Consider the following 57,671-nt stretch of genomic DNA (forward strand, 5'->3'; position numbering starts at 1 on the left):
AACTCCTGTACCATCCAAGTTGACTTTAACATACACATCCGTTTCGCTTGTCCTACGGCTAATTTCGGCAATACGAGCGCCCCCTTGGGGTTGTTCGTGCTGTGAGGGGAGAATTTGGCGTAGGATGGAGTCTGTGCTGGAGGAATCGCTTATTTGCATACAGAACCTGGCTTATGCTTAATTATGGAGTAATGGGTCAGAGCCATTTGCTAATACCTAATAACTAATGGTAAATACACAAATAGTAGTTATTGGTTAGCAAATAGCAATATTAACGTTACATACCCATGATTTCATATCCTGCATCCACATAAAGGACTTGCCCAGTGATTCCACTTGCCAGATCACTGCACAAGAAAGTTGCCGCATTGCCCACTTCTAGCTGAGTAACAGTGCGTCGTAGAGGAGCCACCTGCTCCACATGATGAATCATATCTAAGATTCCTCCTACGGCACTAGAGGCTAGAGTACGAATTGGACCAGCAGAGATGGCATTCACTCTGATATTTTGTGGTCCCATTTCGGCAGCTAGGTATCGCACACTCGTTTCTAGCCCTGCTTTGGCAACTCCCATCACATTATAGTTGGGAATTGCCCGCACACCTCCTAGATAGGTGAGAGTGAGGATACTTCCTCCTTGAGTCATCAAAGGTTTTGCATATCCAGCGAGTTGCACCAGGGAGTAAGTACTGATTTCTAAAGCCAAATTGAAGCCAGAACGGGAGGTTTGGCTAAAATCTCCACTCAAGTCTTCTTTATTGGCATAGGCAAGGCAATGGATCAGGATATCTAAAGATCCCCACTTATCGCTAATCGCATTGAAGGTAGACTTAAGATCCTCGTCGTTTTGGACATTACAAGGAAGAAACAAGCTGGGGTTTAGGGGTTCTACCAACTCTGCGACTTTTTTCTCCATTTTGCCTTTCTCATCTGGCAAATAGGTAATACCTAAGTTCGCTCCTGCTGCGTTCAGTTGTTGGGCTATCCCCCAAGCGATTGAGCGATTGTTTGCAATTCCCGTTACTAAGGCTTTTTTCCCGGTGAGATCTAGCATATCAATTCTTAATGTGAACACTCCTGCTTGAGCATACTAGAATCTGACACCGATTTGTCTTTGTTTTGGGTACTATTTGTCAACACGATTATGGAGTTACCTTTTGATACCACCAAATCATCGTTCAATTCTTAAATATATGCTCAAAACATAGTAGTGATAATTGATTTAGGAGTAAACAGTGGATGGTAAATAGTAAGTAGTAGATAGTAGGTATTTGGTAGTCTATAGAATTTATTTCTTATCTACCAGAAACCAGATACGAACTACAGTTTTACACCTTCTACAGAATGAGTGTGTCTATTTTTTTTCTTAATTAAAATAACTAAAAAATTTAAGAATTAACTTTGAAAAAAGACTAGATCTAAACATCAAAAATTATGTATCATGATGAACATATAAACAGAGCAATCGAATTGGAGTTATCAGACTGCTCGTTAGAATCATCTTGAGGATCTCGCCCTTGGTGATTCTCCTCGTTAAAACAAGTTGCGTTTCTTAGTGATTTGTTATGACTTTGGACACTGAACACTGGACAAATGACAGGTGACGTTATGGGAAATTTCACAAATAGTTTAGAATTGGCATATGAGTGAGTGAGGTTAAGTATAGGAAAGTACAAAAACATTGACAATGTGTTATTGATTTTTCAGGTGTATTCTTAGGAAATCGATTTTAAATTTTCCGGCATTGGGTAGGGGAAGGTAAATGCTCGTGACACAAGATAAAGCCCTAGCAAGTGTTTTTCGTCAGATGGCGACCGGAGCGTTTCCGCCGGTTGTGGAAACGTTTGAACGTAGTAAAACCATCTTTTTCCCCGGCGATCCCGCCGAACGAGTGTATTTTCTATTAAAAGGTGCCGTTAAGCTCTCCAGAGTGTATGAAGCAGGAGAAGAAATAACCGTAGCACTGCTGCGGGAAAATAGTGTTTTCGGCGTCTTATCCTTGCTGACAGGAAACAAGTCAGATAGGTTTTACCATGCGGTTGCTTTCACATCTGTAGAATTGCTCTCAGCACCAATTGAACAGGTGGAACAAGCGCTTAAGGAAAACCCAGAACTGTCAATGCTAATGCTGCGAGGATTGTCTTCGCGGATCTTACAGACAGAGATGATGATAGAAACACTCGCTCACAGAGATATGGGTTCTAGATTGGTAAGTTTTTTGTTAATTCTCTGTCGTGATTTTGGCGTTCCTTGTGCGGATGGAATCACAATTGATCTCAAGCTCTCTCATCAAGCGATCGCTGAAGCAATTGGTTCGACTCGCGTGACTGTCACTAGATTACTAGGTGACTTGCGTGAGAAAAAGATGATTTCAATACACAAGAAAAAGATTACTGTTCATAAGCCTGTTACCTTAAGTCGCCAATTTACCTAAACAAAGTTCACTAGCAATGAACAGTGATTTCTGAGTTAGATAAAAAAAGTCAGAAAAAATGACTCAGAAACGCCACTTACTACAATTGAAGTCGGCAATACCCTCGTTGTTGCAAGGGCTTCTGTTCAGGAAGTACCAGGTGTGTATCAACCTCTGTAAGCAACTAGCGTGCATAGTTTCCTGACTTGTAAACGCTGAAAAAGCAAGTTCAAGGTAAGTGAAGCCGCTGCATTGCTCCCGCCAGTTGCTTGGTAAGCGTAAGCGCACCTGAAGATAACCCGCGCATACTTTCGGTGCGCCTTTGCACACTAAACCCTATATTGTAGGTGAGTGAAATAGCAAGTGTTCCTGGCTTTTGTTGAACTTTGTTTAAATCAGGAATAAAGAGTAGTGAAGATTGCGTCATGTCAATGCTTGGCTTACACTAATTTCCCACAGATAATGACTGGAAGTAGTAGGCTGTATCTGGAAGGATTTCGTCGGTAGGAGAAGATGACCACCGGGTACATCCTAATAGCAGCAATTTTAATTTTGGGAGGCGTCATTGCCACCGTGGGCGATCGCATTGGCACACGAGTTGGCAAGGCTCGCCTCTCCCTGTTTAACCTGCGTCCAAAAAAGACGGCAGTACTGGTAACTATTCTGACAGGGACTTTGGTCTCAGCATCAACCTTAGGAATTTTATTTGCTGCCGACGATGGATTGCGCACAGGAGTGTTCAAGCTAGAGAGTATTCAAAAAGACCTCAAGCGCAAGCGCGAACAACTCAACACAACTGCAAAACAGCTAGAAGACACTAAAGGTGAGCTAGAACAAGCTCGAAAAGAACAAAAAGCTCAACAAGAGCGCTTGCAGCAAACGAATCAGTCCTTACGTGATGCAAACGCTAAACAGCAAGCAACTCAGACTCAACTCAACCGTACTATTAGCCAACAAACTCAAACTCAAGCTCAACTTCAGGGCACACAAAACCAACTCAGTCAAGCAGTCGCCAGCTATAAACAAGCCATAGCGGAACTTCAAAGCGTTGATAATGAGAAAAAAAAGCTGCTGGTGGAAATTGAAAAAAGAAAGGTAGAACGCCAACGACTGTATGAAGAAGCAAGAAAAGCGATTTCGCAAGCCAAAACAGCCATTGACAAACGCGATCGTGAACTAGCCAATCGACAGCAAGCTGTTCAACAACGGGATCAAAAAATTGCTGAACTGGATCAACTCATTAAAAAGCGAAACACAGCAATTGCCGCGCGAGAGCAAGTGATTGCTCAACGGGAATCTCGCCTCAAAGAATTGGAAACACAACAAGACTATCTGGAGCAGGAAGTAGCAAGACTGGAAAAATATTACCAATCTTACCGTGACCTGCGTTTAGGAAAACTCGCACTGGTTCGCGGTCAAGTTCTTGCTACAGGCGTTGTTCGTGTCGAACAACCTGTTGTAGGGCGTCAGCTGATTGTTCAACTTTTACAGGAGGCTAATCGAAACGCTACCATCGAATTAAGTGAGCCTGGTGCTGCGAATCCAGCAAATTTGCAAATCTTGCAAGTGACAAATGAGCAGGTTGATCAATTAAGCAAGCAAATTAATGATGGTCGAGAATATGTGGTAAGAATTTTTTCTGCTGGCAATTACGTCAGGGGAGAAAAGCAGATTGCATTTTTTGCTGATGCAGCACGCAATCAAGTCGTTTTCACCGGAGGTCAAGTCATAGCAACAACAAGTGCAGATCCCAAAACGATGACATCTTTTCAACTGCGACAGCGGCTAGAACAGCTGATTTCTGCTTCGCAATTTCGCGCTCGTAACGCTGGTATTTTAGAAAGTATTCAAATAGATGGGACTTTCATTCGCTTTATCGCCCAGTTGAGACAGTACAACCAGCCAATTGAGATCAAAGCTATTGCTGTAGAGGATACATATACAGCAGGACCACTGAAAGTAAAACTCATAGCTATTCAAAACGGGCAGATTATTTTTAGCACTTAGCAAGGGAGCAAGGGAGCAAGGAGCACCGCAGCAAGGAGCAGGGAACACCTCAAAGGTGTACCCAGTTTTTTTTCAAAAATCAAATAGGAGTCCTATATATTACTAATTGTTAAGTTTTCATAATCTCTTGTCAAAAGTCCACAGTCCAAAAGCTGTTGATCCCTATGCCCTATGGCTAACGCCACGGCTACGCAAGAGCAGGCACGCTACGCTAACGGGGGATGACCGGAGGTCACGTCACGCACGCCAGTTAGGGTTTCCCGCCGCAGGTGACTGGCGTCCTTTACTAGCTCACTTTTGACTAACAAAGTAATTAAGAGTCAGTAGTTAGAATAAATCTAGAAATCGTGCATCAATAAGAGCGGATTTCTGGTGCGTGAGTTGCGGCTCTGTTGTGCTTGAATTCATTTATCGAGAAAAAACAATTCTTTGCTTACTCAAATAGAACATATTTTATTTGTAGGGAATTCTCTTGTTGTGGGTTCTGCTTTCTTGTTAATTTTAAATTTTTATTATGACTGCCCGTAAATTTTTACCAACCCAACCAGCTATTTTGGGTTTCGATCCTGGTCGTGATAAGTGTGGTTTAGCTGTGATGGGACTCGATAGACAACTCTATCACCACCAAGTCGTATTAGCAGCTGAGGCGATCGCCGCTATCATGTCGCTGCGTCAAAACTTCCCCATTTCTTTACTCGTTATGGGTGACCAAACCACAGCAAAACAGTGGAAACAAGAACTGCACAATCAATTGGCAGATCCATTGAACGTTGTTTTAGTGGATGAGCGTTACACCAGCTTAGAAGCACGCGATCGCTACTGGCAGATGTTTCCTCCCAAAGGACTTGCCAAGCTTCTACCACAAGGCTTGCGACAACCACCACGACCTATAGACGACATTGTAGCCATCCTGTTGATTGAAAGATACCTCAATCGTTTAACTCAATCAGTGGCTAATAATGAATAGTCAGACAATTTTGAATTTTAGATTTTGGATTTTGGATTGATCCCATGGATGAATCCGCTTTCTTGAGAATTTTGGATTTTGGATTCAACAATTGATTGCACGGATTAATCCGGGGGCTTGCACCATCAAGGAATCATTGGTCAAGGCTAAATATTACAATACATGATTAATATTCGTTTCTTTTTTCTTTAAAGCCCCCGACGGGCGGCGCATCACCCGTCATGAATGGAAGAAACACTTCCCTCACTCCCAGCCTACGGCGATCTACGATCCACTAGCCCCTAAAAGGGGCGCTGCGCAAACGTTAACGCTAGCCCCGGAGGGGGCGCTGCGCAAACGCGCTTCACTCCCTGCCTCCCTCACTCAAGAGTGTTTCTTCAGAGTTGAGCCCGAATAGTGAAAGCATAGTCTCCTCCTGGTTCAAGCAGGTAATCTCGTTGCTCCAAGAAGCGACCGAGGGGTTCTTTGATCAAAGCACGCCCTTTATAAGGCTTGACAGAAAGTTCTCCCCGGCGGAAATGCCATTGGAACTGCCATTCAAAGTCACCCGCTCTGACTTCACCTTCAAGAAATCCGTCTTGCCAAGATTGACGGATAATCCTGACATGGGCTGTAGTTTCTGGTAAATCTCTAGCACTCACAATGCTGTGTGTCAAGTTGAAAACGAAAACCAACTTGTTATAGCTTTACATTTATTCACAATACCTCAAATACATCAATGGGAGTATTTGGATCTAATCCGTGATCCCACCTGTCTTGAAAATAGGGGGTAGGGAGTAGGGAGTATCCAAGCAGGGATCTACAGAAAGACATAGGGGCATTCGCTGCAATCAGGCGCGATTCTACAGTATAAAAAGAATATGAAGATTCGTAAAAAACGTAACGCCCTGCGCCAATCTCTCGCAGTTTTCCGGTACAGTGGACGAGCTATTAACTTGGTGTGGACAACTAGCCGCTCGCTGACTATTATTTTCGCGAGTTTAACCTTGCTGGCTGGTCTTTTTCCAGCAGCTATAGCTTATATCGGTAAGTTAATTGTCGATACCGTGGTTTCAGCTTCTCACAACTTATCATATAACAGTGATTTTGTCAATAATAATCGTCCTTTAATATATGTGGGATTAGAGGCGATCGCCGTCGCTTTACTAGCAGCTAGTCAGCGAGGAGTCACCGTTTGCCAGTCGTTGTTGCGGATGCTGCTTGGTCAACGAGTCAACGTTCTTATTTTGGAAAAAGCCCTGACACTGGACCTAACACAGTTTGAAGACTCAGAGTTTTACGACAAATTGACAAATGCACGACGAGAAGCATCAACTCGTCCCTTGTCTCTGGTCAACCGTACCTTTGGCTTGGTGCAAAGCGCTTTATCACTTGTGACTTATGGCATTTTGCTCGTGAAATTTTCATTTTGGGCAGTGTTGATGCTGATTTTAGCAGCGATGCCCGCATTCTTTGCGGAAACGAAATTTGCTGGGGAAGCCTTTCGCCTATTTAGTTGGCGTGCGCCGGAAACCCGCCAGCAACATTACCTGGAAACCCTTTTGGCTAGAGAAGACTTTGCTAAGGAAGTCAAACTCTACCAACTTGGCGATATGCTGCTGGGACGTTACCACAGCTTATTTAACAGACTCTACGGCGAAGACCGCGACTTAACACTGCGGCGGGGATGGTGGGGTTATCTGCTTAGTTTGTTGAGTACTTTAGCTTTTTACATGGCTTATGCCTGGATTGTTGTGGAGGCAGTTGCAGGCAAAATTTCCTTGGGAGATATGACGATGTATCTCACGGTGTTTCGCCAAGGACAGTCTACATTTTCTAGTGCTTTGACTTCTATCGGGGGGATGTATGAAGATAACTTGTACCTTTCTAATCTTTATGAGTTTCTAGAAGAGGAAGTTCCAAAACCAAAAGGCAAAGCCACGAAAGGTTTAAAACCTAGAGATGGGATTCGCTTTGAAAACGTATCATTCACCTATCCAGGAAGTTTGCAACCAGCGCTGAAAAATATTTCCCTGCACCTGAAACCGGGAGAGAAGTTAGCTATTGTTGGTGAAAATGGTTCTGGCAAAACGACGCTGATCAAACTGCTGACTCAACTTTACACTCCTGACTCTGGACGCATTTTACTAGATGGCTTGGACTTGCAAGAATGGGATGTGGATGTGCTGCGGCGACGTATTGGGGTGATTTTTCAGAACTTTGTCCGCTACCAATTTAGTGTTGGTGAGAATATTGGTGTGGGGGATGTGGACTACGTTGAGGACAAAAACCGATGGATGAGTGCGGCCCAAAAAGGCATGGCGCTTCCTTTTATTGAACATTTGCCCGACAAGTTTCAGACTCAGCTTGGGAAATGGTTCAGAGATGGACAAGAACTTTCTGGAGGTCAATGGCAGAAAATTGCTCTTGCCCGTGCTTTTATGCGAACTCATGCAGATATTTTGGTTTTAGATGAACCAACATCAGCAATGGACCCCCAAGCAGAATTTGATATTTTCAATCACTTTCGCGCTTTGACCAAAAATCAGATGGTATTCCTAATATCTCACCGCTTCTCTACGGTGCGGATGGCTGACAAAATTGTCGTTATCGAAGCTGGGGAAGTTGTGGAACAGGGAACTCACCAGGAATTGTTGCAAGCAGCAGGGCGTTATGCGACACTGTTTTCGTTGCAAGCAGCAGGGTATCAGTAAGCAGGGAATAGGGAACAGGGAACAGGGAACAGTCAACAGTAAACAGTAAACAGTAAACAGTAAACAATAAAAACTGATAACTGATAACTGATAACTGATAACTGATAACTGACTAGTTGCTTTGCGCATACCCGGAGAGTAGAGGAAATTGGGAGGCAGCGCCTTGCGGAGCCAGTGCTGCAGGAGGGTTTCCCTCCGTAGGCATCTGGCGTTGGGGTTCTCCCCGTTGTGGCGACTGCCGTGAAGTAATGGGACAATAACTAAATGACTAATAACTCATGAATACGAATTTATGCAATTCATATTTGATCCACCAATTCCTGTAAAGATCGAAAAGATGAAGGAACGGGTACGGTGGGGAGATCCGAGTGTCGCCCAGCGTGGAATCGACCAAACCAGCATGGTTTTAGATGATGGTAACTCGGATAATCCAGAATTCTCGTTTATAGTCATAGGTGATAGCGGCACTACAGAACATCACGGACATCATCCCCAACGGAAAATTGCTGAATTGATGCTTGCTCACCAAAAGGAGTGCCGTTTTGTCCTGCATACGGGTGATGTTATTTATGTGGTGGGATCTCATGAGTATTACCCGACCAACTTTATCGAACCTTACCGCGAGTTTCTTGTCGGTGGCGAAAATCCTAAACGCATTCCGTACGATCGCATGGTCTTTCAGCTGCCAATTCTACCAGTTTTGGGAAATCATGATTATTATGATGTTCCGGGGATATATCGATTTATTGCTGGAGGGACGCGATCGCTGCGTCGCCTGCTTGGCTATAAAAATGTCGAGATAGGCTGGCATGGATCTTACAAGGGTGACGCTTATGCACGGGCGTTTCTTGACTATCTTAAGAGATTCGACTCTGGTGAAGAGTTAGAACGTCACTTGGATAACTATTACACTGCTAAAACTGACACAGGACACTGTTTGCGTTATGAACCCGGACGTTTTACCCGCTTACCCAACCGCTACTACACTTTCCGTTACGGCGGGATCGACTTTTTCGCCCTCGACTCCAATACTTTTAATGCACCATCACCACTCCCAGCAACAAAAGAGGGAGAAGCGGAACGCCGCGAATTGGTACATCGTCGCCATGAAATAGAACGACAGGAAATCCAAATTCTGGAAGCGTGCGACAAGCTGAATCCAGAGATTCCTGGAGAAGCCGAACAACTGGATACCCTGAAAGCGAAATTATACCAAATCGATGAGATCAAAATTGATATTGAAAAACAACTTGAATCTAATCATGCGCCAGTCATAGACTTGGAACAACTCAACTGGCTCAAGGAAAGACTGATTTTATCTTGGAATACTGAGGAAGTTCGCGGACGGATCATTTATTTTCATCATCCTCCTTACGTCACAGAGGCGACGAAATGGTATCAAGCGCAAACATTAGCAGTTCGCCACTGTCTACGTTGGGTGTTTGATCAAGTCGCAGACAGCCTTGGTTCGGTGACTCAAGGTCGTCCAATCGTCGATTTGATTTTAAATGGTCATGCACACTGTTTGGAACACTTGCGCACAACGGACACCGGACACGCTGACTCGCATATCAACTGCATCATCTCTGGTGGTAGCGGTCATTATCCCCGTCGCCAGCGCAAGGAAGGACCAGAATTGATGGAGAGTTTTGAGCATCTTCCTGGTAATCCTTACCGTAAAGTTGCAGATTCTTTCCTTTTTGTTGGTCGCGATGGATACAACGAGCAAGCGCGACGACCATACTCTTTTGTGCGTATTGATGTTCGAGGAGGACGCCCACCGAAGCTTATTGTGAGACCATTTGTAATTGAACGGTTTCAGGGAGAGTGGTGCGATCGCCATCTCGAACCATTCGTGATTTAAGTTTTTAGATTACGGAAGCGTGTATACATATTTCGTTCAAAACCTCACCCTCGCTTGAATCGGCGCTAAAATCTTTCCCTCTCCTTATAAAGGAGAGGGATGAAAGGAGAGGAATGCCCGATAGGATAGGCTGAGGTTTAGAGTAAGTTTTGAGATCAAGTTCGGATTATTAGTTAGAATTGCAGCCCTTGCGTTACCCCACCCCCAATACGATTTGCATAAGATCCCCCCGCCTGCGGCGACCCCCTTAAAAAGGGGGTAAAAGAGGGTTATAAGCCCCCTTTTTAAGGGGGTTGGGGGATCTTAAATACCACTAACAGTAACTGTATTGATTTATAAGCGATTAAGCGAACTTGATATAACTGGTAACTGGTAACTGATAACTGTTTACTAGTAAAAAGTTTGATGAAATCTCAATTAAAAGACAAATTTTTAACTTTCGCCGTAACTATCCTGTTGATGCTGTGCTGCATCCTGCTTGCTCCTACAAGCACAGCAAGTGCATCTCCATCTTCCACAGTTTACCAACAACGGTTCATTCACAGTCCTGATGGTATTGGTAAATTTTACATGGATCGAGAAATAGCCAAAGTTATGGGACATACAGGGGCATCTTGGTTAGAACGACCAAGTCGAGAGGCTGAAGAACAACCAAGCAAAATCGTTAGCGCCCTTAACTTGAAACCCGACGATGTTGTGGCAGATATTGGTGCTGGAACAGGCTACATGAGCTTTCGTATTGCTCGCGTTTTAACAAAAGGAAAAGTCCTGGCTGTGGATATTCAGCCAGAAATGCTGGATATTATCAAGTTCTTGAAGAAAGAGAAAAATATCACCAATGTTCAACCTGTCTTGGCAACTCTGACTAACCCCAATTTACCAGCAGAAAGTGTTGACTTGGCTTTGATGGTGGATGCTTATCACGAGTTTGAGTACCCACGAGAGATCATCGAAGGAATTATCCGTGGGCTAAAACCCGGTGGTAGAGTAGTACTGGTTGAATATCGAGGTGAAAATCCCTTTATTCTGATTAAAGGTTTGCATAAAATGACTCAAAAACAAGTACGAAAAGAAATGCAAGCTGTTGGTTTGGTTTGGCGGGAAACTAAAAACTTGTTACCCCAACAGCATTTGATGATCTTTGAAAAACCTTCCCTGTGAGGAGACATTGCGCGGATGGTTAGGTGTTTGAAAAGTCAGGAGCAATTTCGCGGCTCAAAGGCTTATCAGTTCTGAGTTTGAGAGTTTTTTGAAACAAATCATCCGCGCAAGTTCTAGAACCTTTATCAGGACAGGATTTGAGGCTATTTTTAAATTTGTATTACTTGACGTTGGATCGCTGAAATGGTACTTTTGTTATGTATCCGCGCAACCGTACCTCGAAAACTAAATAGGTCATGCGTTTCATGTGACCGCATCTATTCCCCGTTAAGGGGATTGAAACATTACCTGCGACTAACGCCGAAAGTAGCATCGTCACCCAAGGTAGTCTATTCCCCGTTAAGGGGATTGAAACCCGTTAGCAATGCTTCACATAATTTTTTCTTGTGAGTTGAAATTATCTATTCCCCGTTAAGGGGATTGAAACAATTTATCAAATTCGCAAAATGTGTTTTGGTAATCCAGTTGAAATTATTTATTCCCCGTTAAGGGGATTGAAACGTTTGTGCTAGTAAAGGGACTTGCCATTATGAGCGTTGAAATTATCTATTCCCCGTTAAGGGGATTGAAATAGGTATTGGCGTGGTCTGACTGGGTGTGACACAAGTGTTGAAATTATCTATTCCCCGTTAAGGGGATTGAAACCTAATAATTCCAGTTGTTCCAGTTTGATTAAAGTTGAAATTATCTATTCCCCGTTAAGGGGATTGAAACTCGGTATTTGAAAACTCGGTCACCTCGAATTGCTTGTTGAAATTATCTATTCCCCGTTAAGGGGATTGAAACGAATAACTTCTTGTTCTTCGCTCCTTCCCCAAATCGTTGAAATTATCTATTCCCCGTTAAGGGGATTAAAACGGAACGAATTCAAACAACAACTATAGCAGTCCTAAATCATAAGCCCTACGGGCACGCTACGCAAAGGTAAAACTCTGTGTTTTCCTCCTCTGCGTTCTGGAGCGCCCACCGCGAACTTTGCGGGAGGAACATCCACACCGCAAATTCGCTTTCTGCGGTTAATTCAATCAAAACCTTTTTCACAACTCAAATAGGGATTCCTATGTAAAAGCCTCCTAACTCCTGAAGAAAAAGCCATCCATATCAAGAAGCTGTCCGGTATTTACATCGCTAAACACCGGCAGTATATGATAAAGTTCAAATTTCTTTTCTTTCATAAACGCAATGGAATCATTATATAGTCTTTGATTTTTATACAAAGCTTTCAATGACAGTTCCATTTGAACGCCTACAACTTTTTGGAGAGATTCATTTGCTCCTTGTAGAATCTGCTCTTCAAAACCTTGACAGTCTAATTTTAAAAAAACTTTGAAATTATCTAACTTATTTTCCTTCCAAAAGGTATCTAACGTCTTTAATTGAATTTGGATTTTTTCTTTAACCTCAAAAGCAGGTGCAACACTTTTGGCATATTCTGTGGGTTCTAAAATAGAACTTAAATCGGAAAAATTCGTTAAGTTTATTTGAGTAGTTCCATTTTCCGCTCCCAAAGCAAAATTAAAACCTGACCACTTTGAGTCTTTCGCTTTCGCTTTTTGAAGAGAGTTAAAAACTTCTGGTACTGGTTCTATGGATAAAATACGCCCATCAAAACCCTCGCTTCTAATTTCTGTGGCATATTGACCGAGATTAGCCCCTACATCTATAACTGTGTCTACATTGTGATTTTTTAATAACTTGATTAAAAAATTATATTTGCGAGGGGGAAATCTCACGACATCAAACCCTGTCTTGTGAATCAAAGGGCGGAGATTCTTCATCGAAAATTGCCGGATTTGATCAACAAAAATCATTTTTTAAAAATTAAGTGATGATAAAGTATGAGCGCGATCGCTCTACCTTTATCTTATCAATTTCCTCGCAAGGTAATAAAAACGCAGACGAACAACACAACACGCAACAGCTAAGATTCGGGTGGAATGAAGCTGGCATTTTTTGTGGAACTATCCCAAACTATCCAGGCAAATTGATTATCTAAGTCACTTCCATTCTTGGCGACTTTGAAATAAATCTTTTCACCATTTCTGGCTTCAACGGCGAAGTCAGCTTTGTCAGCATATATTACCTTAAAACCATTGTCTCGTAGACAATACATTGCCCAAGCTTTCAACGACTGCTTGTGTGGCTCATGCGGAATTGGAGGTTTTGTAATCACCTCTTCAATAACTTGATATGTCTGTTGTAAATTAGCCATGAGTCATTGAGTCATTTTGTCAAGATTTTTTATTCCCTTGTCTTGTCAGCTATTGTGGATCACAGCGAATCTCTATCATAAAGCCATCGGGATCATAAAAGTACACACCTCGACCAGTAGGACGTGTAACTGGTCCGTGGGCAATTTGTATTTGATTTTCTCTTAAAACTTCAACTGCTTGCTCAAACAATTCAGGAGCAATGTCAAACGCCAAGTGGTATGCTCTGGTAAAAGTACGTTCTGGATTTGGATCTGGCGGTGCTAAGTCTGGTTCCCAAAATAAATCGAGGATTATACCATCTGGAGTGACAAAGTTAGCGACTTTTCCCTGTGCGACTAAGTCTACCAGAGTTGCAGGAACTTCATCACCAGTCAATTCGTGCAAACCAAGAATATGATTGTAGAAGTGTCGAGAGCCTTGCATATCATGGACGTTAAGAGCTATGTGATGTACTCGTCGCAAGTCACCAGAAGTCAGAACACTTTTTAAGGATTCAGCAGTTTGTAGCATAGCGAAACTCAATTGAGTGATAGGGAAAAGCTACACTGAGAGCATAATTCAGGAGTCAGTCGTCAGTAGGAGGCAGTCCCGGGGGTAAAGCAGCGCTGCTGCACTTTTTCCCGACTTGATACGTCTGGCGTCAACTGCCGTTCAGAAGTAAAAAGGGCTGATAAGTCTAGCTTTTAGACAACACCGTTATAGTTCACCAACTTGCAATGTGCTGTCATCATGTGAGATTATAATATATTATGTATGTTTGATTACTCTTTAGATTTTAAAAATATTAACTTTCGAGAACATCCTGAACTATATCGCGTAGGTAAGGGTGAACAAGGAGTGCTTTTGGTAGAACCATACAAATCTGAAATTCTTCCTTACTGGCGGTTTAAAACTCCAGATATTGCAAAAGAGTCTAGCGAAAAAATCTACCAGATGTTTTTTGAATATTTAGAGCAAGGTGATTTTGTGGGTGCTGATATGGCGCGGAAGTTTTTACAGATGGGGTACACGCGATCGCGCCGCTACGCTAACCATAAAAGTGGTAGAAAGTACAAAACTAACCCGCAAAAAGAAACTTCTCAGGAAGCCCAGAGCAAGGCAAGAAAAGATATCTTACCAAATGAGATAGATCCTATTAAAGCTGAATCAGCAGCAATCTTCAAAGAAAAGTGGATGCAAGCCAAGATGAATGAAAACTATCTTAGGCTTTTAGCAAAGCATAAGCAGAAATACGCAGGTTTATCCTGTGAATAAATACAAGAGACGCTTAACAGCTAAAAAGGTGTTTGCTTCATTCATAGCGGGTGGTACGCCGCTTGTAGGGCTGGTTTGAAGAAACAGTTTTGAGCAAGCAAGTGAGGGAGTCAGCTTAGTAGATCATATGCTGATAATTACGTAAAAGTTCAACCTCATAATCCTCAGGTTTAGAAACAACCTGTTTCTGGTTATCAGTGGGTAATGGTTCTTCTTTCACTTCCTCACTTATTTCCTCACTAGAAATGATTTGATACTCATTTTTTCGTAAGAGTTTTTTCGGAACTGTTATGGTCAAAATCAGTACCAAAAGCAGTAGCTGCCAAGGTGCGAAAATTAAACCTAGAACTATACAGATAGCTGCAAATATCCCCACCAAGTAGCCGATCTCATCGGTACTTTTCTTGAAGATATAGCCACCAATTAAACCAGTGAAAAGCGGAAGCAGAAAAAACAGAGCCATAGTTTCTCACATCTGAACAAAAGCAGAGGCGTTAATGTGTGCATATGAGAGATGCTGTTGGGAAGAAATATATTTCGTTTGACAATCAATCGTTTTTGATCCACAATACGCTACTTATAACAACAGCGTATAAAAACAAAATTCCGGATGTTCTTGTGACACTAGCTTAACACTTTCTAATTGGACTATTTCATCTATCTAACGTATTACTTTAATAACTAGCGTTTTCAACTGAGACACAAATGCTGAATATTCCTCAATTACTAGCGACAGAACTCAACCTTAAACCCTATCAGGTGCAAAACGCGCTAGAACTTTTCGCGGAGGGTGCAACAATTCCCTTTATTGCACGATATCGCAAAGAGCGGACAAGCGAGATGAATGAAGTCCAGTTGCGCGAACTGAATGATAAGTATAATTACTTAACAGAACTGGAAGAAAGGAAGTCGGTGATTTTGAATTCCATAGCCGAACAAGGAAAACTCACCGACGAACTCAAACAAAAAATCGAATCCTGTTTACTAAAGACTGAACTTGAAGATTTATATCTCCCCTATCGTCCCAAACGCCGTACTCGCGCCACTATCGCCAGAGAAAAAGGACTCGAAGCGCTGGCGGAGTTCATCAAATCGCTGAACAACAAAAATGGTGTTTCGGCGTCGCTGGATGCGGAAGCAGCAAAGTATATTTCTGAGGAGAAAGGAGTTAAGACGGCAGAAGATGCACTTAAAGGTGCTTCTGACATATTAGCGGAAGAAGTCGCGGAAAAAGCGGAGTTGCGAGCATATCTGAGGGGCTACTTGCTGGAAGAAGGAGTGTTTGTCTCCCGTATCAAAAAAGATCATCCGGAAGGTACAACCAAGTTTGAGATGTACCGTAATTATCAAATGAGGGTGAAAAATATTGCGCCTCACAATATGCTGGCGTTGTGTCGCGGTGAAGCAGAGGAGGTGTTGTCTTTTGAAATTTCCTTTGATGAAGATGTGGTGCTTTCTTATTTGGAGTCAAAGGAAATTAAGACGAAAGTCCGCGCCATCCGGGACTTTTATCAAGGGATGCTTAAAGACGCATTCAACCGCTTGATGAAAACTTCCTTGATGAGTGAAGTTGTTGGTGAAAAGAAAAGCTACGCTGATGTTGAGTCTATCAAAACTTTTGAAACGAATTTGCGGGAGTTGTTACTGTCTGCGCCAGCAGGGATGAAACCGACGCTGGCGATTGATCCTGGTTTTCGGACTGGATGCAAAGTTGCTATACTCGACCAAACGGGGAAATTTTTGGAATATCAAGCGATATTTCCGCATCAAGCAGCCGAACAACGTTTGAAAGCTGCACAAACTCTCAAAAATTTGATTTCAAAATACAAAGTTGAGTTAATTGCCATTGGTAATGGTACAGCTTCCCGTGAGACAGACGAATTTGTTTTGGAAGTGCTGCAAGCGATGGAACAAAAACCAGTCAAGGTGATGGTGAATGAGTCGGGTGCTTCCATATATTCTGCCAGTAAAGTTGCTTTGGAAGAGTTTCCCGATTTAGATGTTACCGTTCGCGGTGCTATTAGTATTGGTCGTCGGTTACAAGATCCACTCGCGGAACTGGTGAAAATTGATCCTAAGTCCATTGGCGTGGGACAATATCAACACGACGTGGATCAAAAGTTGTTGAAAAAGAAGTTGGATGAAACTGTTGAAAGCTGCGTCAACTACGTTGGGGTGGACTTGAATACTGCTTCTGGTGAACTTCTGACTTTTGTTTCTGGGATTACGTCCAGCGTTGCCAATAACATTGTTGCTTATCGTAACCAGCATGGTGTGTTTAAAAATCGCCGACAGTTGCTGAAAGTCGCCAAGTTAGGACCAAAAGCTTTTGAACAGGCGGCAGGATTCTTGCGGATTCGTGGTGGTGAGAACCCATTGGATAATACTGCTGTTCACCCAGAAAGTTACTCAGTTGTGGAGGCGATCGCCTCTGATTTGAGCGTACCATTAACTCAAATCACCCAAATTGCTGAAAAGCTAAGAAAAGCCAATCTCAAGAAATACGTTACCGACACTGTAGGTGAACCAACACTGCGCGACATCCTCAGCGAATTGGAAAAGCCGGGAAGAGATCCACGCGCTGAGTTTAAGTATGCAACATTCAAGGAAGGAATCAAGGAAATTTCTGATCTCAAAGAAGGGATGGAACTAGAAGGTATCATTACCAATGTTGCTAACTTCGGTGCTTTCGTCGATATTGGTGTACATCAAGATGGTTTGGTGCACATCTCCCAATTGGCTGATAGATTCGTTGATGATCCAAAGAAAATTGTCAAGGTGGGACAAGTTGTGAAAGTGCGAGTGCTGGAAATTAATCAGAAATTGAAGCGGATTAGTTTATCGATGAAGTCAGTGAAGCAATAAACCATAATTGGGAGACGAAACTGGTTGACATAACTTTGGTAGGATGAGCATCGCGCCGACGAGGATTACAATCAAAGCTGAGAATAAATCAAAACTCCCTAAAAGAGGTAGATTATGGCGTTAAAATTAACTGTACCGAATATTACTTGTGAAGACTGTGCAGGAAAAATTACCGAAGCCATCCACGTAATGGAACCCGATACCAAAGTGGATGTAGATGTGAAAGCGAAAACTGTGACTGTAGAATCTAAGGCTTCTGAAGAGTCAATCAAACAGGCAATTGTTGCAGCTGGTTACCATATCGAAGGTTATCAATAACTGCTTTCACAAAGTAATGCCACAGATGCGTAGTAGCGCATCCATACTAAAATATTGGGTAAACAAGCTTACAAAAACTCTCATCCTAGCTATCCTCAACCCAAAATTTTAAGCCAGATGTGCTAGTAGGTTGGGGAGGAGACTTCCGTATGGAGAGTACAATACCTAGCGTGGGGTATCCCCCCAGCCCCTTATTCCTAGAGAGAACCGCATCCATCCCCACTCTGTAGTTATACCATTTCACGAAATCCCTGATACAAACGATTGGTTTTTAATTCTTTCCCCCTGCTCCCTGCCCCCTGCTCCCTGCCCCCCATTTGTATCAACCTTAAAGTGAAACGGTATTACCTCGAAGCCCCCGCTTACGGTAATCAGATTTCTTCCCGGAAGAATTTCCCTAATTATTTAATATTTTCGCCAAAGTCAGATGCTTTGGTTTGTGCTTCCTCAACTCCGGCATTCAGTGCTTGGTGCGCTGTTTCGTAACAGCCGAACAGGCATGAGTCAAAGTCAGCGATGGGGAATGGGTTGCGCTTTAATACGTTATGGATGGCAATCGCATAAGAATATTTTCCTTTAGCTAAAGGGTGGGAATGTACCGCCACAAACCACCGTATATTAATTCCCAACTCAAATGTAGTACCATCTTTTTGCAGGATTGGTTTGTCCATTATCGCTTGAATCCCTCGTAGCTAAGTGATGCCAGACGCTGATCTAATATAGCGAACAGGGTATCTTTCTGAATTATGTGCGCAATGCAAAGCGTCTGTGTGAGAGAATCGCCATGAAATTGGCCAACAAACAGATGCTTCCTAGCACCAATAAAATGTATGTGGGAGCCATAACCACTCCGATCATAAACCAAGCAAATACATGCAGTATCATCAATAGAGCAAAGAAACTAGCAATTCCAGCAGTTTGCCAGATCGTAATAGCCGGACGATCCAATAATGTGAGAATTATTGTCGATGAGGTAGCAATCAGGTTGGCTGGAATTAGAAAGGCACAAATGCTAATGCAGTAAGTGCTTGAGAATGCTGTTAAGGTATTGAAATCTAACATTTAATTTTCCTGGGTTAAGTTGCCAAATTTTATATAGATTTTTTTGGCTCTTTGTACTTGTATCCTAAAGATTAGTTGGACTTTAAAAGATTTGTAAGTTGATAACTGAAACTACTGTGTTAATTTAACCGAAGTGAAGATCCACTAAAAATTTGAACAGTTAAGAGGTTGGTGGTTCAGAAAACGAAACTGATGAAAAAGGGCTAATCAATATAAGGCTTCTACATTGTGTCGGAAGACGATTAAGGCGTGCTTGCCCTGCTCCTCTTTGAGTGCCCAAAAGATAGTATCAGATACTTCTAGTGAAACAATAGTCTTGATTTCAATGTTAGTGTTGTAGCCTGCTAAATCTGCCAAGCGTCTTCCATGCCCGCCCTCACCTTATACTTGACTAATGGTGTAACCGCTTACATTGTGGCTTTTTAGTAGCTTAACAATACGGTCTTTGAGTACTGTCTCACCAATGATAGTGATCAGGACGGCATGTTGGACACCAAAGGCTAAGTTTGTCATACAGAACTCCAGATAATGGGTTTTGGCTTCTAAAGCTTAAGTTTTTATCCGCAGTCCAAATGTTGGATCAAAAAGGCTCAAGCATTATTGCCTGAGCCACTGCTAAATCAAATTAATTTCTAGATCAAGGGGTTGGTTCTCCATCCCCCAATTTACAAAGCTTAGTAGCGGTTACGGAAGCTGTTGTTTCCCCCCCGATTACCACCACCACCGCCAAACGAACCTCTTTCTTCTCTAGGCTTAGCCTTATTAACTTTAAGGTCACGCCCCATCCACTCAGCACCATCAAGAGCATCAATGGCTGCTGTTTCTTCAGCATCTGTACCCATTTCCACAAAACCAAAGCCGCGCAAACGACCTGTCTCGCGATCAGTAGGTAGCTGAACGCGCTTTACAGAACCATATTCTGCAAAAACAGCTTTCAGACTCTCTTCTGTAACGTCGTAAGAAAGGTTTCCTACATAAACTGACATAAACTGTCTCCGAAATCATAAGTGTGTAGAGATTTAGGTTTCGGAGAAAAGTTTGTAAATACCAAGAACAAAAAACCTGTCAATACTAAAAACAAACACTATTAACCGAATTAACTCTCATCTATCATCATGACATAACAGACAACTTTTTGGGAGGAAGTTGGAAAAAATGTTATATAAAGTTACATAAGCAATTGATGGCTAAGTATGATAAGGCACAACTTGGAGGCATAATCTCTACACTTTGATTTTGATGTAGACACTGGTGAAGACGAGAAGCTCCAAAAACGAGTAAGACCGTTCCTATTCTTTAGTTTTGGTGCAAGCTTCAGCCTCAAACGAAGTAAGTCCAAGGGTACCTCACCACATCATAATTTCTAGTTTGTCTTGTGTTAGATTAGCATTACTTGCACTTGCTAAGTATTGAACAATTCAAAGGAGATTATTATCGTAATTCAAAAGCAACTCATAAACTCGCAAATCAAGTCACCTCAAGTCTTCTTGATTGACCATGAGAATAATAACCGTGGTCTGACCGATACACATGAAGCTCTACAGCTAGCACAGAGCCTACAGCTTGATCTAGTCGTAGTCTCGGAGGGCAAAGACGCTCCAGTTGCGAAGATTCTTAACTATGGTAAGCTTCAGTATCAAAAGAAAAAGCGTCAGGGACACAGTGCTAGACCTACGGTAAAGGAAGTTCGGCTCCGTCCCAACGTGGGTGTGGCTGATTACAACTTACGCGTTGAGCAAGCAATTCAGTGGTTGAGTAAAGGCGATTCAGTAAAATTTGTTATTCGTTTACGAGGTAGAGAAAATCAATATCGTGAACAGGCTGGAGAACTGTTAGAGCGGATTGTAGCTGCTCTAGGCCAAGTTGGTAAAGTCCAGTCGCTTGATAAACGTTCACTGATTGCTCAAGTCGTTCCTGCCTAAATAAATTTTTTCGGAATATTTTAGTCAACTAAAGTAGCCAGAGTAACTGCCTATATACTCTGGCTACTGTAATATAGCCCCTGTAACCGAATGCACCAAAGGCAAGGGGCGTGGTACACAGGTTTTGAAGGCTGCAGATAAGGGATGGGGTTTGGAGACTTACACCTCACCCTAAAAAAAAAGGGACAGAAATTATGGCACGATACGGGTAGCATCAAGCGTTCGACGGATCTCCCTGTCACTTAGATTGATCTGATTCGATACTGATAAAATTACTGAGCCAGTACCTCAAAAGCAGAGGATATATTCAGTTAATATCACCCCTTTTTACTATGCCTCATGAATCCTTCTGCGACAGCATCTTGGAACGAAGTCCGCGCTGCATTTCAAAAAATCTGGGGTTATGAAGATTTCCGTCCACCGCAGGGAGAAATTATCCAGAGTTTGTTGGCAAAAAAAGATGCGCTGATTATCATGCCCACAGGTGGGGGAAAGTCAATTTGTTTTCAACTTCCCGCACTGCTACAACAGGGATTAACGCTCGTTGTTTCGCCTTTGGTAGCGCTGATGGAAAACCAAGTGCAGGAACTTCGGGAACGTCGAATACCCGCTGCCCTTTTGCATAGTGAATTACCATCTGACAAGCGGCGTATGACTTTACAAGCTTTAGGACGACAACAGCTAAGATTACTTTACTTGTCGCCAGAAACTTTACTCAGCAAGCCAGTGTGGGAAAGGTTGTGCCAGCCGGAACTTGTGATTAATGGTTTAATATTAGATGAAGCGCACTGTTTGACACAGTGGGGAGACACTTTTAGACCAGCTTACCGAAGATTAGGGGCAGTACGACCAGCGCTACTCAAATCAAAACCATTGGGAACAAATATAGCGCTAGCCGCTTTCACCGCCACCGCTGACCCTTTAGCCCAAACTCAAATTCGAGAAATTCTTCAGTTACAGGAACCTGCAGTTTTTCGTATTAATCCTTATCGTTCTAATATTAATCCTTCTATTCGTATAGTTTGGACTCCAAGAGGAAGAAAGCAACAATTCTTAAAATTTCTTTGTGATAAACCACAACAAACTGGGCTTGTTTACGTTCGGACAAGGCGAGATAGCGAAGAGTTGGCTGCATGGCTACTACAGTTGGGTTACGTTACAGCAGGTTATCATGCAGGATTAGGCGCAGAGGAACGCCGCGATATTGAAGCACAATGGCTGAGTGGAAAAATGCCGTTTGTTATCTGCACGTGTGCTTTTGGTATGGGGATAAATAAGTCAGATGTCCGTTGGGTGGTTCATTTTCACCCGCCATTGTTGATATCAGAGTACGTGCAGGAAATTGGACGCGCTGGACGAGATGGAAAACCAGCCCAAGCACTGATGTTGATCAGTGAACCTACGGGGTGGTTAGATCCACAAGATAAGCAAAGACAAAAGTTTTTTGAGGAGAATTTGCAGCAGCAACAGCTATCCGCGCAGCAAGTTCTGAAAAAATTGCCCAGAACAGGGGAAGTGGATGCTGTAGCGCGAGAATTTCCCAATGGTGCGATCGCTCTTTCTCTACTACACAGCACCGGACAACTCAAGTGGCTTGACCCTTTCCACTACAGTATCGTTCCAGGGGCGAAAACTCAATCAGTCACACAATCACACGCTACGAAGCAGATGAATCAATATCTTACGACTAGGGATTGTCGCTGGCGTTTTTTGTTAAGTGCTTTTGGTTTTGAGGAACAAAGCAAGAACTGGCGTTGCGGTCACTGTGATAATTGCTGTAAATAGTTATTAGCTATCAGCGAACAGTCGTTATCTTTTCTAGGTTGGGGCTATCGGTGATCGGAAAGCCTGTAATCTATAGCCTGCTACCTTTTGGCTGATAGCTGAGAGAGTATTTGGAAATGGATTACGGTGACACATAATAGCTTTACCCTAGCAACAATATTGTTTTGTAGATGCACAGTTATCTATTTGGTTCCGAAAATTATCCATTATCCCTACTACTTGTGTGTGTAATTCATCATACTGTTGTTCATCTATATCAAGATAGTTGCCATGAGCAATCATATTCCTTTTCTTAAGTAATTTTTCATCTATTAGAACTTCTTTTGATTCATAGAAACTGTAGTCTAAACCAAGTATGCATATTATCTCTTTAAAGACTGATGATGATAAATTAGATGTCGCAATCCTATTTTCATATTTTATTAAGCTTCGTTCACTAAGTCTCGTCATAAAAAAATCAGCAATTTCACTATATATAGTTGCTTTATTAGTTTCACTTGCTTGATCTAATTTATCTTTCATTGCTAAAGCAATGAAATTCTTGGAAAGTTTGTTATAAGGTAGACTCTGCATAGCAACAAATTCTAAATAACTATTGGCTGCTACTTTGATAAATCCCTCCCAATGGGCATAAAGCATAGTAATTCCACTACGAAGTAATGCCTTTTGCTTTCCTGATGAGAATGACTTATCAATCAGAGCTTTCAATGCTGAAAGCTCTATTTTGCGCCATGCAAGTTCTTCTGCAAGCTTATCACTTAGCTGCTCTAAAGTACGTATTTTCATGGTTTGAACATCTGACGACCAAAAGGAACTAGTTTTGGTACTCTTCGCTGTGCAGTAGTACCTGAACCTGACCAATTTGTATATTCAGGACTTATCCAAATTTTCTTTATTTTCTCTCTTATATCGATGTGTGAGTGAGATAAATTCTCGTAGTTGTGACCAATTCCTAAAGCAATTACTTCATAAGCAGAAACTAGAAAGCCTCCTAAAAACTTATCTTTATTAGGAGAATATCTCCGAAAACTATCACTTCCCATTTGTTCATACAAAATTTCAAATGTTTTATTAAATGCATCTTCTTCTTGTTTATAATTAAATTTCTCATTTTTCGCCATTTCTACCATTCTATCAGTCAAAAAACCACTTAAGTCATTACGTATCTTCCTCATTTCCTTTTCTTCCAGAGTGCGGAACACTAAAAACCTTAGTAGTAGCTCAACATCATATTGTTCTTCAATTGGTCGCTCACTTAGAGCTATACACTCTCTAAACATTTCATTTTGACTTAATTTTTTCATCCAATGAAACATCTCCCGATTAAACATTACAAGGATACAGTTTCTTACCTCTTGCGGAGTAGCTATTGAACCTCCAGTATTTAATCTTTGGAATAACTCATATTTTGCAATCTCGTCACTTTCTTTTAGGAGAATAGTCGCATCAATCTTAGATCTTTTAATTAACAGACGCTGGGCTTGTGTTAGAGAATTTTGTATATCGTATGGATCTTCCCATTTTTTATCTTTCAAATTTGGCAAATACTTAGTCTCTTCAAGTATCAATGGCTCAATTTTTTTTTGATCTTCATCCTTTAGTTTTCCAATAAATTCATATATTGTAGATAGTCTTTGAAGACCATCTACAACATCCCAAACTCCATCCTCACGTTGAGAAACAAAAATTGGTGGAATAGGTATACCAAGTAAAATAGATTCTATCAATCTTGTTTTTTGGATACTAGACCAACGGAAAAATCTTTGAAACTCTGGATGTATATCAATTTCTTCGTTTTCATAGAGGCTTATCCATTCACCAATAGACATTGAATAGTTATCGACTCTAATCTCTTGTCTCATTTTGTCAATTTCTTCCTGAAGTCCCATATTTTTACTCCTATGTTGTTGAAAATGTGGATATTTTTACCAGTTAAGCCGACTTATTATTTCTGCCCTTCAGGTTGAGCCCGTTGACGTTTCTTATCACTGTCTACGGCGAACAAAGCTAAACTGCTGAAGCTAAATAAGAGAAAACTTCAAAAGCCTGCTTTTGCAGGCTTTGTCTGTGTAATCTCAAGTTTATAGTCTGAAGGCAATTAGTGGCTTATGCAAGAAGTCTATTTTTCCTTTGAAACTAAAACTCTAAAACTGACGCAAAAAGCGAAGGTCGCTTGCGTACAAACGGCGAATATCATCAATTTGGTGTAAAACCATCGCGAAGCGTTCTACACCAAAACCAGCGGCAAACCCAGTATACACTTCCGGATCATACCCCACGGCTTTGAGCACATTTGGATCGACCATACCGCAACCCATAACTTCCAACCAGCGACCATTCCACTGCAAATCAACTTCAGCAGAAGGTTCGGTAAACGGGAAATAACTGGCGCGGAAGCGAATTGGCAACTCACCAAACATCGCCTCCAAAAATACCTTAATAGTGCCTTTAAGATCAGTAAACGTCAGTCCTTCGTCAATTGCTAAAAGTTCTATTTGGTGGAAAACTGCGGAGTGAGTCGCATCTACGTTATCTCTTCGGTAAACTCGCCCTGGCGCAACCACCCGGATGGGCGGTTCCTCAGTTTCCATGTAACGAATTTGTACAGACGAGGTATGAGTCCGCAGCAGATTCCCGTCTGGCAGGTAAAAAGTATCCTGCATATCACGGGCGGGGTGGTCGGGTGGGGTGTTCAGAGCTTCAAAATTGTAGTAATCTGTTTCCATCTCTGGTCCAGTAGCTACGGTGTAGCCCAACCCAACAAAGATATCCAAAGCTTTGTCGATGATGCCATTGAGGGGATGAACACGACCTTGAGGACGGTAAATTCCTGGCATTGTTACATCCAATGTTTCAGCTTCAAGCTGTGCCTGAATTTTCGCCCCTTCCAAGGTTGCACGTTGCTGGTCTAGACTGTTTTGTAGGGCTTCTTTGACTGTGTTGGCGATCACCCCAATTTTTGGTCGTTCCTCCGCACTCAGTTGTCCCATACTTCGCAACAGCGCCCCAAGTTGACCTTTTTTCCCGAGGTAGCTGACTCTAAGTTCCTCCAAACGTTCTAGCGTATCAGCGGCGGCGATCGCTTTTTCTCCTTCCTCTCGCAGTTCTAAAAGTTGAGCCTCTAAACTGTTAGTCATTAGTTTTTAGTCATTACACTATTGATTACTCATAGATCCAAGGCTTTGGACTACTGGAGATATAACATATCGTTGACACCGTTATTCTGCCGTATGAAGAACTTGAATCGTCACAAGACAATTGATTTGTCAAAGACAATATTATAACCCAAACTTGTTTTTACCTGTTTGGCTGCTCTGTAAGCAAGCCAGAATCAGTTTAGAGTAACCGTAGGGTGGGCACTGCCCACAACGTAAAAATAAGGTTTTGAGCGAACCCTAGGCAGTGCCCACCTTACAAAAATTGCAATAACGCAATTGGTGCATTGCGGTGATGTAAGCTTTCTGCTTCGATTACTGTAAAGGGAGTTAGTGTACTAAATGAGGGTTTGGCAGCATGAAGACGCTGGAAGAAATTAGGCGATGGTTGATTCAGCACAAACCAGTGTTGCAGGAACGGTACAAAGTTAGCGAATTGGGTATTTTCGGTTCCTATATAAGAGAACAACAGACTGAAACGAGTGATGTCGATGTGTTGGTAGAGTTCTCTGAAACACCTAGTTTGTTGAAGTTTGTCAATTTAGAAAACTATCTCTCAGACAACCTTGGAGTAAAAGTTGATTTGGTGCATAAAGCGGGACTAAAGCCGCGTATCGGAGAGCGGATTTTGACAGAAGTGGTCTATCTATGACCAGACGGCAATTGGAGGATTATTTACAAGATATATTAGATGCGATCCGCCTTTGGCGGCAGCGCTTCGCTATCGCCGCTATTGAGCAATTTACATCAAGTATTGAGTTTTCAACATTCTCACAACACTTAGAAAGGTATCTGGCGTCCGCACCTTTAACAAGGATGGCGATTCCTTAGGGCGACCTGTTAACTTGATGAGCAGCAGTTAGTAAATTCCTCTTCAGGTATGTCGTTGTCTGTAGAACAAGTCGAAAACAGAATAAAAGAAATTGAGTGTCTCGTGAACTCCTCAAGTGAGCGATACGGGCGTTTACTCAACTGGCAAAATCCATCTGACCCATTTTGGCATTATGGGATTGGTCTATCAGATACACATATTTTTGATACAGGTCGTGGGTTATGTCCATTTGAGAGAAAAGAGGCAAAATTTGTTGCCGGTATTGACCACATTGCTTTTGAGCCAGAGCGAACAATTGAGCGGCTCAAACAAGCCCTTCATGTTTTTGCTGATTGGGAGTACACTTTTCCTGGTTGGAATTGTGAACACCTTGGTCGGTTAATTGCGACAGATAAACCGAGATGTTATCAAAGTAAAGCTTTATGGTTGTTGTGTGACCTTACCCCAAAAGGCGACCACAAAACCGCACATCAAATCTTTCGAGCTTACTTAAAGAAGGTTGATCCTAGTCTCAATCGGTAGTCATTTTATAAAAAATGTCTCAATTATTATCAGTGTAGATGTCAATTCTATCTCACAGCATGGGAATACTCTAATTAGAGTTTCCGTGACTAATTTCTCATATATGGCTCAGTCGTTACCACAAAGGCGTAGTACTGCTGTTACTGTAAGATCTCAGTTCTCGCCCTTTGGCAACAAACTAGTGCAATCTGGTTTTGTCAATAGCGAACAGATGAGACAAGCACTGATTGAAAGTCGCAAGTCTGGCAGATCTCTGACACAAGTGCTGGAATCTATTTCTGGACGACAGTTGTCACCAGAACTGTATAGGTTACATAAAAAGCAGCAGCTATTTGAACTCAAAATATTATACGGTGTTGAATCTCTTGATTTAGAGGTGAGTCAGGTTGGCACAACAAGAATGAGTCAACTGATTGATACCCTTATCCCAGTAGATATCTGTCGTCGCCATCACTTGGTACCACTAGCAAAGAATGCAGAGCAAAATCCACCCTCAGTTTTGGTAGCGATGGTAGATCCGGATAATTTAGAAGCTTCGGATGATTTGAACCGCATCTTGCGTCTACAGGGATGGACTTTGCAGCGGATGGTGATTACTCAAGAGGATTACCAGCAACTCATTAACCAATATTTGGATGAGGCGACTGTTCGGCAAAAGCACTTAGAACAGGAAAAGTTTACAGATATTAATCAGGACTTAGAAAATCTAGACAATCTCAATTTAGATGATGTACCTGAAGATAAGGAAGCTGACTTAGGCGCAGCAATGAAGGGTGCTGAGGACGCCCCGATTATCAATTTAGTTAACAGAATCCTCGCAAAAGCACTACACGAGATGGTTTCTGATATTCACGTAGAACCGCAGGAAGAAAACTTACTCATTCGTTTTCGTAAGGATGGTGTGCTGCGTCAGGCTTTCGATCCTCTGCCCAAAAAAATCATTCCTGCTGTGACAACTCGTTTCAAAATTATTGCCAACCTAGATATTGCTGAACGGCGTTTACCTCAAGATGGACGCATCAGACGAGTGTTTGAGGGACGAAAGCTGGACTTCCGCGTCAGTACCTTGCCCAGTCGCTACGGGGAAAAAATCGTACTACGAATTTTGGATAACTCTGCAACCCAATTGGGATTGGATCAGCTCATTACTGAACCAGAAACTTTGCAAATTGTCAAGGATATGGTCAGTCGTCCCTTTGGGTTGATTTTGGTGACAGGACCGACTGGTTCTGGTAAAACAACAACGTTGTACTCGGCACTTTCGGAACTGAACTCTTCAGGCATCAATATTTGTACGGTGGAAGATCCAATTGAGTACAGTTTACCTGGAATTACTCAAGTGCAGGTGATTCGGGAAAAAGGTCTGGATTTTGCGACAACTTTACGGGCTTTTTTGCGCCAAGATCCCGATGTGCTTCTGGTGGGTGAGACGCGAGACAAGGAAACGGCTAAAACGGCAATTGAGGCAGCATTAACTGGTCACTTGGTTTTGACAACTTTGCATACGAATGATGCGCCTGGGGCGATCGCCCGTTTGGCAGAAATGGGCATTGAGTCTTTCATGATTTCTGGTTCTCTGATTGGTGTATTAGCACAGCGCTTAGTACGGCGTGTCTGTCCCAGTTGTTGCATTCCCTACACTCCCACCACAACAGAACTTGCTCGCTACGGCTTATCAGCAAGCCAACAAGTGGGTGTTACTTTTTATAAGGCAAATACCTTAACTTTAGAGCAAATTCATCAAGCGAAGGCAAATGATCAGCTTTGCCCAGAGTGTCATGGCGTTGGCTACAAGGGACGTTGTGGTGTTTATGAAGTTATGCGAATCACAGAACGCCTGCAAGCCTTGATTACCGAAGACGCACCAACGGAACGGATCAAAGAAGTGGCAGTGGAAGAAGGGATGAAAACTCTACTGGCTTACAGTTTGGACTTAGTACGTCAAGGTTACACCACTTTAGAAGAAGTAGAACGAGTCACGTTTACTGATACGGGTTTGGAAGCAGAGTTGAAAGCTAAACGTAAGATCAGTCTGACTTGTCGGAGTTGTCACGCTGGACTGGAACCTGAATGGCTACATTGTCCATACTGTATGACACCACGGTTTCAAGAGTAGTTACTCTTTTCCCAGCAAAAAAATACTTAAACGTTCGCGTAGCGTGCGCCTTAGCGCATACCGCAAAGACAAGCCAGTGCGTTGGGCGGCTCCGCCGACTTGAAGCACCTGGCGCGCTAAGGACGCCAAGAAAAGAGAGAAGAGAGAATTAGAATTTTACAAACGATTTCGGATTGCTATAGTCAATAGTCATTAGTTATTAGTCATTAATCATTAGTTTGGAATAAAGGAAGTTATAAAATGGAAATTATGATTGAAGATTTGATGGAGAAGTTGATAGAAATGGGTGGATCGGATATGCATTTATCCGCAGGTTTGCCTCCTTACTTTCGCCTCAGTGGCAAACTGATACCTATTGGCAAACAGCCATTGTCAGCAGATCAGTGTCAATGGTTGATTTTCAGTATGCTCAATAACTCCCAGCGTCGAATCTTAGAGGAAAATTGGGAGTTAGATTGTTCTTATGGTATGAAGGGATTGGCTCGTTTTAGGGTTAATGTTTACAAAGAACGTGGTGCTTATGCCGCTTGTTTGCGGGCGTTAAGTTCCAAAACTCCAAACTTTGAAAAATTAGGTTTGCCAGATGTTGTACGAGAAATGTCAGAAAAACCAAGGGGATTAATTTTGGTAACTGGTCCTACAGGTTCTGGTAAAACAACTACCCTGGCTGCTGTTATTGACTTAATTAATCGCACTCGCTCAGAGCATATTTTGACGGTAGAAGATCCAATTGAATTTGTGTATGAACCGATTAAAAGTGTGATTCATCAAAGGCAACTTGGCGAGGATACAAAAAGTTTTGCCAATGCTTTAAGAGCAGCATTGCGGGAAGATCCAGATATCATTTTGGTGGGTGAAATGCGCGATTTGGAAACTATTTCCTTGGCGATTTCCGCAGCGGAAACAGGACACTTGGTTTTTGGAACTTTGCACACGAGTTCAGCAGCACAAACTGTAGATAGAATTATTGACGTTTTTCCATCCGAAAAACAAACTCAAGTGCGAGTGCAGTTGTCGAATTCACTGGTGGCGGTATTTAGTCAAACTTTGGTTCCTCGAAAGAATCCAAAAGCGGGTGAATTTGGTCAAGTGATGGCTCAAGAAATTATGGTTGTGACTCCTGCTATTTCTAACTTAATTCGTGAAGGAAAAACATCTCAAATTTACTCTGCTATTCAAATTGGTGGAAAAATGGGGATGCAGACTTTAGAAAAGGTTTTAGCAGATTTCTATAAGGCAGGAGTTATCTCTTTGGAAGATGCAATGTCTAAAACTTCTAAGCCGGATGAGATTAAGCGTCTTATCGGTAGTGCAGCACTACTAGCTGGAACAAGAGCAGGAGTAGCAGTCAAAGCATATTAAAACACAGGGAACGCTTAACAGGGAACGCTTAACAGGGAACGCTTAACAGGGAAGAAGGGGCATTTTCAATCAACAAGCAGGATGGTTGGGAGGTAGTGGGTTTATTTTTTTTAATTTTAAATTTTAAATTTTGAATTTTGAATTGCTTTATATGCCAACATTTGTTGCTCGTGTTAGGGACTCGCGAGGAAAATCGAAAAGAGAAAAAGTTGTGGCTAATTCCTTAGCTCAAGCTCGTATTTATCTTAGACAACAGGGTTATATTGTACAAGATATCAAAAAAGAATCTCAAGGCTTTGACTTTCAACAACTTCAAACCAAATTTATGTATGTTTCCGTGAAGGATAAAGCCGTATTTTCTCGTCAATTTGCTGCTTTGGTGAATGCAGGAGTAGCAATTGTGAGAAGTCTGAGTGTGTTAGCCCAGCAGTGTAGCAATCCTAAACTGAAACAAGCGATTTTGGGTATTAATATTGATGTACAAAGTGGAATGAATCTTTCTGAGGCGATGCGGAAATATCCTGATTGCTTTGATGGTTTATATGTCAGTATGGTTGAGGCTGGGGAAGTCGGTGGTGTTTTGGATGAAGTGCTAAATCGTTTAGCCAAGTTGTTGGAGGATATTGCTCGATTACAAAACCAAATTAAGTCAGCATTGGCTTATCCTGTTGTTGTGGGATTTTTGGCGATCGCCATCTTTCTTGCTATGACGATTTTTATCATCCCTATTTTTGCCAATATTTATAAAGAATTGGGTACTGAGTTACCTGCTTTTACACAATTTATGCTACTGGTAAGTCAAGTGTTAAGAAGTAGTTACCTTTTGGTGATTATCGGCGTTATTACAGCAGGTATCGCCTACCGACTATACTACAAAAGTCAGGCTGGACGTGAAACCATAGACCGTCTTTTACTGAAGATGCCGTTGTTTGGTGAGTTAATCCAAAAATCATCCATCGCACGTTTTAGCCGTACCTTTGGTTCTTTGACTCGTTCAGGAGTACCAATTCTGACTTCGTTGGAAATTGTGCGGGATACCTCAGGAAACCAGGTGGTTGCTAAGGCTATTGATACTGCACGTGTAGAAATTCAACAAGGAGGTATGATTAGCATTGCCTTGCAAAAAGAGAAAGTTTTTCCTCCAATGGCAATTCAGATGATTAGTATCGGAGAAGAAACTGGTGAATTAGATGTTATGTTGATGAAAATTGCTGATTTCTACGAAGACGAAGTCGAACAAACAGTCAAAGCACTAACCAGCATTTTGGAACCGATTATGATTGTCGTTTTGGGGGGGATGATTGGTACGATTTTGCTCTCTATGTACCTGCCTATGTTTAAGTTGTTTGATAAGCTTGGTTAATAGTTATTCAGTTATCAGTTATCAGTTATCAGTTATCAGTTATCAGTTATCAGTTACCAGTTATCAGGTAGGAAACGGACTTGTCCACCCCTTGTTCACTGTTTACTGTTCCCTGTTAAGCGTTCCCTGTTGATATCATGTCACAACTGCAACGAATCGCAATAGCACCATCCCAACTTCAACAAGAACAAATATTGCTGACGAAAGAGCAACAACATTATCTGGAACGTGTTTTGCGCTTGCGCGAGGGCGATCGCTTTATTGCAATAAATGGCAAGGGGAAATGGTGGTTGGCGCAGTTGGAAGGAGAAAAAGCACAAATTTTAGAGTCGCTAACGGTGGAAACGGAGTTACCCATATCCATAACGTTGATGGTAGCCTTGCCCAAAGGAAATGGATTTGATGATGTGGTGCGGTGTTGTACTGAGTTGGGAGTCGCGGTTATTGCCCCGGTTGTGAGCGATCGCACTTTACTTGATCCGAGTCCTCAAAAACTCCAACGCTGGCTGCGCATTGCACAAGAAGCTGCTGAGCAATCAGAGCGTTCTTTTGTGCCTACAATATTAGAACCTATTTCTTTTAGTGCTAGTCTTGCCACAGGGACAGCAAATTACTGTTACATTTGTGAGGCTCGTGGCAGTTATCCTCATTTAACAGAGGCAATCAATCAAGTTTCTACAACATCTGAGATTATCATTGCCACTGGACCAGAGGGAGGATGGACAGATAAAGAATTGAAGTATGCTATTGACGCTGGATTTCAACCTGTTTCCCTCGGACGTCGCATCTTGCGAGCAGTCACAGCCCCAATTGTTGCCTTATCTGTTGTGGCTGCACAGTTAGAATCGGTGGCATTCAATTGCGCAAACTGAAAATAGTATATCTTTTGCGGGGACAGCTTTAGATCTAATACTGAATACTTTTATATATAAATAGTTACTTTTTTATAAATCTTATCAATTAATAGTAGGGTGAGCAACGCCCACCCTAAAAAAAATCCAAAGGCTACTTAGAGGTTTTCACTTGATTTGCCATGTCTAAAAAAGAACTCATGTTCGCACCGGGACGACGACGACCATTGCTAGTATTAGGTACAGCAAGATATTTTGGTGCAAAAGTCGTTTCAGCTGGCTCCTTTTGAATTATTGCTTTGGCTTTTTGTGAGTTCACAGGCTCAGGCTTAGCAGCAACTGCACCCTGTGTTAACTGAACATTAGGTCTTCCCTTAGCAGCAGCATCTTTTGTTCCATTGTTTGTGTCTGCTTGTTTTGGGGCAGGCTTAGGCGTTTTCTTAGCCTTGGATCCGCCTGGTTTAACGGCTTCTTGAGGCTTGGGTGCGGGTGGTTTAACGGCTTCTTGAGGCTTGGGTGCGGGTGGTTTAACGGCTTCTTGGGCTTTGGGTCCGCCTAGTTTAACCGTTCCTTGAGGCTTGGATGTGAGTGGTTCAACGGCTTCTTGAGCTTTCGAGACTACTGATCCAACTGCTTCTTGAGCTTTGGATGTGACTGGTTCAACGGCTTCTTGAGCTTTAGAGACTACTGATCCAACGGCTTCCTGAGCTTTCGATAGTGCTTCTTTGGTTGCTTCGGCGGCTTCATCGAGTTCGAGGTAGTAGCCGCCGTTCTTCTTTCCACTGAAAAGCCCACTAAAGAAATTCACAATCCCATTGATTAAATTTTTGATAAAACCGATCATTACAAATTCTCCTGCCTCTTATACTTGGAATGTGACCGTAATCCGATTGAAAATCACGGAATATTTTTAATTTTTCTCAAGATATTCTTGACTTACCCACTCGCCTGTACAACCAGTTACGGTGACAGCCTTCATAGGTTTTTTCATAACAAACTGGCTGTAGGTGAACAGGGCTAGTGCTTTTCACTCTTTACTTTCAGGCACTCGCCACCAAATAAACAGTCAGACTTAATTATTAAATTTTACTGTAACTTGAGGCAATTTTTTGAGACTCTGCTTCAAAAAACTTAACTTGAACTCTCAGATATGCGTATCAACTCTTGAAACACCCTGTTCCCTGTTTCCTGTTAAGCGTTCCCTGTTAAGCGTTCCCTTCAAACCAATACGGAGACTGTCATAGCTTTTTTGCAAACGGTGATTATACTCGACTAAATTAGAAAAAGATAGGACTTAACATTATTTAGTAAATGAATAACGTCAAAAAACAGCGAAATCCAGTGCTATTGGTACACGGTATTTTTGATACAGGTCGAGTTTTCGACAATATGATTCCGTACTTGAACCAGAGAGGTTGGACGGTGTATGACCTAGATTTAGTGCCAAATAATGGCAATATTGGTCTTGACACCTTAGCTCAGCAAGTGGCTGATTATATTGATGCGACTTTTGAACCAGAACAACCCTTGGATTTAGTAGGTTTCAGCATGGGGGGTGTTGTTAGCCGCTATTACGTCCAACGACTGGGAGGAATCAACCGCGTGCAGCGGTTTGTTACCATCTCATCACCTCATCATGGCACTTGGATTGCCTACTGTCGCCAAGGTGTTGGTTGCATTCAAATGCGTCCTGATAGTGTTCTGTTGCAAGATTTGAATCAAGATGTTGAGATGTTAAGACAGATTGATTTTACCTCTATCTGGACACCTTATGATTTGATGATTGTCCCTGCGAGTAGTTCGCAAATGCCTGTGGGACGCGAAGTGATAGTACCAGTTTTGAATCACTCCTGGATGCTGAGCGATTCCGGAAGTCTGGCGGCGGTGGCGGAGGCGTTGACAATTCAAAATTCAGAATTCAAGATTCAAAATTCAAAATTCAAAAGACACAACCCAGTGCTGGAAAGTATTCTGTCTGTGGACAATCTGCTAAAAAAATATATTAAGCCTTAAAGGCGATGCTCCTAAAGGGAGCCGCGCAAGGCACTATCGCCAATTTGCGTATACTCAGCACTGCCAAAAATTGCTTCAGGATAACGGTAATACTTTAACTCCATTAAGTTGTAAAAAGGGTCTTCTAAAAAGAAAGTGCGATGTTCTAAGGCAGAACCAACAAAGCGGTGTTTGGGTTCTTCTTTAAAAAGGAGTTGTCGCTGTTGCGCCCTTGCGAGTAAGTTCTCCCAATCATGTTCTAAAGTAAAAATTAGCCCAAAGTGTCTTGGGTATATCCCACGTTGGGGTGTAAGCGGTTCTTTTGTAATATGAGCTACCAGTTGATGACCGTAGAGATTGAGAATTAGGGCGTTGCGGTTTTCCCGTCCAGGAGTGCAGCCTAAGCCTTCAACATAATATGCTTTTGTCTGGGCAATGTCTGTGACGGGAAAGGCAAGATGGAATAACGTTTGGTTCATAGCTTGTGTGGGTAAGACTCCGTTCCTTTTTTACTAACATTTGCTAACAAACTTAAAGATGAGCAATTGTTAGCAATTGTGAGGAAATCAATAACTGTTGATTAACCCTCAAGTTTTACCAGATGGAAGTTGTGCTAAAGTCCCTTACACCAGCCATTTTAGAGCATCAACCCATGAGAAAGTTAATCATTCAACTATTTATCGTCATTCTGGTACTAAGCGGATCAATAGGCTATGTGTTTGTGAATCGCGCAACGCCTGCCTCAAGCTGCGCGATCGCAAGTCTTACTGCACAGATCGGCAACGGTACACTGTCCTACAGCCAGGTGGGAAACGGGCGCTCGATTCTACTGTTGCATGGTTTATTTGCCGACAAGGAGCAGTGGAACACCATGATGTGTCGGCTGTCTCTTGTGGGCTATCGGGCGATCGCCCCAGATTTACCGGGCTATGGCAACAGTAACGGTTTTACTTTGAGGGACTATGCTCTGGAGAACCAAACAACACTCCTACATGAGTTGATGGAGAAATTGGGGATTAAGTCTTTTGATCTAGCGGGTAGCTCGATGGGAGGAGCGATCGCTCACCTGTATGCTCAACGTTACCCAAACCAGGTACGTAGCGTCGCCTTTATCGGTTCACCGTTGGGCATTGTTGATTGGGCAAACAGTTTCAAAGAAGCAATCTTACTCGGCATCAACCCCTTTATTCCAATTACTAAAGAACAGTTTGCTCTGGAGATCAGCCTGCTTTTCTTCACTCCTCCTACGATTCCTGATTCTGTCATCGCAGAGAAAGTCAACGATTACATTACTCGCAACCAACATTACCAGCAGGTTTGGGATATTGTAAATCTCTATGATCACATTCTCTGTCAGGGTGTACCAACTCAACTTCCCACATTCACTATTTGGGGCGAGGAGGACAAGATTTACGACATTAGTGGGGCTAATCGACTGCAAGAGTGTATTACTGGTGCAAGAGTGATCCAGTTGCCCAAAGCAGGACATCTAGTGCTGATAGAAAATGCAGATGAGGCAGCTTCAAAATATGTGGAGTTTTTGCAAACTGCCAGAGGCAGATAGAACAAGTAAGGGCGAGTTTTGCAGGGTAAGCTCATCTGATGTATTTTGATTTGTGCAAAATGCAAGAATTTCCAACCAGTTGAGCATAAGTAATTTTACATATATACTATGTCAAGTGGTAAAAAATTTTTGGCAAAAAAAGTATATTATGCTACAAAATATTCGGCAATTAGCCTCTAGGGAAAAACTTTTTGGTTTACTGAAAGTGCATAAGTTGATTTTAGTGAAATCTATTTAAGGATTGGAAAGAAAAAACTGGTTTTACCGCACTTTACACATAGGAGGATAATCTTGGATTAAAAATGACGCCATTCAAACGGTTCTTTGGAGTTCATTAACGAACTAAGTTTAAGACAAGATTATTGGCACAACCTCATTTCTACCAGACTAGTACAGCGCGGCGTAAATAGGGCAACCATTTAAAATCCCTAAAAAGCCCATCCCATAATACTTTTGACTTTTGACTTTTGACTTTTGACTTCCGCCTTGCGGTACTAGCCCTACTTTTTGCAACACAACGATACCAGGGTACGTGCTTTATGAATCCGATCAAAATTCTCATTTTGACTGCGAATCCCAGTAATACAGGTTCAGACCCGTTGCGTTTGGATGGGGAAGTGCGGCGGATTGAGGAAGCTTTACAACGATCGCACTACCGTGTTCGCTTCCAAATCACTGCGAAACTGGCAGTCCGGACAACAGATCTGCGGCGGGCATTGCTGGATCACAAAGCGCAAATTGTCCACTTTTCGGGGCATGGCACCGGAGAGCAGGGATTGGTTCTGGAAAATGATGCTGGCAGAGTGCAGCTTGTGAGTACAGAAGCTCTGGCAGGATTATTCGGCATCTTTGAGACGGGTGACATTGAGTGTGTCTTGCTCAATGCCTGCTACTCAGAGATTCAGGCAACGGCAATTCACCAGTTCGTGGATTGTGTGATTGGGATGAATCAGCCGATCGCAGACAAGTCAGCCGTCCAGTTTGCGGAAGGATTTTATGATGCCTTGGGTGCTGGCAGTCCCTATGAGGAAGCGTACAAAATTGGTTGCAGTGCGATCGCATTAGAAGGTAGTTCAGAGTACTCAACGCCCGTGCTGAAAAATCGAAAGCGCCGTGGTGCCCGTTTGTCTGGGGCTCAAATGGTGAGTCAGTCGTTACAACCAGAGCGTGTTTCGGCGGCGAGTGCAAAACCGCCAGCGCGATCGCGCCAATCCCAAGCGATCGGCAATGTGACAATTAGCGGTAGCAATAACCCCTTTAACGCGATTCAGGCAAGAGGCAATGTCAACTTGAGCCAAACTAGTACTCACAGTCGTGGCGGCAATTCTGATCTGGAAGCGGCATTGGCATTATTAGTGAAACTAAAAAAGGAGGTTTCGGCAACGGATGCGCTGAGCTCGTTCGCCAAGAAGGACACAGAGTCAAAGATCGGCATGCTCCAGGAAGAATTACAAAAGCCAAAGCCGGACAAAAACTTTGTGAGTGAGGTGGTGATGGCCCTAAAGCAAGGGCTGAGTGGGGTATTAACGTTGGCGGCTCTGGTGACGCAAGTGGCAGACCTTGTGGCAAAAGTCTGGGACGGTTTGTTATGAACCAGAACCAGAATGACTTGGGGGAGCAGCCGTCTAGCCAGGAGCAATCGCTGGGGGATGTGCAGGTGCAGGGAGATAGTAATGTCTTCAACGCTATTCAGGGAAAGGATGTGCAGGTTTTTAACATGACCGTTTACGATCGCATTCCCAAGAAGTTGAAGCAATTACCCATCAGCACTGTAAAGCCTTTCACTCAGAAAGATTATCGCTTTCGGAAGGTCTTACTCAATAAGGTTAAAAAGTATTGGGTTCAGGATGTTTTGGAAAAGTCCCTCCATGCCAAGGTTTTGATTGAGTTGGGTCTGGAAGAACGTTTAGATGCGCTAAAAGATTCGTTTCAGCATTTTCAGGAGATCCCGGAAGCATCTAAACGATGCCTACTGGAAACTAAAAATGTTGCTGAGGTGTTCCATCAAATGGGAGAGGGGCGAACCTTACTCATTCTGGGAGAACCGGGAGCGGGAAAAACCATTACTTTGCTGAGGCTAGCAAAGGATTTGATTGCCTGTATCGAACAGGATATGAGCCAACCAATTCCGGTTGTGCTGAACCTGTCTTCTTGGGTACTGAAGCAGAAACCCATCTCAATCTGGTTAACTGAGGAATTGAACAGTAAGTATCAAGTTTCTAAAGGTTTGGCGAAAGCTTGGGTTGCAGATCAACAATTGTTGCTGTTATTGGATGGGTTGGATGAGGTGAATGCAAAGTGCCGGGAAGCATGCATCGAGTCCCTCAATCAGTTCATGCAAGATTATGGACAGACGGAGATAGTGGTCTGTAGCCGTTGCCAAGACTACGAAGTGCTTTCTACCCGCCTGCAAGTACAAACAGCAATTTGTCTCCAGTCATTAACGCCTGAGCAGGTGAGTTTATATTTGAAGCGAGCGGGCGATCAATTGAACACATTAAAAGTCTTGTTGCAGAACGATCAGACGTTGCAAGAGTTAGCCCGATCTCCTCTGATGCTGAGTGTGATGAGTGTGGCGTATCAGAATACAGCACCTGAGGATATACCTCTTGCTGGCTCAATGGAGGAAAGCCGCCGACATCTTTTTAATGCTTACATTCAACAGATGTTTCAGCGTCGGAGTCGGTGCAGCAGGCGATACCCAAAAGCAAAAATGATGCACTGGTTAGTCCAATTAGCCCAGCAAATGTGTCGAGAATCTCAAACAACTTTTCTAATTGAGCGTATGCAGCCTAACTGGTTAGAGCAGCGTAAGAAAGCTTTCCTTTATCGGATTGGACTTGTACTGATCGGTAGCTTAACTGGTGGGTTGGTGTTTGGACTTACGGGTGGCTTAAGCGGGGGATTAAGTTGTAAGAGTGGCTTGATCTGGAATTGGGGAGATGGATTAACATGGGGTTTAGTGCTGGGATTGCTTGGTGCTGCGATTGGTGCGTTGAATCTAGCGGTTGGGAAAGGAGAAATTAAGACAATTGAGACGTTTGAAGTCTCTTTGACTACCTTCACAAAGAGTCTGGTGAGCAAACATACGCTAATCAGAGGATCTATAGGGGCGGTGATTGGTGCAGTAGCTTCGGGGTTATGTTCGTGGCTAACGAAATATTTAAGTTGGGAAGGAATATTGTTGGGATTGGTTTGGGGGTTGGTGTTTGGTTTGGTTTTGGGTGTGAGTTTTGGATTGATTGGTTCGGAGATCGAAACTAGAACGGTTCCAAATCAGGGAATCTGGAGATCAGCACTAAATGCAGGTTGGGTTGGCTTAAGTTTTGGACTGATAATGGCACTATTAGGTGAACTAGTGTTTCCGCTGATAGATATGAACAATACCTGTAAGTTGATAGCTTTACCAATTATTTTGGTGGGCTTTGGCGGGCTGGGTGTGTTGGTGAATGAAGCGGGTAAGGCTTGTATACGACATTTCACCTTACGGTTAGTATTTTTTAGTCAAGGTATTATTCCCTGGAATTGTTCTCGATTTTTGGATTGTGCTGTAGAACACATCTTTTTGCATCGGGCTGGGGGTACTTACTTGTTTATACATCGAAAGCTGATGGAACATTTTTCTCGGATGGAGCCTATACGAAAATAGTTTTCAGATCATCAAAATTGTTTCGGTTACCGATCTCCTTTGATGTTAAAATGATGTCTAAATATTGTTAACATAAAAAATTTTAATTCACTATGACTAACACTAAGCCATACAAAATTTTGTTCTTTAAATTGCACTCAGAAAACCGTAATGATTGTGTAAGGCAGAAGGAGGAGTTTCTTGAAATCTCTCAAGCAATTCTAGGTTCTGAACATTTTGAAATTTTAAATAAAAAACAAGAAACATATACCCTTGAACAAGTAGCAGAAGTTATAGATGAGCATAATCCCAATATTATCCACTTTAGTGGTCATGGTTCACAAAACTATGTTGAAATTCCAAAATATTCACTTATTTATGGCGGTAAAACTTTGGGAGCAGATCCACTTTATAAAGACGATCTAATTAACATCTTTGGAAAAACTAAAAAAGACACTAAACCTCGTATTCTTTTTTTCAACGTGTGTTTGGCTGGCGGGATTATTGATAATAACGAGGGAAAAGCGTTCGACGAATACTTTGATTGTATAATTGCAATGAAACATCTTTTAGATGAGAGGTTAGCTGTAACAATTGCAAGCAAGTTTTATACAAAGATAAAGCAAGGTGTTACAGTTGAGGAAGCAATAAATTCATTAAATCCAATAATTGCGGCGGCTGTGAAAGATGCTAACTTAGGGAACAGTTTATCATATAATAAAAATGGCTTAAATCCTCAGCCACAAGTCAACGGGAATAACCAAATTAAATTTGATCTCAATATTGGAACCTCTTACGGGACTATAAAATTAATAGGTCATATTCCTGGAAGTGCAAACGAAAAAATTGCGGGGAGAGAGCAAGCTCTTGAAACACTACATCAACAGATGCAGCAGCACCAGAAAATTGCTATCACTGGTATAGATGGAATTGGTAAAACAGAACTTGCCAAACAATATGGATTTAAATACTGGGAACAGGTTTATCCTGGTGGAGTCTATTGGTTTCAAGGACAGGATATCTCTTCTGTGTTAGAACAAATACGGAAGTATGTTAATGAAAGAATTAGAATTGATAGTGACAATAATTTTTATAACGAATTATACGAAGATATTAAAAATTTAGAGAAACGAAAAGAGAAAAACGAATATGATACCTTAGAGAAAAAACAAGAACTGATAAAACAGCAAAAAAAACTGGCAAATGATTGGTTTTGGTTGCTAAAATCAGAAAAGCCTATGCTAGTGATATTTGATGAAGTTACGGACTATAAAAAGTTTAAGGATGACTACAAGGAAGCAGTAGGACTAAACTATAAAATTTTGATAACAACACAATATACACCTGATGATATAGAGTTGTTTAAACTTTATCCTTTGGATGAATCCACCGCATTGGAGTTCCTAAAGAAATGTTCAAAAAAGGAGATTGATCAAGAATTGTCAGATGTAAAGGCAATCTGTCAAAAATTGGGTTACTTACCCTTCGCATTAAAGTTAGTAGGTAAATATGTAAATAAACGATCCATTTCGTTCCAGAAAATGAAAGAAAGGTTGGAAAAAGAAGGTATCAAGAATGAAGGGTTGGAGAATATAGAATGTGTTCTTGATTTGAGTTGGAAGGAACTATCTTATAAAAGTCAGAATCTGGCATTTGTACTAAGTTTGCTTCCCCCCATTTGTAATATTTCAGATTTCGACAGTTACTGGGAATTCCTTAAAGATAGATTAGATTTATTACGCTCTTCTTTAGGGGAGAATGCAGTTCCTGTCTTGCGTTGCATAAAAAATTTCGATGATTTTGAAAAGGCTAGAGTCAATTTGGAAGAGTGGAATCTACTTACAGTTCAGAATCAGGGAATTTGCTCACTAAATTCCCTTGTCCGCCAATTCTTTGTGAAAAAATTGATGGATTCTCCTGACAGCAAAAAAATTAAAGATGTCTTAGGTTTGAGTGATCCTGATCTAAAGTGTGCGGTTTTTCCTACCGATTTCTCAATCGTGTCCACTGGAAATGATTTGTCATAAATCGAGGATGCTACATAGCCGCCTATTCTCATCAGCAACAAGGAAGTGCTTGTTCAGTGGGGGATAATATTTACGTTATGGGGCAAGTCAGAGTTTCAGGTAGTTATAAACAAAATAGTGATGGCATTAATTGCTGTTTTCCAGACAGTCACACCATCACTTCAGATATTTAGTGCTAATAAAGCCCTAAATCAAAGATTTTCCGAAATTTTTCCAGAGGCTTGCAAAGATGATTCTTGTTGGGCAAGTGAGGACACTGCCGGGTTCCTCGAAAAACGAGAAGGATGCTTGGATGAACACTAAGGCAAGTTCGTTGTTTGTGATTGGAAGAAGTACACAATTCGTAATCTAGCTCAAGTTTTTCAAATAGGAGTCAAACTGTATGTCTAAACAATCGTTAGAAAAATTTTTGAATGAAGAATTTCTACACCAAGGAGCGACGCAAGAAAAGCTTAAAGCAACGGATAGTTTTGATAATTTTGTAAACCTGATGGTTAGCTTAGGCAATATAAACTATAGCTTTACTGAGGAAGAAGTGAAAGCTTTTTTACTAGATAAAATTAATGAAAACAAAAAGACAAAACAAGACAAAGCTGATCGCGCTAAAGCAGAGATAGAAGCAATGAACGCCCCACTTGAAGTAAAGATTGAAGCCAAGGAAAAAGCACAAGAAATAGCTGAGCAAGAGAAAAAGCAAATAGATGATAATTGGGCAAAGGGAGTGGCCAATTGGAATTACCAATTTGTTGAATCTGGTATTGGATATCTTACAAAAGGCTCCCTTCCTATTTATCCGTGATTCATTTGTCTAATTCTTCATTTTCTTCCTAACTATTTTATTTTACCCCTAAGAGGATGTTTTGAAAGTCCAAGACAAGTATAATTTGTCATTCTGTAGACGCTTTGCGGCTTACCGCATGACAAAAATTATACTTTCCAAACATCTTCTAAGCAATCAAAGTAAATTTCCATACTCGTCTTTAATAGAAAACTAAAGATGTTCAGAGCATAGAATTCTGCTGTAAACTCTGTAGTTTAGTTTTTCTATCAAACAAATTTCCAGCTTTTTTGTATATTAAACTTTTCTAAAATTGATTAATGAATGTTTCACTAGAAGATTATTTAAAGATCGTTACTCCCCATCTTGATCCTGAGCTAGTCAGTTCCCAAGCCTTAGCTCAAATTCAAGCCTTGGCTCAACGCTTACCCATCTCTTCGGCTAATTTATTAGAATGCCGTCTGAATGGCAACGAACCTGACGTTGACTTCCATGCCAGTTTTACTCACTTCCCCCCTGAACTCTCAGACCGTTTTCTGCCGAACCTTGCATGGCAAGCTTGCCAGACTTTTGCCCAGAAGTGGATGGACTCGGCTTCTAGTTTGCATCAATCGATTAACAATCTAATTCTCGAATTCGACCTACCCGAACAACCTACAGATCAACAATTTATAGAGGCGATTAGTCCCTCGCCTTACATCATGTTCAAGCCAGAAACAACGATTAATCTGCAAGAGCTGATTGAACATAGTCTTAGGTTGTTTCAGTATCCGCTCAACTCACAACTTACAGCAAAACTCAAGCATTGCCTTAGCTCTTTGCCTGATGGTGCAAAGCTGGCAAACATCGGGGTTTGGCTAGCCCGTCCAAACCAAGGATTGCGGCTAACTATCAAAGAAATTCTGTTTGAGCAATTACCAATTTACCTGGAGCAAATTGGTTGGGAAGATCCAACCCATGCATTAGCGCTTTACAGCTCAACCCTCTCTCCCTTCGTAGATACTCTCGCTTTAGCCATTGATATTGATCAAACAGTTCATCCCAGAATCGGACTGGAATGCTTTGTCACCAAACAATTCCATGATCAGTCACGCTGGCAACAATTTATTGATCATTTGGTTCACGCAGACTTGTGTACTCCAGGAAAGCGGAATGCCCTCCTCGACTGGAGTGGTTTCACCCAGCGGTCAGACTGCCCAGAACTATGGCCTGCTAACCTAACCTACGGAGATATCTTGATGGGATCGAATGCCGTCAGCTTCTTTTGGAGAAGAATCAACCATATCAAAATTGTTTACCAACCCGGTCAACCCCTATCAGCTAAAGCCTATCTTGCTTTTGGTCACAGTTGGATGAGTGCTGACAATGTAGTCTTTCAAGAGAAGCCATCCAGACCAAGTGTTGCGTGCTGAGTGCTGGGTAATTCATCCTGTAAGTAAGTAGGCACAAATAAACCTAACTATGTAACAAAATATATCGCTGGCGCGAACAATGAGGTTGTGTCGCCAAAAGAGGAGTAAACTGAAAATTTGCTCCTGCTGATCACTAACCCCCAACTGCCTCCAGCCAAACCTGTAAATCAGCCATACTAGTAAAATCAAGCAACGCTTCACCAAGATTTTCTAATTGTTCTAGGGACAGAGTATCGATGCGATCGCGCACATCTTGAGGTAAGTCTCCCACCCGTCGAGTTAGTTGACGAAGAATGAGCGATCGTTCTCCCTGTTCTCGTCCTTCCTCTCTCCCCTCTTCCTTTATTTCTCTGTAAACTCGTGTTTCTTTGAGTGTAATCCCTAACATCAATTCTACCTCCGTTCGACTTAATTGCTCAAATTTGTACACCATGATTGTGATCGCTAGCTCCATTATGGCGCGACTTACGGTTTCGGATTGTTCAAAAGAAGAACGCTCAAGTAAATACCTTGCTTCTTGTGGTGCAAGTTCTTCTTCTACCGTAGTTAATACCATTAACGCCACCCATACAGGTAAAGAGCGAATATCCCCCAACTCATCTAAATAAACCCGATGTACTTGTCCACCGTTGAGAAATGAGCGATGAGGATAAATATCACTTTGCTCAATGCTGCGTGATGGATAAATTATTACTATTTGCCAATCACTAAACCTGTCACGGTTGCGGTAGAAATATAGCCAAGATTCCGCAAATACACGTTCATAGAGTCTTTGGTCTTTTTGGAATTGCACCTGCCTCATGCTTCGGCACGCTTCGCTAACACAGAAATATACAGTACCCGGACTTGTATTTTCTGGCGGCAGAAATACTCCATCAATCTCAAATTTAGGTTCTTTGACAGCTACCGAGTCAAATTTGTATTCACCTGCATTTATTGGAGGATTTGTCAATAGTTCAAATAGCAAAGTTGGCGATTGTTGGAATAGTTTGTAAAAAATTGAATCACGCCGCATGAAGTATAACAGTGAAACGTTAACCCTATGAAATATCTAACCACGTTTCTCCTGATATTCCTCAGTAGGGATTTGTTTTTATTGTGTTGATTGTGGAAGAAGCTCCTATACTTGAGTTCGGCTACATAAGCGATCGCTCAAATAATTCGTAACTTTTGGCGATGTCTAACAACAAGGTTTTTTGTAGGGTGGGCATTGCTCACCAATATTTCAAATGTCTATTACATAATATAAGCAATGCCCACCCTATGATTTGTGGTTTCATCTGCTTGTATTCTTCTACACCCTTACACTCGTTTCCAGGTCTAAGCAGGAAATGCACTTGGGGCGGTTCTGCCGCAAGTATCGGAGGCAGAGCCTCCCAATGGGCATTCCCAGTCGGAGACTGGGAACGAGGTAAGACGAGGTAATGAGCTTAACAACAATATTAAATATAAATACGGGATTGAAAACACCAATTATTTATATTAAATATTTGCCTGCTGTCTTTGATACAATGACCAGTACAAACCTTTTTGTCGCAACAGATCCAAATGGTTTCCGCGTTCGGCGAGAACGCCCTTCTCCAGTACCAAAATTAAATCAGCACGCTTGAGGGGGGCAAAACGGTGGGCGATGAGAAACACGGTGCGGTTAGCGGAAACTTTTTGTAAGTTTTCCAGGACTTGCTGTTCAGTTTCACTATCTAAAGCACTGGTTGCTTCGTCCAAAATTAAAATCGGCGCTGACGAGAGAAATAATCGTGCTAAAGCTATGCGTTGACGTTGTCCGCCAGATAAAGCTGTACCCCGTTCTCCGACATTTGTTTCGTAGCCGTGGGGTAATTCACTGATAAAGTCATGAGCAACAGCATATCTTGCAGCTTCTACGACTTGTTCTGAAGTGATGTCGGGATTACCGAGAGTTATATTGTCTAAGATAGAACCGTTGAATAAAAAGTCTTCTTGCAGAACAACACCAATTTGTTGGCGCAGCGAAGCTAAATCAGCGCTTTTAATATCAAAACCATCAATGAGGATGCGTCCTGATTCAATTTGATAAAGGCGTTGCAACACTTTAGAAAGAGTACTTTTCCCAGAACCACTGCGTCCAACAACACCAACAAACTGTCCTGGTTCTACAGAAAACGAGATTCCTCTCAAGACGGGTTCAGCGCTTTGTCGGTAGTGGAAGAAAACTTGCTCAAAGTTAACTTGACCTTTGAGGGATGGTAACACTAAACCAGTGCCTGGTTCCGCTTCTGGGGCTACGTTAAGAATATCACCAATCCGGTCAACAGAAAGCAGCACTTGTTGGAAGGTTTGCCAAAGCTGCACCAGGCGTAAAAGTGGTGCTGTGACTCTACCAGAAAGCATTTGAAATGCGACTAGTTGACCGACTGTTAATTTATGATCAATAACAAGCTTGGCTCCAAACCAAAGAATAAGCAAGTTGGAAAAATTGGTGAGGAAGTCACCAATGTTACTACTAATGTTAGAGGTGGTAGAAGCTTTGAAACCTGTGCGGACGAAGCGAGCAAATAAACCTTCCCAGCGATCGCGTGCTGCTGGTTCTGCTGCGTGTGCTTTAACTGAGTGAATTCCTGTAATTGTTTCGACAAGAAATGATTGACTATCAGCACTGCGGTTAAAGGTTTCGTTTAGCCAGTTGCGGAGAATTGGCGTTGCAACCACTGTTAAAGTGGCAAACAAGGGCAGAACTGCTAACGCCACAAATGTCAGGGGGATATTGTAGTAAAACATTAACCCCAAATACACGACAGCAAAGATGCTATCCAAAACTACAGTTAACGCTGTACCTGTGAGAAACTGGCGGATTTGTTCGAGTTCTTGAACTCGTGCAACTGTATCTCCTACCCGCCGAGACTCAAAATAAGCCAAGGGTAACCGCATCAGGTGGCGAAACAGCTGTGCTGATAAACTTAAATCTAGGCGACGGGCGGTATGGGTAAAAATGAACAGTCGCAGGATACCAAGAACTGCCTCGAATATAGAGGTTAGCAGGAGTGCGATCGCCATAACATCAAGAGTTGGCAAACTCTCCTGCACCATCACCTTATCAATAACAACTTGAGTAATCAGTGGTGTTGCTAACCCCAAAAGCTGCAATGTGAAAGACGCCAGCAGCACCTCTGCCAGTAATCCTCGGTACTGCCAAACTGCTGGAGTGAACCAATTGAGGTTAAATTTTTCTTGCTTGTTGATGACTTCTACTTGCCATAACTGCCCATCCCAAGTCTCTTCAACCACTGAGCGTAGTAAGCTTTCACAAGTGTGATTGGGATTTAAGGGATTTGCGACAATCAGGCGATCGCCCTTGAGGGCATACGCGACTATCCAACCTTCCTCTGTTTTTTCTGATGTTTTCCACCGTAACAAAGCTGGAAATGATAACTGTTGTAACTCACTCCAACTGACTTGCAGCCGTCGCAGCACAAAACCTAACTTTTCTGCTGCTTCTACAAGATGTTTTGCTTGTTGTCCTCGCAGTTGACGTTGTACCCATTCGAGTTGTACAGGATTGTCTAGCTGTTGCGCCACCATTGTTAAACACGCAGCACCTGTGTTCCAGCTAGAGACGAAGGGGTATGTTGATGATTGTGTGGACGAGGGGGAGACTTGGGGAGGAGAGTGAGGGGGTGAGTTAGATGAGGCAGAGACTTCTAATTTGGAATTTGGAATTTGGAGAGAAGTTGGAACGGAGGTTTCCTCCGTTCGCGCAGCGTCTTTGGAGGAGACTCCAATCTTCGGTGATTTTGAATTGATTTGTTCTTTTGTCCCCGCGTCTTCTTGATTTCCTAACCAAAACCCTTCAATTTGTGGCGTTGAAAGTTCTGCCCATACTGCTGTCGTCCAGCGTAGTACGACGACTTCTTTACTAGCAGCAACAGCCTTACACTCTACAGAAAAGTTGTTTAAGTCGCCGAACCAATCTCCTGGTTGTAGTACTGTCAAAGTCTTACCGACGCTTCCGTCCCGTAGGCGAATGTTTCCAGAAATAATCAAGAATTGGAAACCTCCTGCTTCTTGTGGCCAGATTTTTTCTCCCAATTTGTAGCGAAGAGTTTCTGACACCTTTTGCAGTCGGTTTTGTTGTTCAGCTGTTAGCCAGCACAGTGGTGGTTGATCCCAAGATAAAGATGCTAGCACGCTATTTTCTGAAGATTCGTCACCTAAAAGTTTTAATTCACCTGCAATTTTACCGTTAGTTTTTGAATTTTCTCTGCTAGCCATTTCTCAAACAACTCATTTTGTAGTGCTTGCCTTAGTTGAGTATCTTCTAACGACGCGCTTAGAAATTGTTCCACACGAAACAATCCATAGCGTCCTTCCAGTTCTATTGGTCCTATTAATTGTCCGGGACTGGCAATATCAATACATGCCCTGAGTTTATCTGGCATTGTTCCCCGACTTACAGGTCCCATCATACCGTTCACAATTTTTTCATCTGAGAGTGAATATTCTCTAGCAAGTTGCTCAAAGTTTGCTCCTTCTTCGATTTGGGTTTGTAGTTCTTCCGCCAACTCCTGAGTCTCAACAACAATTCGCGAAACTACCACCCTATCTAAATAAATTTTACGTTCAATGTAGTATTCTTGTAGCTTGGATTCTGTGACGCTCGCTTTCAGTTTTTCTACCTTAAAACCATAAGCAACTGATGAGTGAAAGGTATCATAATTTGTCCCATTACTTTGTAGCCATTCTTGAAATTTCTGAGGTTCTGTCAATTTATTTTTTAGTCGGAAGTCAATTATAGTCTGTTCTGTCAAAGCAGAACTAATGAGTATATCTTCTCGTTTTTGTAGTTCTTGTTCGATTATGTACTGACGAAGAATGTCTCCAATAAATTGCCCCAATTTTCCCGATGATTGCAAATATTTTACTGCTTGTACATAGGAAATCGGTTTTTCATCTACAGTTAAAAATGATAAAAATTCCATGAAGTTAAATAAATAATGAATAGAAAAAACGACAAAAAAACAACATACAACTTTTTTTTAAACAAAATTGCATTTGAATTGACAATTTTATATAAAAAATAGTGTTGCAATTATAACTAGTTTTCACCCCAAGTGATAATTCACCAGGAGATTGCTAAAAAATACTCAAGATTTTTATAAAAATGTTAGGCAATGAAATGTGCCCATATCCAGGCAATAAAAATTGCTGTACTTGCGCCTATCAATGTGTTGAAAATATTCACCACTTCATTGGTAAGCCAATTAAAGCGAGATTGGAGTGTTGCACCAATCACACTTTCTAAATTCGTAGCTACAAACGCTGCTACAACACACCAAAAAACACCGAATAAATCTATCAAACCGACTCCCCAACCGAGTAGTGCTTGGGCGAGTGAGGCGATCGCACCAGCTAAAGTTCCCTCCAAACTAACCGCGCCTTCGGTTCCCCGTGCCACTGGTTGTAGGGTGGTAATCAGAAAAGTGCTTTTACCATAAGCCTTACCCACTTCGCTTGCACAGGTGTCAGAAAGCTTTGTACAAAAACTCGCCACATAACCCAGCAACAATAGGTTAGCTAAGGTGGGATGTAAGTTTTGAGGTGTAGGAAAAATTCCCGAACTTGTCGCCCATACTCCTAACGCACACAAAGCCGCAGTTAAAGCAGAACCCCAGACATTTTCTGGACCTCTTGCACCAGAACGTTTTTCTGCAATACCTTGTGCTTCCTTCTGCGCCATACCTACGCGCGTAATCAAAGAACCAACAAGAAAGTAAAACATCACGAGTACATATCCCTGCCACCCTAGTGTTGCCCAAATCAGGACACCAAGTAACCAAGCATGAAACACTCCAGATGGAGTGAGCAACTTTTTGGGGGCAATGCAAACCACAAATAGTAGCACGGAGTTCAAGCCGACTCCAACCAGCCAAGGATTTAGAGAGTTTATCGAATCAAACATTGTATCAACTCAGCTTTTTTAGAAGTATTTTGCCAAAGTACCAATAGAATAACTAATTTAGAACAAGTTTGATTACTACCTACAATTTCTTAGTCACATAATATATAATGTGATTTTTTATACGTTTTTAGTCTATATATCAGTTATCTGCTAATTTCCCAAAAGACCATAATCCGCAATACAGAGGAAGACTCAGGAATAAATTTTTCTCAAGATGGTGAATTTTGAGGAAAGGAGACTGACAAAAATCTATTGAGAGAGATTTTCTATTATCTATTTTCTTTAAAGGGAGGAACAGCCCTTTGCCTTTTTCCTCGTTACTTCGCTTCAAAACTACGTGTTTTATATTACAACTGTTTAAAACACAGATTTGATTAATTTTTCAGAGAAAACACTCTTAGAATTTATCAATTCTATGAAGAATCAGTAAAAATTTTCTATTTTTTCAGTAAATGTCTCTCTAAGTATCATTTTTGCCATGAAAAAATACGATATTAGAGTTGATGTAATATATACAGATGGTAAACTGATTAACCTATGTCAACGACTTTTTCTGAAAGCTCTCTAGAGACTGCTAAAAACTTAAATACAAGCATCAATCCTCAAATATTTAGTGATACATTAAATTCCGCTCATAGCAATTTCTACAGCTTCAATCTGAAAGGTCGTAGTAGTTTTAACCTTGAATTAGAAGACTCAAGCGCAAATGCACACGTAGACTTGATTCGAGATTCAAATGGAAATGGTGTTGTAGATGACGGTGAAGTCATAAGTAGTTCTGTTTTCAGTGGCGCGAAGCCTGAATCGATTAACCAAACCTTAGATGCAGGTTTGTATTATGTCAAAATCTCTATCGATGAAGGTTTAGAAACTGATTACAAATTAGCTGTTTCGGCAACGCCCATTGATTATGCTGGAGATTCTTTACAAAATGCACGTCAAATTACTCTTCATTCCAAAGCAAAAAACTACAGTGATTGGGTAGGTATATCAGATACAAATGATTACTACAAATTTGCACTAAAGACCAGGAGTGATTTCAAATTAGGACTTAGTGGTTTGAGTGATGATGCACAGGTGCAACTGCTAGATGGTAATGGCAATACACTTGGAAGCTCCCTTAACGTTGGCATCACAAATCAATCAATAAATCGTACTTTAAACCCAGGAACATACTATGTACGCGTAAACTCGTACGATAATAGTGAAAGTTTCTACAACCTAAGTTTGTCAGCAACCCGTGTATCTAGTAGTGAAACAATACCGACTCCCAGTGATGGAGGCATATTATCCTCCATTTCCAACGGTGCACAACAGCTAGCTACTTCTGTAATTACATCCCTCTTCCCTGATAGCAACACGCAATATGTCAAGGGAACTCTTCGGGCAGATAACTTTACTTATCAGTCTACATACAATCGCACAATATACTCTGGCAATGGCAACGTTGACTATGGTAGTGGAGGGCGAGACTTACTGGATCTATCTGGATTTTCCTCCACACAAGCCACGATGAAGTTAGTCAACTCCACAGGGGGTGTGATGTATAACCCAGGCAATGGTACTCGCTTATTTGATGACATAACATTAAGCAACGGCAAAGAAATTTTGTTTGAGGGCATTGAAGCAATTAAATTTGCAGACAAAACAATCAACTTATCAGTGACGCCTAACGACCCTTTGTTTGGGCAACAATGGAACCTACATATGATGGGTGTTCAAAGTGCGTGGGGTTTGACGACTGGTTCCAACAAAGTACTTATTGGAATTGAAGATACCGGCTTGGCTGCCAATGGTGGTGTTCTTCACCCTGATTTACGTTCCCCCAATGTAATAAGTAATAACTACTTGGATGAAATGAGTAACTCCATTGCCCACGGTACTGAAGTTGAAGGAGTGATTGGGGCGGCGAGCAATAATGGCGTCGGGATGAGTGGTATCAACTGGAATTCTGATATTTTCCATATCGATGTTATGGGTGGTGATCCTGGGGATTACGATTTGGTGAGTGCGACACAAACACTGATTAATCAAGCAAATAGTAAAGGTCAGCGTCTAGTAGTCAATCTCAGCTTGACTGGTGGTAGTTCACCACAATTTGAGCAACTGATTGCTAATAATCAAAATACAGCCTTGTTTGTGGTTGCTGCTGGAAATACTAACGCCAATAGTCTTGATAGTCCTGCCGACTTAGCGAAGATGTATGCCAATGTTGTAGCAGTCGGTGCTTCTTGGGGAGTTAAAGACTGGAATGGCAATGCCACAACACCTGGAACACGGATTTCCTATCAAGGAGGGTGGGGTTCCAATAAAGGAGATGGTCTGACTCTCATGGCACCATCTGAGTACCTCACAACCAATGCTACCAAATCTTCTAATGGTTTTACGTTCGATTATGATCAACGTTTCAATGGCACTTCAGCAGCAGTGCCAAACGTGGTAGGAGTTGCTTCATTGGTGTGGAGTGTGAATTCAAATCTCACTGCTACTCAAATTAAGACGATTCTGTCACAAACAGCTTACGACTTGGGTGCATCTGGCTATGATACAGAGTACGGTTACGGGTTTGTGAATGCCGATGCTGCTGTTAGGAGAGCAATGGCTCTTGCACAGGGTGCGGCGTAATGACTGGAACTAGGGGTGTAGGGGTGTAGGGGTGTAGGGGTGTAGGGGGAAAGAATTAAAGACCAATCATTTGTATCATATCAAATCCGTTTGTATCGGAATTATTTCTCCAGCACTCCGTCTGCGTCCTCTGCGGTTTTTTTTATCATTCAGATGCTACCGGATTTGATATCAGGCATTTGGTGAAATGGCAGTCAGAAGAAAACATGGTCAAAATCTAAGCCAGATCTACTGAAAATTTCCCTAAATTCTCCCTACGCCACTGAGCATCTGCTTTGCGATTTGTCTGCAACTCTAAAACCCGAATTCCCTTGTTGGCCAGTGGGTTTAATCTTGACAGTAACTGTTTCCAAGAAGTTATCAATTCGTGCTCAACACCATAAGTAGTACAGAGTTGAGCAAAATCAATATCTTGCGGAGTTGCAAAAAATTCTTCAAATGGTGGCTCAAATTTGGAAATAGATAACATTTCAAAAATTCCACCACCATTATTGTTAATTAATACAATGGTGAGATGTCCAACAAATTTATTTCTGATTAAAAAACCATTTGTGTCATGCAATAAAGCTAAATCACCTGTCAACATGACACTACTTTGTTGGCGATGGGCAATTCCCAAAGCTGTGGACAATGTGCCATCAATGCCATTCGCACCTCTGTTGAAAAAAGGTTGCACTTGTGAGTAAGTCGGTTTCCAAAAGAATTCGACATCCCGCACTGGCATACTGTTAGCAATAAAAATAGGTGTTTTTGGTGGTAATGTCTGAGAAAGCAACCAAGCTGCTTTGCCTTCAAATAACTCGTCTATTGTTGTCAAAGTTTGGTCAACACTCTCTCTGACTTTTGCTTCTGCTATACACCATAGTTGGAGATACTCAGAAGAAGATGAGGGAGAAGAGGGAGTGTGGGAGTGTGGGAGTGAGGGAAAAGAGTTATTGAGCATTAACTCTTCCCTCCCTCCTTCCTTCCTTCTCTCCCTCACTGCTTTTTCCTCTGCTCCCCTGTTCCCTTGCTCAAGTGTTTCCCATCTGTTTAATTCTTCTATACTTATGCGTAGATGAGTTGTCTTACCATGAAGAGGATCGAGGTTTTGGTCGCTCTTGTCAATAATCCAGCGTTGTGCTTGGGTAGAAGTTAACCAGTTACGTAAATCTTTACTGGTGGGTATTTCACCAATTTGAATCACCACTTCTGGTGCGAGCTGTTTTGCGAATTCCTGATTCCGCAAAATCAGGTCATAAGTGGAAATAATATAAGGATTTTCGTCAACATAGTTTCTGACTGGAGAGAGTCCCTCTGCCAAAACTGGAAATTTTAAGGTTTTGGAGAGTTGGGCGATCGCACGACAATACTCCTGAGGTTTTTGCGGTTGGGCAACACCAGCGATGATAATTCCTCGTTGAGTTTTTAACCACTGTTGGAAAGGAAGATTTACAGAAGTGGGAAGATAAAAAGATGGAGAGATGGCTGTGACTTGAGAGAAAAAGTCTTCTGTGTCAAATTCGGACTGTAACAATTGTAAAGATGTTGCGTGCAAGATCTCTACATCGGGCATAGGTGCAAGGGGGTCGCGAAAGGGAAAATTGAGGTGCACAGGTCCGGGTACAGGAGTTTGTGAACGTTCCCACGCATGAATCATCGTTTGCCGCAGATAAGCAAGCATTCCCATATCCACAGAGGGAATAGCTAGCTCTGTCTGCCAGTTTGGGTAATTGCCGTATAATTTCAGCTGATTTATAGTTTGACCAGAATGGCAATCTCGTAACTCAGGTGGTCTATCTGTGGTAAACAGCAATAAAGGTACATGACTTTCTTTTGCTTCAATCACCGCCGGGTAAAAATTCGCTCCTGCTGTCCCAGAGGTACAAATAACGACTGTGGGGCGTCCGGTTGCTTTTGCTTGACCGAGGGCAAAAAAAGCTGCAGATCGTTCATCAAGAATAGAAATTGCCTCAATATCAGGTGATTGTTGGGCAAAGGCGACTGCTAGAGGTGTGGAACGGGAACCCGGACAGATCACAACACAAGTTAATCCTAGGCGCTTTAATGTCTGGGCAGCAATCGACGACCATACTGTATTAATGTTTCTAAAATCAATTACCATCAACCTTGAAAGTCCAAAAGTCCTGAGTTTTTAGTTCAAACAGATATGTCAACAAGAACGTCACGAACTAGGGGTGTAAGGGGGTGAGGGTGTAGGGGAGGACAGTGCCGTGGGCGGGTTTCCCGACTTGAGGCACCTGTCCGTTGAGCCAGTACTGATAGCGTAGCGTGGCACGAAGTGCCATAAGAGGGTTTCCCTCCTGAAGTACTGGCTCCCCTACACCCTTAGCTTTGGTCATTTTAAACTGATTGTCTGGTGAGTTATTTCATCATCCTAATTTTCTGGTATATTTCAACCAACCTTCCTATCGTAGATGAATCAGGAAAGCCAATAAGCTGTTGAATACTAAAATTACTCACTTAGGACTATTTTTTATGGACTGCATTCATTTGACGGGAATTCGCTCCTATGGCTACACTGGGTACCTGCAAGAGGAACAGGTGTTAGGACAATGGTTTGAGGTAGATGTCAGATTATGGGTAGATCTTTCACAAGCTGCTGAAACTGACGCGATAGAAAATACTATCGATTACCGTAAGACTATTAGCTTGGTGCAAAATCTGGTCAAGACATCAAAGTTTCTTCTGATAGAACGTCTAGCAGGCGCTATTGCAGATTCTATTTTGGCATCAAGCGATCGCGTGGTACAAGTTCAAGTTATTTTGAAAAAACCTGCAGCACCCATTCCAGACTTTGGCGGTACAATTAGCATTGAATTAACTAGAACTAAATCAAATTCATAGCTGAGACTTTCTCTCAAGAATACCTTACACTGGATTTTTACTTTCCGTATTTGCCAGTACAAAAGTAACTCTTGTTAATTTCCTTGACACTCTCCCTGATCAACTTCGCGGTATGCTGAGGGATTCCCAAAGTTACCCTTGAAAACTCCTGCTTTTAGAACTATTAACTAGACTATAGCAGTCCTATTTCATTTGTGAAAAATAAAGTACATTTGTACATCCTTCTTTCGTGTTCCCTGCCTCAACGAGTAATTTCACAACTCCTGCACGGATTGCTATAGGAGCAAAACGTAGTATTTGTAGTAATCAGTTGAGGAGTGGTGGAATTATTCTTATCTTGGCATTTTGGCAGTTACCTTTAGATATAGCTGCTATACATAGTATTACTCCAAATACACATCTATTAATTTTATCTTAAATACGTCAATAAATAACTTGATATTAAATGTGCAAAAGAATGCGATTAGCTTTTTTCTCCATAAATAATTTTATTTGAACAAGATTTGAGTTTCTAAATAAGGAGTTACTAAGCATATCAGAAAAAAATTAAGTTTTTGAAGGTTATCCTCAAAACTTGAAGATTATAGTGTGTTGTTTAACAGTAATACCACTTAGAAAAAATTTAAAAAATATGGTATAAAACATAATTATAGGATTTGATAAAATTTAGAAAAACCATAGAATTATTAGCACTCTATGCAGTAGGTATATAAAAGAACGTCTGGTGGAGGAGATACAGATTCACCCAACAAGAGAACCATTCACCAGCAAAGCTTGAACAGCGACTTGTGAACAAACAGAGAAGCAACCCTTTGGCAATACTAGAGATCCGCCGCGTTTATTTACTAGTTAATGTTCAAATTTGTTTGTTCATGACAACGGCGCGATCGCCCTAAACGAAAGGTCAATTTGTCTGATTGAAATGTATAAAATCGCCAAGTTTTTTGCTATTTTTTTATTACGTAGAATAAATATAGTAATCTTTATACTCATTGTTTACTCGGACTTTTAAGACTCAGTACAAAGATGAGTTAGATACTTTTTTTACTTTCTTGTCAGCATAATCATGATTGACAAAAGCGATGTTGTTTGGAAGAATAACATACTTTGAAAGATTTATTATGATAGAATAACTTTCTTTCAATTGAGTTACTATAGCAAAAAATCTAACTTTAGCTAGAGGAATATTTGATATGTCTCGTCTGAAAATCTTAGTTATCGAAGATGAAAAAAAAAAGGCATTAGATATTAAGAATATATTGCAAAGGTTAGGTCACTTTGTTTACGAAATAACTGAATTTGGAGAGGATGCAATCAAAAAAATGGAAGAAATTAATCCAAGTTTAGTATTATTTAATATTCTTTTAGATTCAAAGAATAATAGCGTTCAATTCGCTGATGTTATTATGAAGGATTTTCAAGTGCCAGTTTTATATTTAACCGAAAGATATTCCATAACAAAAAAAATAGAAAAAAAACTAAAAGAACCTTTTAACTACATTACTGAACCAGTCGCTGAACAAGACCTACATATTGCTATAGAAATGGCTGTTTACAAGCATCAAACGAAAAAAAAAGTGCAAGCACAACAGCAAAAGTTTATGGCAATTCTTAAAAGCATGGGTTGTGCAGTGATGATCACAGATATTTGTGGTTGTATTCATCTGATGAATCCAATAGCAGAAGAACTGACAGGATGGAAACAAGAAGAAGCCGTTACTAAAAATTTAGCAGAAATATTAAGTTTAGTTGACAAAGATACAGGAGTTTTGACCAAAAATTTAGCTACACAAGTCATACAGACGGGTGTCGTTTTGAATTTACCAGAAACTTTAACATTAATTGCTAAAGATCATACCGAAATCCAAATTGGGGGAAATATTGCACCCATCCGCGATGATGATGGTAGTCTTATTGGTGCAGTTGTCGTTTTTCAAGACATAACTCAACGCAAACAAACAGAAGCACAACTTGTACGGAATGCTTTCTATGATCCGCTAACAGGACTACCTAATAGAGTTTTATTTTTGGAGAGACTAAGCCAAGTGTTTGAGCGTCGAAAAAGACGGAACAACGACAGCTATGCTGTCTTGTTTTTAGATGTGGATGGCTTTAAAGGAATCAACGATAGTTTTGGG

At 41.7% G+C, this 57,671-nt stretch carries 52 protein-coding genes, 1 pseudogene and 1 CRISPR repeat array (2 of these 54 cut by a window edge); of the genes and pseudogenes, 30 read left to right on the forward strand and 23 right to left on the reverse strand.

The genetic code is table 11. The features are described 5' to 3' along the window. Together hisB and fabI are read right to left on the reverse strand one after the other, a co-directional pair. Positions 1-159, reverse strand: the beginning of a protein-coding gene (gene hisB, locus AC5JM2_RS31900) for an imidazoleglycerol-phosphate dehydratase HisB (RefSeq protein WP_495839555.1). Its footprint begins 510 nt before the window's first position; only the first 159 of its 669 coding nucleotides appear in the window; its start codon is at positions 157-159; its stop codon lies off the left edge, out of view. 118 nt (positions 160-277) lie between these two features. Beyond that, positions 278-1,054: an enoyl-ACP reductase FabI gene (fabI, locus tag AC5JM2_RS31905; protein WP_495839557.1), complete on the reverse strand. Its 777-nt coding sequence runs from the start codon at positions 1,052-1,054 to the stop codon at positions 278-280. Positions 1,055-1,762: 708 nt separating this feature from the next. On the opposite strand from fabI, the gene ntcA reads away from it, so the two are divergent. After that, complete coding sequence (gene ntcA / locus AC5JM2_RS31910) at positions 1,763-2,434, forward strand: global nitrogen regulator NtcA (RefSeq protein ID WP_048867514.1); 672 nt, start codon at positions 1,763-1,765, stop codon at positions 2,432-2,434. A gap of 208 nt (positions 2,435-2,642) precedes the next feature. Here the strand turns inward: ntcA and AC5JM2_RS31915 are convergent, their stop codons facing one another. After that, entirely contained in the window at positions 2,643-2,840 is a 198-nt protein-coding gene (locus AC5JM2_RS31915; protein ID WP_495839559.1) for a hypothetical protein, read from the reverse strand. Positions 2,841-2,926: 86 nt separating this feature from the next. Here AC5JM2_RS31915 and AC5JM2_RS31920 point away from each other — a divergent pair, with 86 nt between their 5' ends. Then, positions 2,927-4,420, forward strand: coding sequence for a DUF3084 domain-containing protein (locus tag AC5JM2_RS31920; RefSeq protein ID WP_495839561.1), 1,494 nt, complete (start codon positions 2,927-2,929; stop codon positions 4,418-4,420). A 514-nt stretch (positions 4,421-4,934) separates the two neighbouring features. Further along, positions 4,935-5,387, forward strand: a complete 453-nt coding sequence (locus tag AC5JM2_RS31925; RefSeq protein WP_495839563.1) for a pre-16S rRNA-processing nuclease YqgF — start codon at positions 4,935-4,937, stop codon at positions 5,385-5,387. A 377-nt stretch (positions 5,388-5,764) separates the two neighbouring features. Here AC5JM2_RS31925 and AC5JM2_RS31930 read toward each other — a convergent pair whose 3' ends face one another. Continuing rightward, positions 5,765-6,028 carry a DUF3146 family protein gene (locus AC5JM2_RS31930; RefSeq protein ID WP_495839565.1) on the reverse strand — a complete coding sequence of 88 codons (264 nt, stop codon included), beginning with the start codon at positions 6,026-6,028 and terminating at the stop codon, positions 5,765-5,767. A gap of 219 nt (positions 6,029-6,247) precedes the next feature. Here AC5JM2_RS31930 and AC5JM2_RS31935 point away from each other — a divergent pair, with 219 nt between their 5' ends. The 3 genes from AC5JM2_RS31935 to AC5JM2_RS31945 all read left to right on the forward strand — a co-directional run bounded on the left by AC5JM2_RS31935 (position 6,248) and on the right by AC5JM2_RS31945 (position 11,105). After that, entirely contained in the window at positions 6,248-8,080 is a 1,833-nt protein-coding gene (locus AC5JM2_RS31935) for an ABC transporter ATP-binding protein (RefSeq protein WP_495839566.1), read from the forward strand. Between the two features lie 292 nt (positions 8,081-8,372). Further along, entirely contained in the window at positions 8,373-9,944 is a 1,572-nt protein-coding gene (locus tag AC5JM2_RS31940; RefSeq protein ID WP_495839568.1) for a metallophosphoesterase family protein, read from the forward strand. Positions 9,945-10,349: 405 nt separating this feature from the next. After that, positions 10,350-11,105: a class I SAM-dependent methyltransferase gene (locus AC5JM2_RS31945; RefSeq protein ID WP_495839570.1), complete on the forward strand. Its 756-nt coding sequence runs from the start codon at positions 10,350-10,352 to the stop codon at positions 11,103-11,105. Positions 11,106-11,361: 256 nt separating this feature from the next. After that, positions 11,362-11,963: direct repeats of the CRISPR family, unit length 27 nt; unit sequence TCTATTCCCCGTTAAGGGGATTGAAAC. A 215-nt stretch (positions 11,964-12,178) separates the two neighbouring features. On the opposite strand, the gene AC5JM2_RS31950 is transcribed toward AC5JM2_RS31945, so the two are convergent. The 3 genes from AC5JM2_RS31950 to AC5JM2_RS31960 all read right to left on the reverse strand — a co-directional run bounded on the left by AC5JM2_RS31950 (position 12,179) and on the right by AC5JM2_RS31960 (position 13,828). After that, entirely contained in the window at positions 12,179-12,916 is a 738-nt protein-coding gene (locus AC5JM2_RS31950; protein ID WP_495839572.1) for an FkbM family methyltransferase, read from the reverse strand. A gap of 110 nt (positions 12,917-13,026) precedes the next feature. Continuing rightward, positions 13,027-13,317, reverse strand: coding sequence for a hypothetical protein (locus AC5JM2_RS31955; RefSeq protein WP_495839574.1), 291 nt, complete (start codon positions 13,315-13,317; stop codon positions 13,027-13,029). A gap of 49 nt (positions 13,318-13,366) precedes the next feature. Beyond that, a complete protein-coding gene (locus AC5JM2_RS31960; protein WP_495839575.1) occupies positions 13,367-13,828 on the reverse strand; it encodes a VOC family protein in 462 nt (153 codons plus the stop codon). Between the two features lie 243 nt (positions 13,829-14,071). Between AC5JM2_RS31960 and AC5JM2_RS31965 the strand changes: the two genes are divergently transcribed. Continuing rightward, on the forward strand, positions 14,072-14,572 hold the full coding sequence (locus AC5JM2_RS31965; protein ID WP_495839577.1) for a DUF4385 domain-containing protein: 501 nt from the start codon (positions 14,072-14,074) through the stop codon (positions 14,570-14,572). Between the two features lie 115 nt (positions 14,573-14,687). On the opposite strand, the gene AC5JM2_RS31970 is transcribed toward AC5JM2_RS31965, so the two are convergent. Beyond that, positions 14,688-15,035: a DUF4278 domain-containing protein gene (locus tag AC5JM2_RS31970; RefSeq protein ID WP_495839579.1), complete on the reverse strand. Its 348-nt coding sequence runs from the start codon at positions 15,033-15,035 to the stop codon at positions 14,688-14,690. A 242-nt stretch (positions 15,036-15,277) separates the two neighbouring features. Between AC5JM2_RS31970 and AC5JM2_RS31975 the strand changes: the two genes are divergently transcribed. Both AC5JM2_RS31975 and AC5JM2_RS31980 read left to right on the forward strand, forming a co-directional pair. Continuing rightward, entirely contained in the window at positions 15,278-17,437 is a 2,160-nt protein-coding gene (locus AC5JM2_RS31975) for a Tex family protein (RefSeq protein ID WP_495839581.1), read from the forward strand. Positions 17,438-17,551: 114 nt separating this feature from the next. Continuing rightward, positions 17,552-17,755, forward strand: a complete 204-nt coding sequence (locus AC5JM2_RS31980; protein ID WP_210613307.1) for a heavy-metal-associated domain-containing protein — start codon at positions 17,552-17,554, stop codon at positions 17,753-17,755. Positions 17,756-18,156: 401 nt separating this feature from the next. On the opposite strand, the gene AC5JM2_RS31985 is transcribed toward AC5JM2_RS31980, so the two are convergent. The 4 genes and pseudogenes from AC5JM2_RS31985 to rbp all read right to left on the reverse strand — a co-directional run bounded on the left by AC5JM2_RS31985 (position 18,157) and on the right by rbp (position 19,803). After that, positions 18,157-18,426, reverse strand: coding sequence for a hypothetical protein (locus AC5JM2_RS31985; protein WP_495839584.1), 270 nt, complete (start codon positions 18,424-18,426; stop codon positions 18,157-18,159). A gap of 73 nt (positions 18,427-18,499) precedes the next feature. Next, complete coding sequence (locus AC5JM2_RS31990; RefSeq protein WP_495839586.1) at positions 18,500-18,817, reverse strand: hypothetical protein; 318 nt, start codon at positions 18,815-18,817, stop codon at positions 18,500-18,502. A 207-nt stretch (positions 18,818-19,024) separates the two neighbouring features. Continuing rightward, positions 19,025-19,330: pseudogene (locus AC5JM2_RS31995) on the reverse strand (P-II family nitrogen regulator). A gap of 161 nt (positions 19,331-19,491) precedes the next feature. Then, positions 19,492-19,803 carry an RNA-binding regulator gene (gene rbp / locus AC5JM2_RS32000; protein ID WP_495839588.1) on the reverse strand — a complete coding sequence of 104 codons (312 nt, stop codon included), beginning with the start codon at positions 19,801-19,803 and terminating at the stop codon, positions 19,492-19,494. Between the two features lie 423 nt (positions 19,804-20,226). Here rbp and infC point away from each other — a divergent pair, with 423 nt between their 5' ends. Together infC and AC5JM2_RS32010 are read left to right on the forward strand one after the other, a co-directional pair. After that, positions 20,227-20,739, forward strand: coding sequence for a translation initiation factor IF-3 (gene infC, locus AC5JM2_RS32005; RefSeq protein ID WP_495839590.1), 513 nt, complete (start codon positions 20,227-20,229; stop codon positions 20,737-20,739). A gap of 339 nt (positions 20,740-21,078) precedes the next feature. Continuing rightward, a complete protein-coding gene (locus AC5JM2_RS32010; protein WP_495839592.1) occupies positions 21,079-22,524 on the forward strand; it encodes a RecQ family ATP-dependent DNA helicase in 1,446 nt (481 codons plus the stop codon). Between the two features lie 147 nt (positions 22,525-22,671). Here AC5JM2_RS32010 and AC5JM2_RS32015 read toward each other — a convergent pair whose 3' ends face one another. The 3 genes from AC5JM2_RS32015 to pheS form a co-directional block, all read right to left on the reverse strand. Beyond that, a complete protein-coding gene (locus AC5JM2_RS32015) occupies positions 22,672-23,310 on the reverse strand; it encodes an MAE_28990/MAE_18760 family HEPN-like nuclease (protein ID WP_495839594.1) in 639 nt (212 codons plus the stop codon). Then, on the reverse strand, positions 23,307-24,413 hold the full coding sequence (locus tag AC5JM2_RS32020; RefSeq protein ID WP_495839596.1) for a GmrSD restriction endonuclease domain-containing protein: 1,107 nt from the start codon (positions 24,411-24,413) through the stop codon (positions 23,307-23,309). Before AC5JM2_RS32020 ends, AC5JM2_RS32015 begins: the two co-directional genes overlap by 4 nt. A gap of 255 nt (positions 24,414-24,668) precedes the next feature. Then, positions 24,669-25,661 carry a phenylalanine--tRNA ligase subunit alpha gene (gene pheS, locus AC5JM2_RS32025; protein ID WP_495839598.1) on the reverse strand — a complete coding sequence of 331 codons (993 nt, stop codon included), beginning with the start codon at positions 25,659-25,661 and terminating at the stop codon, positions 24,669-24,671. Positions 25,662-26,037: 376 nt separating this feature from the next. On the opposite strand from pheS, the gene AC5JM2_RS32030 reads away from it, so the two are divergent. From AC5JM2_RS32030 to AC5JM2_RS32060, 7 genes are all read left to right on the forward strand, one after another. Beyond that, positions 26,038-26,331 (forward strand): nucleotidyltransferase family protein, encoded by a 294-nt coding sequence (locus tag AC5JM2_RS32030; protein WP_495839600.1) that lies wholly within the window; start codon positions 26,038-26,040, stop codon positions 26,329-26,331. Next, positions 26,328-26,510: a ribonuclease HepT family protein gene (locus tag AC5JM2_RS32035; protein WP_495839602.1), complete on the forward strand. Its 183-nt coding sequence runs from the start codon at positions 26,328-26,330 to the stop codon at positions 26,508-26,510. Before AC5JM2_RS32030 ends, AC5JM2_RS32035 begins: the two co-directional genes overlap by 4 nt. A gap of 103 nt (positions 26,511-26,613) precedes the next feature. Continuing rightward, a complete protein-coding gene (locus AC5JM2_RS32040; RefSeq protein WP_495839604.1) occupies positions 26,614-27,033 on the forward strand; it encodes a hypothetical protein in 420 nt (139 codons plus the stop codon). Between the two features lie 103 nt (positions 27,034-27,136). Continuing rightward, positions 27,137-29,149 (forward strand): GspE/PulE family protein, encoded by a 2,013-nt coding sequence (locus AC5JM2_RS32045; RefSeq protein WP_495839678.1) that lies wholly within the window; start codon positions 27,137-27,139, stop codon positions 29,147-29,149. A 240-nt stretch (positions 29,150-29,389) separates the two neighbouring features. Further along, a complete protein-coding gene (locus AC5JM2_RS32050; protein ID WP_495839606.1) occupies positions 29,390-30,511 on the forward strand; it encodes a type IV pilus twitching motility protein PilT in 1,122 nt (373 codons plus the stop codon). A gap of 151 nt (positions 30,512-30,662) precedes the next feature. Beyond that, positions 30,663-31,874, forward strand: a complete 1,212-nt coding sequence (locus AC5JM2_RS32055) for a type II secretion system F family protein (protein ID WP_495839608.1) — start codon at positions 30,663-30,665, stop codon at positions 31,872-31,874. Between the two features lie 137 nt (positions 31,875-32,011). Continuing rightward, a complete protein-coding gene (locus AC5JM2_RS32060; RefSeq protein ID WP_495839609.1) occupies positions 32,012-32,746 on the forward strand; it encodes a 16S rRNA (uracil(1498)-N(3))-methyltransferase in 735 nt (244 codons plus the stop codon). A gap of 133 nt (positions 32,747-32,879) precedes the next feature. Here AC5JM2_RS32060 and AC5JM2_RS32065 read toward each other — a convergent pair whose 3' ends face one another. Beyond that, the gene (locus AC5JM2_RS32065; RefSeq protein ID WP_495839610.1) at positions 32,880-33,569 is read right to left on the reverse strand and encodes a hypothetical protein; all 690 of its coding nucleotides are present in this window, start codon (positions 33,567-33,569) and stop codon (positions 32,880-32,882) included. 467 nt (positions 33,570-34,036) lie between these two features. Here AC5JM2_RS32065 and AC5JM2_RS32070 point away from each other — a divergent pair, with 467 nt between their 5' ends. Then, positions 34,037-34,738 carry an esterase/lipase family protein gene (locus AC5JM2_RS32070; protein ID WP_495839612.1) on the forward strand — a complete coding sequence of 234 codons (702 nt, stop codon included), beginning with the start codon at positions 34,037-34,039 and terminating at the stop codon, positions 34,736-34,738. Positions 34,739-34,749: 11 nt separating this feature from the next. Here AC5JM2_RS32070 and AC5JM2_RS32075 read toward each other — a convergent pair whose 3' ends face one another. After that, positions 34,750-35,196, reverse strand: a complete 447-nt coding sequence (locus AC5JM2_RS32075; RefSeq protein WP_495839614.1) for a VOC family protein — start codon at positions 35,194-35,196, stop codon at positions 34,750-34,752. Between the two features lie 97 nt (positions 35,197-35,293). Between AC5JM2_RS32075 and AC5JM2_RS32080 the strand changes: the two genes are divergently transcribed. The 8 genes from AC5JM2_RS32080 to AC5JM2_RS32115 all read left to right on the forward strand — a co-directional run bounded on the left by AC5JM2_RS32080 (position 35,294) and on the right by AC5JM2_RS32115 (position 44,126). Next, the gene (locus AC5JM2_RS32080; protein ID WP_495839616.1) at positions 35,294-35,659 is read left to right on the forward strand and encodes a hypothetical protein; all 366 of its coding nucleotides are present in this window, start codon (positions 35,294-35,296) and stop codon (positions 35,657-35,659) included. Then, complete coding sequence (locus AC5JM2_RS32085; protein ID WP_495839618.1) at positions 35,589-36,281, forward strand: alpha/beta fold hydrolase; 693 nt, start codon at positions 35,589-35,591, stop codon at positions 36,279-36,281. Before AC5JM2_RS32080 ends, AC5JM2_RS32085 begins: the two co-directional genes overlap by 71 nt. A gap of 539 nt (positions 36,282-36,820) precedes the next feature. Then, complete coding sequence (locus tag AC5JM2_RS32090; RefSeq protein ID WP_495839620.1) at positions 36,821-37,873, forward strand: CHAT domain-containing protein; 1,053 nt, start codon at positions 36,821-36,823, stop codon at positions 37,871-37,873. Continuing rightward, the gene (locus tag AC5JM2_RS32095) at positions 37,870-39,930 is read left to right on the forward strand and encodes an NACHT domain-containing protein (RefSeq protein ID WP_495839622.1); all 2,061 of its coding nucleotides are present in this window, start codon (positions 37,870-37,872) and stop codon (positions 39,928-39,930) included. The genes AC5JM2_RS32090 and AC5JM2_RS32095 overlap by 4 nt, the downstream gene beginning before the upstream one ends. A gap of 92 nt (positions 39,931-40,022) precedes the next feature. Beyond that, on the forward strand, positions 40,023-41,936 hold the full coding sequence (locus AC5JM2_RS32100) for a hypothetical protein (RefSeq protein WP_495839624.1): 1,914 nt from the start codon (positions 40,023-40,025) through the stop codon (positions 41,934-41,936). Positions 41,937-42,056: 120 nt separating this feature from the next. After that, positions 42,057-42,239 carry a hypothetical protein gene (locus AC5JM2_RS32105; protein WP_495839626.1) on the forward strand — a complete coding sequence of 61 codons (183 nt, stop codon included), beginning with the start codon at positions 42,057-42,059 and terminating at the stop codon, positions 42,237-42,239. 79 nt (positions 42,240-42,318) lie between these two features. Continuing rightward, complete coding sequence (locus AC5JM2_RS32110; protein WP_495839628.1) at positions 42,319-42,735, forward strand: hypothetical protein; 417 nt, start codon at positions 42,319-42,321, stop codon at positions 42,733-42,735. A gap of 299 nt (positions 42,736-43,034) precedes the next feature. Then, positions 43,035-44,126: a hypothetical protein gene (locus AC5JM2_RS32115; RefSeq protein WP_495839629.1), complete on the forward strand. Its 1,092-nt coding sequence runs from the start codon at positions 43,035-43,037 to the stop codon at positions 44,124-44,126. A gap of 133 nt (positions 44,127-44,259) precedes the next feature. Here AC5JM2_RS32115 and AC5JM2_RS32120 read toward each other — a convergent pair whose 3' ends face one another. The 4 genes from AC5JM2_RS32120 to AC5JM2_RS32135 all read right to left on the reverse strand — a co-directional run bounded on the left by AC5JM2_RS32120 (position 44,260) and on the right by AC5JM2_RS32135 (position 50,061). Beyond that, positions 44,260-45,141 carry a DUF2887 domain-containing protein gene (locus AC5JM2_RS32120; protein WP_495839631.1) on the reverse strand — a complete coding sequence of 294 codons (882 nt, stop codon included), beginning with the start codon at positions 45,139-45,141 and terminating at the stop codon, positions 44,260-44,262. A 467-nt stretch (positions 45,142-45,608) separates the two neighbouring features. Continuing rightward, positions 45,609-48,374, reverse strand: coding sequence for a type I secretion system permease/ATPase (locus AC5JM2_RS32125; protein ID WP_495839633.1), 2,766 nt, complete (start codon positions 48,372-48,374; stop codon positions 45,609-45,611). Beyond that, entirely contained in the window at positions 48,323-49,081 is a 759-nt protein-coding gene (locus AC5JM2_RS32130) for a foldase protein PrsA (RefSeq protein ID WP_495839635.1), read from the reverse strand. The genes AC5JM2_RS32125 and AC5JM2_RS32130 overlap by 52 nt, the downstream gene beginning before the upstream one ends. Before the next feature lie 185 nt (positions 49,082-49,266). Then, entirely contained in the window at positions 49,267-50,061 is a 795-nt protein-coding gene (locus AC5JM2_RS32135) for a TIGR00297 family protein (RefSeq protein WP_495839637.1), read from the reverse strand. 537 nt (positions 50,062-50,598) lie between these two features. Here AC5JM2_RS32135 and AC5JM2_RS32140 point away from each other — a divergent pair. Then, positions 50,599-52,686 (forward strand): S8 family serine peptidase, encoded by a 2,088-nt coding sequence (locus tag AC5JM2_RS32140; protein ID WP_495839639.1) that lies wholly within the window; start codon positions 50,599-50,601, stop codon positions 52,684-52,686. A gap of 217 nt (positions 52,687-52,903) precedes the next feature. Here the strand turns inward: AC5JM2_RS32140 and menD are convergent, their stop codons facing one another. Continuing rightward, entirely contained in the window at positions 52,904-54,790 is a 1,887-nt protein-coding gene (gene menD, locus AC5JM2_RS32145; protein ID WP_495839640.1) for a 2-succinyl-5-enolpyruvyl-6-hydroxy-3-cyclohexene-1-carboxylic-acid synthase, read from the reverse strand. 67 nt (positions 54,791-54,857) lie between these two features. Then, positions 54,858-55,028 (reverse strand): hypothetical protein, encoded by a 171-nt coding sequence (locus tag AC5JM2_RS32150; RefSeq protein WP_495839642.1) that lies wholly within the window; start codon positions 55,026-55,028, stop codon positions 54,858-54,860. Between the two features lie 136 nt (positions 55,029-55,164). On the opposite strand from AC5JM2_RS32150, the gene folB reads away from it, so the two are divergent. Next, positions 55,165-55,533, forward strand: coding sequence for a dihydroneopterin aldolase (gene folB / locus AC5JM2_RS32155; protein ID WP_495839644.1), 369 nt, complete (start codon positions 55,165-55,167; stop codon positions 55,531-55,533). 1,193 nt (positions 55,534-56,726) lie between these two features. Next, positions 56,727-57,671, forward strand: partial view of a diguanylate cyclase domain-containing protein gene (locus AC5JM2_RS32160; protein WP_495839646.1) — the 5' portion only. It continues 378 nt past the right edge of the window; only the first 945 of its 1,323 coding nucleotides appear in the window; it begins with the start codon at positions 56,727-56,729; the stop codon falls past the right edge of the window.

The organism is Brasilonema angustatum (genome assembly GCF_059505445.1).

Coding starts and splice junctions, on each gene's coding strand:
- menD (WP_495839640.1), bottom strand. CDS start 54,790: ATGGTAATTGATTTTAGAAACATTAATACAGTATGGTCGTCGATTGCT.
- AC5JM2_RS31920 (WP_495839561.1), top strand. CDS start 2,927: ATGACCACCGGGTACATCCTAATAGCAGCAATTTTAATTTTGGGAGGC.
- AC5JM2_RS32125 (WP_495839633.1), bottom strand. CDS start 48,374: ATGGCTAGCAGAGAAAATTCAAAAACTAACGGTAAAATTGCAGGTGAA.
- ntcA (WP_048867514.1), top strand. CDS start 1,763: ATGCTCGTGACACAAGATAAAGCCCTAGCAAGTGTTTTTCGTCAGATG.
- AC5JM2_RS32060 (WP_495839609.1), top strand. CDS start 32,012: ATGTCACAACTGCAACGAATCGCAATAGCACCATCCCAACTTCAACAA.
- AC5JM2_RS32135 (WP_495839637.1), bottom strand. CDS start 50,061: ATGTTTGATTCGATAAACTCTCTAAATCCTTGGCTGGTTGGAGTCGGC.
- AC5JM2_RS32120 (WP_495839631.1), bottom strand. CDS start 45,141: ATGCGGCGTGATTCAATTTTTTACAAACTATTCCAACAATCGCCAACT.
- AC5JM2_RS32035 (WP_495839602.1), top strand. CDS start 26,328: ATGACCAGACGGCAATTGGAGGATTATTTACAAGATATATTAGATGCG.
- AC5JM2_RS31985 (WP_495839584.1), bottom strand. CDS start 18,426: ATGGACAAACCAATCCTGCAAAAAGATGGTACTACATTTGAGTTGGGA.
- AC5JM2_RS31955 (WP_495839574.1), bottom strand. CDS start 13,317: ATGGCTAATTTACAACAGACATATCAAGTTATTGAAGAGGTGATTACA.
- AC5JM2_RS32115 (WP_495839629.1), top strand. CDS start 43,035: ATGAATGTTTCACTAGAAGATTATTTAAAGATCGTTACTCCCCATCTT.
- AC5JM2_RS31975 (WP_495839581.1), top strand. CDS start 15,278: ATGCTGAATATTCCTCAATTACTAGCGACAGAACTCAACCTTAAACCC.
- AC5JM2_RS32065 (WP_495839610.1), bottom strand. CDS start 33,569: ATGATCGGTTTTATCAAAAATTTAATCAATGGGATTGTGAATTTCTTT.
- AC5JM2_RS32030 (WP_495839600.1), top strand. CDS start 26,038: ATGAAGACGCTGGAAGAAATTAGGCGATGGTTGATTCAGCACAAACCA.
- AC5JM2_RS32090 (WP_495839620.1), top strand. CDS start 36,821: ATGAATCCGATCAAAATTCTCATTTTGACTGCGAATCCCAGTAATACA.
- AC5JM2_RS32050 (WP_495839606.1), top strand. CDS start 29,390: ATGGAAATTATGATTGAAGATTTGATGGAGAAGTTGATAGAAATGGGT.
- AC5JM2_RS31945 (WP_495839570.1), top strand. CDS start 10,350: ATGAAATCTCAATTAAAAGACAAATTTTTAACTTTCGCCGTAACTATC.
- AC5JM2_RS32055 (WP_495839608.1), top strand. CDS start 30,663: ATGCCAACATTTGTTGCTCGTGTTAGGGACTCGCGAGGAAAATCGAAA.
- AC5JM2_RS32085 (WP_495839618.1), top strand. CDS start 35,589: ATGATGTGTCGGCTGTCTCTTGTGGGCTATCGGGCGATCGCCCCAGAT.
- AC5JM2_RS31925 (WP_495839563.1), top strand. CDS start 4,935: ATGACTGCCCGTAAATTTTTACCAACCCAACCAGCTATTTTGGGTTTC.
- AC5JM2_RS31950 (WP_495839572.1), bottom strand. CDS start 12,916: ATGATTTTTGTTGATCAAATCCGGCAATTTTCGATGAAGAATCTCCGC.
- AC5JM2_RS31980 (WP_210613307.1), top strand. CDS start 17,552: ATGGCGTTAAAATTAACTGTACCGAATATTACTTGTGAAGACTGTGCA.
- AC5JM2_RS32045 (WP_495839678.1), top strand. CDS start 27,137: ATGGCTCAGTCGTTACCACAAAGGCGTAGTACTGCTGTTACTGTAAGA.
- AC5JM2_RS32140 (WP_495839639.1), top strand. CDS start 50,599: ATGTCAACGACTTTTTCTGAAAGCTCTCTAGAGACTGCTAAAAACTTA.
- AC5JM2_RS32130 (WP_495839635.1), bottom strand. CDS start 49,081: ATGGAATTTTTATCATTTTTAACTGTAGATGAAAAACCGATTTCCTAT.
- AC5JM2_RS32110 (WP_495839628.1), top strand. CDS start 42,319: ATGTCTAAACAATCGTTAGAAAAATTTTTGAATGAAGAATTTCTACAC.
- fabI (WP_495839557.1), bottom strand. CDS start 1,054: ATGCTAGATCTCACCGGGAAAAAAGCCTTAGTAACGGGAATTGCAAAC.
- AC5JM2_RS31935 (WP_495839566.1), top strand. CDS start 6,248: ATGAAGATTCGTAAAAAACGTAACGCCCTGCGCCAATCTCTCGCAGTT.
- AC5JM2_RS32015 (WP_495839594.1), bottom strand. CDS start 23,310: ATGAAAATACGTACTTTAGAGCAGCTAAGTGATAAGCTTGCAGAAGAA.
- AC5JM2_RS32150 (WP_495839642.1), bottom strand. CDS start 55,028: ATGACCAAAGCTAAGGGTGTAGGGGAGCCAGTACTTCAGGAGGGAAAC.
- AC5JM2_RS32020 (WP_495839596.1), bottom strand. CDS start 24,413: ATGGGACTTCAGGAAGAAATTGACAAAATGAGACAAGAGATTAGAGTC.
- AC5JM2_RS32010 (WP_495839592.1), top strand. CDS start 21,079: ATGAATCCTTCTGCGACAGCATCTTGGAACGAAGTCCGCGCTGCATTT.
- AC5JM2_RS31915 (WP_495839559.1), bottom strand. CDS start 2,840: ATGACGCAATCTTCACTACTCTTTATTCCTGATTTAAACAAAGTTCAA.
- AC5JM2_RS31965 (WP_495839577.1), top strand. CDS start 14,072: ATGTTTGATTACTCTTTAGATTTTAAAAATATTAACTTTCGAGAACAT.
- AC5JM2_RS31960 (WP_495839575.1), bottom strand. CDS start 13,828: ATGCTACAAACTGCTGAATCCTTAAAAAGTGTTCTGACTTCTGGTGAC.
- AC5JM2_RS32095 (WP_495839622.1), top strand. CDS start 37,870: ATGAACCAGAACCAGAATGACTTGGGGGAGCAGCCGTCTAGCCAGGAG.
- AC5JM2_RS32105 (WP_495839626.1), top strand. CDS start 42,057: ATGGCATTAATTGCTGTTTTCCAGACAGTCACACCATCACTTCAGATA.
- folB (WP_495839644.1), top strand. CDS start 55,165: ATGGACTGCATTCATTTGACGGGAATTCGCTCCTATGGCTACACTGGG.
- rbp (WP_495839588.1), bottom strand. CDS start 19,803: ATGTCAGTTTATGTAGGAAACCTTTCTTACGACGTTACAGAAGAGAGT.
- AC5JM2_RS32100 (WP_495839624.1), top strand. CDS start 40,023: ATGACTAACACTAAGCCATACAAAATTTTGTTCTTTAAATTGCACTCA.
- AC5JM2_RS32075 (WP_495839614.1), bottom strand. CDS start 35,196: ATGAACCAAACGTTATTCCATCTTGCCTTTCCCGTCACAGACATTGCC.
- pheS (WP_495839598.1), bottom strand. CDS start 25,661: ATGACTAACAGTTTAGAGGCTCAACTTTTAGAACTGCGAGAGGAAGGA.
- AC5JM2_RS31990 (WP_495839586.1), bottom strand. CDS start 18,817: ATGTTAGATTTCAATACCTTAACAGCATTCTCAAGCACTTACTGCATT.
- AC5JM2_RS31970 (WP_495839579.1), bottom strand. CDS start 15,035: ATGGCTCTGTTTTTTCTGCTTCCGCTTTTCACTGGTTTAATTGGTGGC.
- AC5JM2_RS32070 (WP_495839612.1), top strand. CDS start 34,037: ATGAATAACGTCAAAAAACAGCGAAATCCAGTGCTATTGGTACACGGT.
- AC5JM2_RS31940 (WP_495839568.1), top strand. CDS start 8,373: ATGCAATTCATATTTGATCCACCAATTCCTGTAAAGATCGAAAAGATG.